Annotated in this window: 52 protein-coding genes and 2 pseudogenes (2 of these 54 running past the window's edge); 24 read left to right on the plus strand and 30 right to left on the minus strand. The window is 68.5% G+C overall.

What is annotated here, in order from left to right; translation table 11 throughout:
* Positions 1-170: the beginning of a sensor histidine kinase gene (locus BLW44_RS01040; protein WP_139305213.1), read on the minus strand. Its footprint begins 1348 nt before the window's first position; only the first 170 of its 1518 coding nucleotides appear in the window; its start codon is at positions 168-170; the stop codon falls past the left edge of the window.
* Between the two features lie 146 nt (positions 171-316).
* On the opposite strand from BLW44_RS01040, the gene BLW44_RS01045 reads away from it, so the two are divergent.
* From BLW44_RS01045 to BLW44_RS01055, 3 genes are all read left to right on the plus strand, one after another.
* The gene (locus tag BLW44_RS01045) at positions 317-1084 is read left to right on the plus strand and encodes a universal stress protein (RefSeq protein WP_074731511.1); all 768 of its coding nucleotides are present in this window, start codon (positions 317-319) and stop codon (positions 1082-1084) included.
* 142 nt (positions 1085-1226) lie between these two features.
* Positions 1227-1841, plus strand: coding sequence for a hypothetical protein (locus tag BLW44_RS17680; protein WP_060928710.1), 615 nt, complete (start codon positions 1227-1229; stop codon positions 1839-1841).
* 37 nt (positions 1842-1878) lie between these two features.
* Positions 1879-3186, plus strand: a complete 1308-nt coding sequence (locus BLW44_RS01055; RefSeq protein ID WP_060928711.1) for a signal peptidase I — start codon at positions 1879-1881, stop codon at positions 3184-3186.
* A gap of 246 nt (positions 3187-3432) precedes the next feature.
* On the opposite strand, the gene BLW44_RS01060 is transcribed toward BLW44_RS01055, so the two are convergent.
* Positions 3433-3762: a TraR/DksA family transcriptional regulator gene (locus BLW44_RS01060; protein WP_060928712.1), complete on the minus strand. Its 330-nt coding sequence runs from the start codon at positions 3760-3762 to the stop codon at positions 3433-3435.
* Between the two features lie 1185 nt (positions 3763-4947).
* On the opposite strand from BLW44_RS01060, the gene BLW44_RS01070 reads away from it, so the two are divergent.
* The gene (locus BLW44_RS01070) at positions 4948-5496 is read left to right on the plus strand and encodes a DUF488 domain-containing protein (RefSeq protein WP_060928770.1); all 549 of its coding nucleotides are present in this window, start codon (positions 4948-4950) and stop codon (positions 5494-5496) included.
* A 433-nt stretch (positions 5497-5929) separates the two neighbouring features.
* On the opposite strand, the gene BLW44_RS01075 is transcribed toward BLW44_RS01070, so the two are convergent.
* The 5 genes and pseudogenes from BLW44_RS01075 to BLW44_RS01095 form a co-directional block, all read right to left on the minus strand.
* Complete coding sequence (locus BLW44_RS01075; RefSeq protein WP_060928768.1) at positions 5930-6706, minus strand: DeoR/GlpR family DNA-binding transcription regulator; 777 nt, start codon at positions 6704-6706, stop codon at positions 5930-5932.
* The gene (locus BLW44_RS01080; RefSeq protein ID WP_060928769.1) at positions 6703-7557 is read right to left on the minus strand and encodes a class II fructose-bisphosphate aldolase; all 855 of its coding nucleotides are present in this window, start codon (positions 7555-7557) and stop codon (positions 6703-6705) included. Before BLW44_RS01080 ends, BLW44_RS01075 begins: the two co-directional genes overlap by 4 nt.
* Entirely contained in the window at positions 7554-8495 is a 942-nt protein-coding gene (locus BLW44_RS01085; RefSeq protein ID WP_074731513.1) for a 1-phosphofructokinase family hexose kinase, read from the minus strand. The genes BLW44_RS01080 and BLW44_RS01085 overlap by 4 nt, the downstream gene beginning before the upstream one ends.
* Positions 8492-9483, minus strand: a pseudogene (locus BLW44_RS18515) (ROK family protein). The gene BLW44_RS01085 and the pseudogene BLW44_RS18515 overlap by 4 nt, the downstream one beginning before the upstream one ends.
* A gap of 24 nt (positions 9484-9507) precedes the next feature.
* On the minus strand, positions 9508-10407 hold the full coding sequence (locus BLW44_RS01095) for an SIS domain-containing protein (protein ID WP_060928750.1): 900 nt from the start codon (positions 10405-10407) through the stop codon (positions 9508-9510).
* Between the two features lie 288 nt (positions 10408-10695).
* On the opposite strand from BLW44_RS01095, the gene BLW44_RS01100 reads away from it, so the two are divergent.
* Genes BLW44_RS01100 through BLW44_RS01110 form a run of 3 tightly spaced genes read left to right on the plus strand, consistent with a single transcriptional unit; the run spans position 10696 to position 13869 of the window.
* A complete protein-coding gene (locus tag BLW44_RS01100) occupies positions 10696-11943 on the plus strand; it encodes an extracellular solute-binding protein (RefSeq protein WP_060928749.1) in 1248 nt (415 codons plus the stop codon).
* Positions 11944-11974: 31 nt separating this feature from the next.
* Positions 11975-12946: a carbohydrate ABC transporter permease gene (locus BLW44_RS01105; RefSeq protein WP_060928748.1), complete on the plus strand. Its 972-nt coding sequence runs from the start codon at positions 11975-11977 to the stop codon at positions 12944-12946.
* Between the two features lie 2 nt (positions 12947-12948).
* Entirely contained in the window at positions 12949-13869 is a 921-nt protein-coding gene (locus BLW44_RS01110; protein WP_174521391.1) for a carbohydrate ABC transporter permease, read from the plus strand.
* A 107-nt stretch (positions 13870-13976) separates the two neighbouring features.
* On the opposite strand, the gene BLW44_RS01115 is transcribed toward BLW44_RS01110, so the two are convergent.
* The 3 genes from BLW44_RS01115 to BLW44_RS01125 all read right to left on the minus strand — a co-directional run bounded on the left by BLW44_RS01115 (position 13977) and on the right by BLW44_RS01125 (position 16763).
* Positions 13977-14789, minus strand: a complete 813-nt coding sequence (locus tag BLW44_RS01115; RefSeq protein WP_074731515.1) for a M57 family metalloprotease — start codon at positions 14787-14789, stop codon at positions 13977-13979.
* Positions 14790-15158: 369 nt separating this feature from the next.
* Positions 15159-16325, minus strand: a complete 1167-nt coding sequence (locus tag BLW44_RS01120; protein ID WP_060928432.1) for an ROK family protein — start codon at positions 16323-16325, stop codon at positions 15159-15161.
* 138 nt (positions 16326-16463) lie between these two features.
* Entirely contained in the window at positions 16464-16763 is a 300-nt protein-coding gene (locus BLW44_RS01125; protein WP_060928433.1) for a chorismate mutase, read from the minus strand.
* Positions 16764-16854: 91 nt separating this feature from the next.
* On the opposite strand from BLW44_RS01125, the gene BLW44_RS01130 reads away from it, so the two are divergent.
* Complete coding sequence (locus BLW44_RS01130) at positions 16855-18102, plus strand: AI-2E family transporter (protein ID WP_060928434.1); 1248 nt, start codon at positions 16855-16857, stop codon at positions 18100-18102.
* A gap of 69 nt (positions 18103-18171) precedes the next feature.
* On the opposite strand, the gene BLW44_RS01135 is transcribed toward BLW44_RS01130, so the two are convergent.
* The 9 genes from BLW44_RS01135 to BLW44_RS01175 form a co-directional block, all read right to left on the minus strand.
* Positions 18172-19098: an ABC transporter substrate-binding protein gene (locus BLW44_RS01135; protein WP_060928435.1), complete on the minus strand. Its 927-nt coding sequence runs from the start codon at positions 19096-19098 to the stop codon at positions 18172-18174.
* Between the two features lie 53 nt (positions 19099-19151).
* Entirely contained in the window at positions 19152-19889 is a 738-nt protein-coding gene (locus BLW44_RS01140) for an ABC transporter permease (protein WP_060928436.1), read from the minus strand.
* Complete coding sequence (locus tag BLW44_RS01145; RefSeq protein ID WP_060928437.1) at positions 19886-20566, minus strand: ABC transporter permease; 681 nt, start codon at positions 20564-20566, stop codon at positions 19886-19888. Before BLW44_RS01145 ends, BLW44_RS01140 begins: the two co-directional genes overlap by 4 nt.
* Positions 20563-21450 carry an ABC transporter ATP-binding protein gene (locus BLW44_RS01150; RefSeq protein ID WP_082724644.1) on the minus strand — a complete coding sequence of 296 codons (888 nt, stop codon included), beginning with the start codon at positions 21448-21450 and terminating at the stop codon, positions 20563-20565. Before BLW44_RS01150 ends, BLW44_RS01145 begins: the two co-directional genes overlap by 4 nt.
* 65 nt (positions 21451-21515) lie before the next feature.
* Positions 21516-21818 (minus strand): DUF427 domain-containing protein, encoded by a 303-nt coding sequence (locus BLW44_RS01155; RefSeq protein ID WP_060928438.1) that lies wholly within the window; start codon positions 21816-21818, stop codon positions 21516-21518.
* Between the two features lie 183 nt (positions 21819-22001).
* Positions 22002-23435 (minus strand): dihydrolipoyl dehydrogenase family protein, encoded by a 1434-nt coding sequence (locus BLW44_RS01160; RefSeq protein WP_060928439.1) that lies wholly within the window; start codon positions 23433-23435, stop codon positions 22002-22004.
* A gap of 291 nt (positions 23436-23726) precedes the next feature.
* Entirely contained in the window at positions 23727-25097 is a 1371-nt protein-coding gene (locus tag BLW44_RS01165) for an MFS transporter (protein ID WP_060928440.1), read from the minus strand.
* A 57-nt stretch (positions 25098-25154) separates the two neighbouring features.
* Positions 25155-26264, minus strand: a complete 1110-nt coding sequence (locus BLW44_RS01170; protein ID WP_060928441.1) for a lactonase family protein — start codon at positions 26262-26264, stop codon at positions 25155-25157.
* A gap of 8 nt (positions 26265-26272) precedes the next feature.
* Positions 26273-27559, minus strand: coding sequence for an adenylosuccinate synthase (locus BLW44_RS01175; RefSeq protein ID WP_060928442.1), 1287 nt, complete (start codon positions 27557-27559; stop codon positions 26273-26275).
* Positions 27560-27715: 156 nt separating this feature from the next.
* Here BLW44_RS01175 and BLW44_RS01180 point away from each other — a divergent pair, with 156 nt between their 5' ends.
* Entirely contained in the window at positions 27716-28720 is a 1005-nt protein-coding gene (locus tag BLW44_RS01180) for a DMT family transporter (protein ID WP_245647478.1), read from the plus strand.
* A 589-nt stretch (positions 28721-29309) separates the two neighbouring features.
* Here the strand turns inward: BLW44_RS01180 and BLW44_RS01185 are convergent.
* Positions 29310-30755: a mechanosensitive ion channel domain-containing protein gene (locus BLW44_RS01185; protein ID WP_060928443.1), complete on the minus strand. Its 1446-nt coding sequence runs from the start codon at positions 30753-30755 to the stop codon at positions 29310-29312.
* 1 nt (position 30756) lies between these two features.
* A complete protein-coding gene (locus BLW44_RS01190) occupies positions 30757-32907 on the minus strand; it encodes an adenylate/guanylate cyclase domain-containing protein (protein ID WP_074731517.1) in 2151 nt (716 codons plus the stop codon).
* 113 nt (positions 32908-33020) lie between these two features.
* On the opposite strand from BLW44_RS01190, the gene BLW44_RS01195 reads away from it, so the two are divergent.
* The 9 genes from BLW44_RS01195 (at position 33021) to BLW44_RS01235 (ending at position 40983) form a co-directional block, all read left to right on the plus strand.
* On the plus strand, positions 33021-33725 hold the full coding sequence (locus BLW44_RS01195) for a Pr6Pr family membrane protein (RefSeq protein ID WP_060928444.1): 705 nt from the start codon (positions 33021-33023) through the stop codon (positions 33723-33725).
* A gap of 435 nt (positions 33726-34160) precedes the next feature.
* Positions 34161-35372 (plus strand): AAA family ATPase, encoded by a 1212-nt coding sequence (locus tag BLW44_RS01200; protein WP_254775103.1) that lies wholly within the window; start codon positions 34161-34163, stop codon positions 35370-35372.
* 8 nt (positions 35373-35380) lie between these two features.
* On the plus strand, positions 35381-36268 hold the full coding sequence (locus tag BLW44_RS01205) for a DUF58 domain-containing protein (RefSeq protein WP_060928633.1): 888 nt from the start codon (positions 35381-35383) through the stop codon (positions 36266-36268).
* Positions 36255-36746 carry a hypothetical protein gene (locus BLW44_RS01210; RefSeq protein ID WP_060928632.1) on the plus strand — a complete coding sequence of 164 codons (492 nt, stop codon included), beginning with the start codon at positions 36255-36257 and terminating at the stop codon, positions 36744-36746. The genes BLW44_RS01205 and BLW44_RS01210 overlap by 14 nt, the downstream gene beginning before the upstream one ends.
* Complete coding sequence (locus tag BLW44_RS01215; protein WP_245647485.1) at positions 36737-37723, plus strand: VWA domain-containing protein; 987 nt, start codon at positions 36737-36739, stop codon at positions 37721-37723. Before BLW44_RS01210 ends, BLW44_RS01215 begins: the two co-directional genes overlap by 10 nt.
* Positions 37705-38745, plus strand: a complete 1041-nt coding sequence (locus BLW44_RS01220; protein ID WP_245647484.1) for a vWA domain-containing protein — start codon at positions 37705-37707, stop codon at positions 38743-38745. The genes BLW44_RS01215 and BLW44_RS01220 overlap by 19 nt, the downstream gene beginning before the upstream one ends.
* The gene (locus BLW44_RS01225) at positions 38742-39539 is read left to right on the plus strand and encodes a hypothetical protein (protein ID WP_060928630.1); all 798 of its coding nucleotides are present in this window, start codon (positions 38742-38744) and stop codon (positions 39537-39539) included. Before BLW44_RS01220 ends, BLW44_RS01225 begins: the two co-directional genes overlap by 4 nt.
* Positions 39533-40657, plus strand: a complete 1125-nt coding sequence (locus tag BLW44_RS01230) for a DUF2189 domain-containing protein (RefSeq protein WP_060928629.1) — start codon at positions 39533-39535, stop codon at positions 40655-40657. Before BLW44_RS01225 ends, BLW44_RS01230 begins: the two co-directional genes overlap by 7 nt.
* Before the next feature lie 128 nt (positions 40658-40785).
* Entirely contained in the window at positions 40786-40983 is a 198-nt protein-coding gene (locus tag BLW44_RS01235) for a hypothetical protein (RefSeq protein ID WP_060928628.1), read from the plus strand.
* Between the two features lie 43 nt (positions 40984-41026).
* Here the strand turns inward: BLW44_RS01235 and BLW44_RS01240 are convergent, their stop codons facing one another.
* The gene (locus BLW44_RS01240) at positions 41027-41734 is read right to left on the minus strand and encodes a ZIP family metal transporter (RefSeq protein ID WP_060928627.1); all 708 of its coding nucleotides are present in this window, start codon (positions 41732-41734) and stop codon (positions 41027-41029) included.
* A 150-nt stretch (positions 41735-41884) separates the two neighbouring features.
* Between BLW44_RS01240 and argG the strand changes: the two genes are divergently transcribed.
* The 5 genes from argG to BLW44_RS01265 all read left to right on the plus strand — a co-directional run bounded on the left by argG (position 41885) and on the right by BLW44_RS01265 (position 49883).
* A complete protein-coding gene (argG, locus tag BLW44_RS01245) occupies positions 41885-43318 on the plus strand; it encodes an argininosuccinate synthase (RefSeq protein WP_060928626.1) in 1434 nt (477 codons plus the stop codon).
* Between the two features lie 326 nt (positions 43319-43644).
* Entirely contained in the window at positions 43645-44268 is a 624-nt protein-coding gene (locus BLW44_RS01250; RefSeq protein ID WP_060928625.1) for a TetR/AcrR family transcriptional regulator, read from the plus strand.
* A complete protein-coding gene (locus tag BLW44_RS17900) occupies positions 44265-45239 on the plus strand; it encodes a hypothetical protein (protein ID WP_074731519.1) in 975 nt (324 codons plus the stop codon). The genes BLW44_RS01250 and BLW44_RS17900 overlap by 4 nt, the downstream gene beginning before the upstream one ends.
* On the plus strand, positions 45236-47071 hold the full coding sequence (locus BLW44_RS01260; RefSeq protein WP_060927887.1) for a YhgE/Pip domain-containing protein: 1836 nt from the start codon (positions 45236-45238) through the stop codon (positions 47069-47071). Before BLW44_RS17900 ends, BLW44_RS01260 begins: the two co-directional genes overlap by 4 nt.
* A 166-nt stretch (positions 47072-47237) precedes the next feature.
* Positions 47238-49883: a penicillin acylase family protein gene (locus BLW44_RS01265; protein ID WP_060927888.1), complete on the plus strand. Its 2646-nt coding sequence runs from the start codon at positions 47238-47240 to the stop codon at positions 49881-49883.
* 4 nt (positions 49884-49887) lie between these two features.
* Here the strand turns inward: BLW44_RS01265 and BLW44_RS01270 are convergent, their stop codons facing one another.
* Positions 49888-51273, minus strand: coding sequence for an MFS transporter (locus BLW44_RS01270; protein ID WP_245647454.1), 1386 nt, complete (start codon positions 51271-51273; stop codon positions 49888-49890).
* A gap of 109 nt (positions 51274-51382) precedes the next feature.
* Here BLW44_RS01270 and BLW44_RS01275 point away from each other — a divergent pair, with 109 nt between their 5' ends.
* Complete coding sequence (locus BLW44_RS01275) at positions 51383-52144, plus strand: alpha/beta fold hydrolase (RefSeq protein WP_060927889.1); 762 nt, start codon at positions 51383-51385, stop codon at positions 52142-52144.
* 79 nt (positions 52145-52223) lie between these two features.
* Here the strand turns inward: BLW44_RS01275 and BLW44_RS01280 are convergent, their stop codons facing one another.
* From BLW44_RS01280 to BLW44_RS01310, 7 genes and pseudogenes are all read right to left on the minus strand, one after another.
* Positions 52224-53126: a hypothetical protein gene (locus tag BLW44_RS01280; RefSeq protein ID WP_060927890.1), complete on the minus strand. Its 903-nt coding sequence runs from the start codon at positions 53124-53126 to the stop codon at positions 52224-52226.
* Positions 53127-53401: 275 nt separating this feature from the next.
* On the minus strand, positions 53402-53791 hold the full coding sequence (gene mnhG / locus BLW44_RS01285; protein WP_060927891.1) for a monovalent cation/H(+) antiporter subunit G: 390 nt from the start codon (positions 53789-53791) through the stop codon (positions 53402-53404).
* Positions 53788-54057, minus strand: a complete 270-nt coding sequence (locus BLW44_RS01290; RefSeq protein WP_060927892.1) for an MrpF/PhaF family protein — start codon at positions 54055-54057, stop codon at positions 53788-53790. Before BLW44_RS01290 ends, mnhG begins: the two co-directional genes overlap by 4 nt.
* Positions 54054-54659, minus strand: a complete 606-nt coding sequence (locus BLW44_RS01295) for a Na+/H+ antiporter subunit E (RefSeq protein WP_060927893.1) — start codon at positions 54657-54659, stop codon at positions 54054-54056. The genes BLW44_RS01290 and BLW44_RS01295 overlap by 4 nt, the downstream gene beginning before the upstream one ends.
* Positions 54656-56209 carry a Na+/H+ antiporter subunit D gene (locus BLW44_RS01300; RefSeq protein ID WP_060927894.1) on the minus strand — a complete coding sequence of 518 codons (1554 nt, stop codon included), beginning with the start codon at positions 56207-56209 and terminating at the stop codon, positions 54656-54658. The genes BLW44_RS01295 and BLW44_RS01300 overlap by 4 nt, the downstream gene beginning before the upstream one ends.
* A 275-nt stretch (positions 56210-56484) precedes the next feature.
* Positions 56485-56985 (minus strand): annotated as a pseudogene (locus BLW44_RS01305) (Na(+)/H(+) antiporter subunit C); the annotation flags it as partial.
* A protein-coding gene (locus BLW44_RS01310; protein WP_060927895.1) for a Na+/H+ antiporter subunit A crosses the window boundary here: on the minus strand, positions 56985-57219 show its 3' end. Its footprint extends 2708 nt past the window's final position; 235 of the gene's 2943 nt are visible here — the last part of the coding sequence; its start codon lies off the right edge, out of view; its stop codon occupies positions 56985-56987. The pseudogene BLW44_RS01305 and the gene BLW44_RS01310, both read right to left, overlap by 1 nt.

Here is a 57219-nt window from a genome sequence, read left to right on the forward strand (position 1 = left end):
TCCAAGTCAGCCAGCGGGCCGCGTGAGGCGGAGCCTGCGACGTGTGTGACGCGGTCCGCGAGCCCCCGTCGACGATCGAACAGGACGATTGCACCGTCGAGAGCGTCGAGAAGGGACACCGCGGCGTCGACCGTTCGTCGCAGAACAACATCGACGTCCAAGGACTCCATGACGGCGCGATGTGCCTCGAGCAGTCTTCGCAGACGATTCTCCGACACTCTTCCTCACCCCCTCGTGTAGCGAGGACCATACCGGAGGGACGGTGGGACCTTCGACCCTGTTGACAACGGCGCCTGCACGCGAGAGTGAAGAGATCATGAGCAGAGCGAAATCCCGGTCCCGCCGAATCGTGGGGATCGATGGGACCGCCACGGCCGAGACCGCGCTGCGGTGGGCTGCACGCCGCAGCACGGACGACGGCGCGCCACTCCTTCTCGCACACGTCGGTCCCTTCCTGGGCCAGTCGGACGCATCCGTCCTGGAAGACGCGCGGGCGATCATCGGTGCCGAGCATGCCGGCCTCGCGGTCGAGTCGCGGGATCTTCGCAGCCCCGTCTGGAAGGCGCTCAGCGAGATCGCGGATCCCGATGACGTGATCGTGATCGGCGCTGACACGGCGGGGCTCGGGCGGAGCCGGGTGAGCGGTGCGTTGAGTGTTCAGCTGGCCATCAGGTCACAGTGCGCCGTCGCGGTGATTCCCGACATGGATCTGAGCTTCCGTCGGGGCGTCGTCGCCGGAATCGGGACCGCCAACACCGCTCGCCGGGTGGCCGAGGCCGCATATGTCGAAGCGCGTGACCGCGACGCGCCCCTCACGCTGATCCATGGAGGCTGCATCGACCACTGCACCGACGGACTCGATGCCGCCGAGCGAGCGCTCCTGGCGATCGACCCGACCATCAGTATCCGACGGCGCGTGCTGTCGACGTCGGCCGCAGACGCTCTGCTCGATGCCTCGCTCGACAAGGAGCTCCTCGTTCTCGGCCGGGGGTCGCGGAGCGCATCCGGGACTCCGATCGGCGCCGTCACGCACACCGTGCTCATGAACGCCACATCTCCCGTGCTGTTTCTGCCACCGGGCTGAACCCATGGGACTTTGGTCCCTACTGCTCCGCCGACAGCCGTTCTACCGTGAAACATCGAGCATTGCGGTTCGCCGCGCTCCGGCGGCACGTTCGCGTCGCTTCTCCTTCTCCCCAGCCCCACTTCCTTCGAAGGGTTCCTCCATGCCGTCTTACTCCCGCCGCAACCGTGCCATCGCCGCTCTCGTCATCCCCGTCTCCGTCCTCCTCGCCGGCGGACTCGTCTGGCAGAGCTCGTACGCTGCCTTCTCCGCTCGCACCGAGAACTCGGGCAACTCCTGGAGCACCGGTCGCGTGACCCTGACCGATGACGACCGGGGCGCAGCAGCCCTCACCGTCGAGAACATGGTCCCGGGCGACCGCGGCGAGAAGTGCGTCGTCGTCACGTCGAGCTCGAACGTCCCCGGCGAGGTACGCACCTATGTCGAGGATCTGCTCAAGGACCGCGGCCTCGAGAACCACATCCTCATCTCGATGGAGAAGGGCACGGGCGGGTCCTTCAACGACTGCACCGGCTTCACCCCCGACCCGGGTGCAGCTCCCCTCACCGGCACGCTCGCGCAGCTCGCCGCTGCCGACACTGACTGGGCGACGGGCGCCAACGGCTGGACGACCACCGGCACCGCCGGTGAGTCCATGACCTACCGCGCCCAGTGGTCTTTCGACACCACCGGCATGACGCAGGCCGAGATCGATGCCCTGCAGGGCGCGCGCGTGGGACTCGACGTCGTCTGGGAGCTCCAGACCACCGATAACTGATCCGCCACTTCACAGGAGCTGCGCCGCGAGGCGAACCATGACCACCACCCTCCCCCCGAAGGACGCCGACGCGTCTGTTCAGGAGCACCCCACTCCTGAACCGTCGTCCGGTGCCTTCGGGCGGGACGGCTGGATCAGGTTCGCACTGCTGCTCGTCTCCCGCGGATACCTCGCCGTCATGGCGACACTCGCCATCATCGCCCTGCTGCCGATCCTGCTCGGCTGGCGCCCCATGATCATCCTCAGCGGATCCATGGAGCCGACCATCTCCGTGGGCGACGTCGTCCTCATCTCTGACGTCCCGACCGGACAGACCTACGGCGACGGGATGGTGGTCGCGTTCGAGACCGTCACCGTCGATGACGAGCCCATCATCAAGATGCACCGCATCGTCGAGACCCGCGAAGACGGGTTCGTCACACAGGGCGACGCGAACGCAGATCGCGACTCGGGCACTCTCACCGAAAGCGAGATCCAGGGCGCCGGCCGACTGCTCGTCCCCTTCATCGGACTGCCGCTCTATTGGATGGGACGGGACCCGCTGGCTCTGGCGGCGTGGATGCTCGGCGCCCTCGTGGCCGTCGGACTCGCACTGCCGACGCCCTCGCGCGCACGGCGCTCCGAGCAGGTCGTGATCGCCGCCCTCGCTGCTGCCGCGATCGTCGCGGGAGCGGCTTCCCCGTCCGCGCACGCCTATGCCGCGTTCAGTGCGCGCACCACCACCTCGGCGACCTGGGGCGCGGCCGCGCTCCCGCCCATCGCCATCGGACGCGCGGAGCCATTCTCACTCCTGGCCGCCACGTCGCTCTCCGACGGCCTATTCACCTTCACCGACATCAGCGGCAGCATCGGCACAGCCCCCGGCACCACGATCTCGAACTTCAGCGTCCTCGACCGGTACGGATCACTGGAGCGCAATACAAGCGTCGCACGCGTGGCCATGGCCGACGCGCGCACGCTCGCCACTGCGCTGGAAGCGCGACCCGCGACACCGCGCACCGGAACACTCACCGGCCGCGTGACCCCCGGCACATACTCGTGGAACACGCTCAGCGCCTCCGGCACCATCACGCTCGATGCCGCGGGAGACCCGAGCGCACGATTCGTCTTCATCGCCAACAGCCTGACCATCGCGAACAACACCAACATCGTCCTCGCGAACGGCGCGACGGCCACCAACGTGTACTGGCGTATTCGCGGCGGAGCAACCCTGAACACCAGCACGCTGCGCGGCACACTGCTCGCAGACAGTGCGATCACCGCCAACACCGCGACCGTTTTCGGCCGACTCATCTCCTTCAACGGATCGATCAGCGCCAACCGGTACACGATCAGCCAGCCGTAAAGATCACGCCTGGCGACGCCAGGGAGAGGAGATGCCACTCGCGCATACCGTGGAGGCGCTCACGCTGCGATCGCGTGGACCTCATCCCCAGGAAGGATCAGCGGCCCGCCGGGTGGCTTGTTGTTTGGGAAGCGCGCATCCCCTTGCTCCGAATGGGAGGTCGCGCCGAGGGTTCGTTGATGAACGACGCCTAATCGGATTCCCCTGGGGTCCGGGTGGACCGAGGGGATCTCTATCGGTTTGCAGCTACGCGGCTTCGGCATGATTCTGACAATCGATGCAGGCGGAGGCGTGGGGGACGACTTCGAGGCGTGCGGGCGGGATCTGTGCACCGCATCGTGCGCACCGGCCGTAGGTGCCGGCGTCCAGCCGGTCGAGGGCTGCGCTGATCTGGTGGATCGTGATGCGATGTGCCGCTGCCGTCTGGTAGGCGACGGGGTCGATGGTCGGAAGGGCGCGCGGCTCCAGGGCGTCCAGGAGCGTCTGACGCTCGAGGAGGCGCTGCTCCAAGTGCTTCCTGATGTTCGCAGTGTCGGAGGTGGTGACCGAGACTTGCGGGGTGGTGTGGGTCGTCATGAGTGCTCCTCTGGGTACAAAAAAAGCGCCGCTGTTGCGACGCGCTGGATGACCGAATAGCCCTGAAGGGTCTATGGCGAAGCAGCGCGGAGAGCGGACCGGAAGAGCAGGCCGCCGCCGCTGCTTCGACGGGGCGGAAGAACCTCGTGCCGCGCGCCCGCAAAGCCGACCACGCTCGTCACCACAGAAGCGTCCACAAGACGCTCCGAGTGAGTGCGGTCAAAGACGGTGATCATGGCCCTCACCATAGCCTCACCTACAGAAAAAGCAAGTCGCCATCACGCACAGGACAGCCGGTTGCATTAACCCCGGTCCTGGCTATGGTGAGGGCATGGTAGCCAGCACCTTCTGTCGCGATTCTCTCGCAGAGTCGGCTGCTGCTTTCCTTCTCGCGGTGCCGTTTCCGTTCGTGGACGCGCGGTGGTTTCTACGCGTTCGACGAGCTCCGCCGGAAAACGAGTAACCCTCTTCACTGTGCGCGATATGTGTCTTTTCGTCGCGCTCCAGACCGGATCTAAGGAAAGCCATGACCATTGAACACAACCCAGCCCTGCTCATCGAGCGAGCCACGACAGCACGCATCGCAGCTCTGCGGGACACGCTCCGTGGCCTCCGTCATGAACACGAAGCCGCTGTCACCTCGACGCCGATGCCCACCGAATCTGCAGTGACTCGGCGCGTCCACGCGGACGTGCACCGCCGCCATGCCGACAACGACGGGACGAAGGAACGCCTCATCGAGGAGGTGGGACTCACATGCGGGTGACGGAGAAACGACGTTCGCGCATCATCGACACCATGCGCGAACTCCGCTCATGCTCCATCGCGCAGGCGTCGACCAATGACTTCATCTGAGACGTCGAATCCCGGCACAGCATTGCGATTGTGTTCACTCAGGAGCCGAATTGACTTCCACTGGAAGACGGCTATGGTCAATGGTTCATACGCCAGCCATCTAGGGGAAGCGAGTACCGATGTCCGGTAAGTCACCAAGCACACGTGGAGCGAAGAAGGCTCCTCAACTGTCGATCAAGGAGAAACGAGCGGCGAAACGCGAGAAGCGCGAGCCGGACGCCTTCCTCAAGCCGCGCAAGGGGGCGAGCCGCTGACCGGCTGGCCGGGGGCTCCTTGGGTGTGAGGAGCCCCCGGCCCGTCAGCACAATCTCGCAGCGTTTCAGGAGCATGATGCAACAGCCGACAGTGTTCACCATCGGTCATTCCACGCACCCCATTGACGAGTTCATCACCCTGTTGCGAAACAACGGGGTCCAACAACTCGTCGACGTGCGAACAGTTCCCGGCTCACGGCACAACCCGCAGTTCGGAGCGCAGGCCCTCGAACAAAGCCTGAACGACGCCGACCTGGCGTATGCGCGGATGGAGGAACTCGGCGGACTGCGATACACGCCGGCGAAAGTGGAGAGCATCAACGGCGCCTGGCGCAACACGAGCTTCCGAAGCTACGCCGACTACATGCAAACCGAGCCTTTCGCCCACGGAGTCGACGCACTGATCGCCCTTGCGAAGGAGCAGACCGTGGCGATCATGTGTGCGGAAGCGGTGCCGTGGCGCTGCCACCGATCCTTGATCGCCGATGCGTTGCTCGTTCGTCACCTCGCAGTGAAGGACATCATGAGCGTCACCTCGACAAAACCGCACACTCTCACCTCATTCGCCGCGGTGGACGGTCAGCGACTGTGGTACCCGCCCACCAACCTGTCAGAGCAATCGTGAACATGTGCACGTCCTCGGATAGCTGCGCCCTCGCACATCACGTTCCTCGAAGAAGAGCTGTTGCACGCACGCGAACGATCCACACGCGCAAACGCGCGGTCGCGGAAACGGATCGGGTGGCGGGCAACGGTCCGCGTCGGCGCGCACTTCTGCGACCTTCTCGCGCGCCGCTCTGAACTTTTTCTCCAGACGATGTATCAGAGCGGGAGTGCGCCGCTCCTTATCTCCAGAAGGTGCCACGCGGAGGGCTTCGGAAACGAAGCGCGAGGGAGGCGCAGTCGACTGGGGAACCTCGTGCACTGGGGAGTGTGAGGACGACAGACACCATCTACTCCGGGGATGCCGCGAGAAAGGGTCGCGGCATCCCCACCAGGAGTCCGGCCATGGGGATGACCGGAAGCCCGGGCGGGGTCCGGACGGCGACGCGGGGGCGTCAGGCCGTCAGGACCTCGTAGCCCGCCGCGCGCAGTTCCGCGAGGGCGGCCGCCCCGGCACCGTCATCCGTGAGGAGCACGGGGAACAGTTCCGCACCGCCGACCGACGCGAACGCGACCATGCCGATCTTGCTGCTGTCGGTGACGACGACCGCGCGCCGCGCACGCTCGGCCATCATGCGGTTGACCGCCGCCTCGCGCTCGTCCTGCGTGGTGGCGCCTGCCGTGGCATCCATGCCGTTGACGCCGATGAAGGCGATGTCGAGCCGCACGCCGCGCAGCAACTGCTCGACGAACGGACCGACGAGCTCGTAGCTGCGGGAGTGGATCACCCCGCCGGTCACGACGACCTTGATGTCCGGTCGGGTCGCGAGCTGGGCGGCGATGTTCACGGCGTTCGTGACCACCGTGATCCCTGGTCCGACGGAGAGATCGTCCCGCGCGGCGAGCGCCGCCGCGATGGCCGTGGTCGTCGTGCCGCCGGACAGCCCGACGACCATGCCCGGCGCGACGAGTCCCGCCGCGGCCTGCGCGATGCTCTCCTTCTGCTGGCTGCGCTGGTGGCTCTTGTAGCGGATCGGCAGCTCGTAGGCGACCGAATGCGCCACGGCCCCTCCGTGCGTGCGCGTGAGCAGACGCTGCTCGGCGAGCGAGTCGAGGTCGCGCCGGGTGGTCGCGGCGGAGGCCCCGAAGCGCTCCACGAGCTCGTCGACGTTCACCTCGCCGTCCGCGGCCAGCAGGTCGAGGATCGCGTTCAGGCGGGCGGCGCGTTTCATCTCGGCACCTCGATGTCGTCGAGCGCGAACAGGCGCAGCAGTCGTGCGGCCTCTCCGGCGAGCGCGGTGCGGGCCGGAGACAGGTACTTGCGCGAGTCGACGAGCGTCGCGTCCGCATCGAGCGTCGAGCGGATGGCGCGGGTGAAGAATCCGTTGAGGTGCGTCGACACGTTGATCTTGGTCATGCCCGCCCGCACGGCGTCGGCGATCACCGCGTCGGCCACCCCGGACGAGCCGTGCAGCACCAGCGGCACCGGGAGCGCATGCCGCAGGCGGGCGATGAGGTCGAGATCGAGGGATGCCGTGCGATCGGTCATCGCGTGCGACGAGCCGACGGCCACGGCCAGCGCATCGACTCCGGTCGCCGCGACGAATGCCCTGGCCTCGTCGGGATCGGTGCGCACACCGGGCGCGTGCGCCCCGTCCTTGCCTCCGACCTCGCCCAGCTCGCCCTCGAGGTAGACGCCCGCCGCGTGCGCACGCTCGGCGACGGCCGCCGTGACGGCGACGTTCTCGTCGTAGGGCAAGGCGCCGCCGTCGAACATGACGGAGCCGAAGCCCATCGCGATCGCCTCGTCGACGAGCTCTGGGCGCTCGGCATGATCGAGGTGCACCGCCACGGGCGTCTCGGCCCGTCGGGCCACTGCCAGGGTCGCCAGTGCGATCGGCTCGAGACCACCGTGGTAGTCGGCGCAGTTCTGTGAGATCTGCAGGATCACCGGCAGCCCCGATTCGGCGGACGCACGCACCAGCCCCTCGGCGGTCTCGAGATGGATCACGTTGAACGCGCCGATGCCGGTGCCGCGGGTCGCGGCATCCGTCACCAGCTCACGGGCGGAGACCAGGGTCACAGGGGGTCCTCTCGAACGGTGCGGGGGAAGGGGGCGACGACCAGACGCTCCTCGAGCGCCACCCAGTCGTCGGAGATCTCACCGGCGAGCGGCATCAGCACCGCCGCGGCCGACCAGGCCGTCGCTCGGCGCAGGAGGGTCTCGGGATCGCGGACACCGTCGGCGTACAGCACGGCGCAGGCGGCGACGCCGGCATCCCCCGCACCGGTCGGATTGCCGGACAGCGGCGCATCCAGGCGCGCGTGCAGCGTCTCCGATCCGGTGACGGCGAGCATGCCGTCGGCTCCGAGCGAGAGCAGCACGAGTTCCGCGCCGCGGGCGATCAGCGAGCGGGCGCCGTCGATCGGGTCCGCGATGCCGGTCGCCTCGACCAGCTCGGCGGCGTTGGGCTTGAGGACGGATGCTCCCGCATCCGCCGCCTGGAGCATCGCGGGTCCTGACGTGTCGACGATCACCGGCACACCGGCATCCCGTGCGGTGCCGATCAGCAGCGGCAGGAGCGTCTGCGGCGCACCCGGCGGAAGACTGCCGGACACGACCAGCACCTTCGCACCCGGGAGTGCGTCGACGACCTCGCCGAGCAAGGCCGCCCATTCGGGGTCGGACGGGTTCACGCCTCGTTCGTTCACGATCGTCGTGTCGCCGAGCGACTCGTCGACGAGGGCGATGCTCTGCCGGGTGGCGCCGACGACCTCCACGAGCCGGTGCGGCACACCGCTGGTCGCGAGTTCGGCGGCGAGCTCGATGCCGCTGCGACCGCCCGCGGTCGACACCGCCAGCACGGAGGCGCCCTGCGCATGTGCGACCCTGGCGACGTTGAGGCCCTTGCCGCCGGCGCGGACCGCGCCGGCATCCGCTCGGTGCGTCGCGCCGGGCACGAGCCGGTCGATGCGCCAGGTGAGATCGAGCGCGGGGTTCGGGGTGACGGTGAGGATCATGCGAGCTCCCTGGCGCGCAGCGCCGCCCCCAGGATGCCGGCGTTGCCGGACAGCTCCGCGGGGACGAGCTCGGGGATGCGGTGGAAGCTGAGCCGTTCGGCCAGTCGCGCGCGCAGCTCGTCGAAGAGAGCGCCCCCGGCTCGGGAGAGTCCTCCGCCGATCACGATCGCCTCCGGCGCGACCACCGCCGTGAGCTGAGCGAGGGACAGGGTGAGGGCGTCGAGGGCCGAGTTCCAGATCTCGGCGGCGATCCGGTCGCCCGCGGCGGCCCGGGCGATCACGTCCTTCGCACCGTCCGGGTTCACACCGGTCGCCTCGCGGTACCGTCGCGCGATGGCACCGGCGGACGCGACCATCTCGAGGCAGCCTCGAGCCCCGCACGCGCACACGGGCCCGTCGGCGATCGGCGAATGGCCGATCTCGCCGGCGTACCCGCCCGCCGTGTACGGCTCTCCCCCACGAGCAGTGCCCCGGCGATCCCGGTGCCGATCACCAGCACCACCGAGTTCGAGTACGCCCTCGCCCCGCCGAGACGGTGCTCGGCCCAGCTGGCCGCCCGCACGTCGTGGTCGAAGGCGACGGGCAGCCCGAGCTTCGCGGAGGCCAGATCACGGAGAGGGGAGTCGTGCCAACCGAGGTTGCTGGCGAACACGCCGAGCCCCGCCTCCGCGTCGACGATGCCCGGCACGACGAGTCCGGCGGCGCGCGGGATGACGTCCGGGTGGTCGGCCGTCAGCTCGGCGGCCAGCACCCCGAGGCGCTCGATGAGCACCTCGGTGCGATCGCCGTCGGCCACCGGAGTCGGCGTGCGCCGGAGCCCGAGGGCCACTCCGTCGGCGTCGAACAGCGCCGACTTGATGTCGGTTCCACCCACGTCGAAGGCGAGCACCGGGGCACCGGCACCCATCGTGCGTGCGGCCGCGAGCCTCTCGCCCGATGCGTCGCGCACGACGTCGTCGATGCCCGCGGCGTCCTCAGGCATGGTCATCGGCTGCTCCGCACGTGGCTCGGGTCATGCATCCAGGATGACGGATCGCGTGAGGTTGCGCGGCTGGTCGGGGTCGAGGCCCCGGGCGACCGCCCTGTCGAGCGCCACGCGGTGCAGGCGCACGAGGTCGGCGAGCGGGTCGATCGGATGCTGCACGAAGCGCGCTCCAGTGGACTCGACCTGTGCGGCGAGCCCCTCGGGAGCCTGTCCGAACTGCCAGGTGACGCGGCCGGGAGCGGCGATCGCGATCGGGCCGTGGCGGTACTCCATCGACGGATAGGACTCGGTCCACGACTGCGACGACTCGCGCATCTTGAGAGCCGCCTCGTGGGCGAGGCCCACCGTCCAGCCGCGACCGAGGAACGAGTACTGCTCCGCATCGCGGAGCTCATCATCGTCGTCAGAGGTGGCGAGCACGGCAGCAGCGTCGTCGATCGCCCCGGTGAGGTCCTCACCGAGCGAGGCGCGGAAGAGCGCCAGCGCAGTGGTGGCGAAGCGCGTCTGCACGACCGACTTCTCGTCGGCGAAGGGCAGCAGGACCGCGTCGTCGACGAGCGAGACGAGCGGGGAGGTCTCATCGCCGATCACGCCGATGGTGCGGACACGGCCGCGGATGCGGTCGACGAGCTCGAGCACCTCGGTGGTGGTTCCCGATCGGGTGAGGGCGACGACGGCGTCGTAGCCGCGGTCGACGAACGACTCGGAGGCGGCGAAGGCATCGGTCTCGCCCTGCCCCGAGCTCTCCCGGAGGAATGCGTACGACTGCGCCATGAACCAGGAGGTGCCGCAGCCGACGACCGCGACCCGTGCTCCGGATGCCGGCAGCAGCGCCTGCTCGGTGCGCAGGTCGGCCGCGCGCGCCCAGGTCTCGGGCTGTGAGGTGAGCTCTTCGCGCATGTGTGCGCCGGGCAGAAGTTCAGTCATGTCGGACCCTCCGGACCAGATGTTGCAGGTTTGTGATTGTTTAGAGGCTTATTCGATCATAGTATTTCGAAACAAGGAACTGTTGCAAGGTTCCTCTTGATTTGTTTATTCTCCTGACAAATAATCGAACAAGTTCCACGCCCCCTCCGGCGATCCGGTCCAAGGAGGGTTCCCCGAGCCGACCCGGCTTGACCCGATCGTCCCTCCACCGGGGGAGGCGGTCACACGCACCGTCGCGTGTTGTGCTTGCGACTGTGCACCACCTACACAGTGAGGAATGCAATACACATGAAGAAGTCACTGCGATTCGGCGCCGCCGCTCTTGCGGCCACCGCCACGCTCACGCTCGCTTCGTGCGGGTTCGGCGGCACGACCGGAGGCGGCGGCGGTGACGCCGACGGCGAGACCACGCTCAACCTCCTCGTGCCGAGCTACTCCGACGCCACCAAGGGGCTGTGGGAGGACGTGATCGACGGTTTCGAGAAGGAGAACCCCGAGATCAAGGTCGACCTCGAGGTGCAGTCCTGGGACAACCTCGAGAAGGTCGTCTCCACCAAGATCCAGGCGGGCGAGGCACCCGACATCTACAACGGAGGTCCGTTCGCCGGATTCGTCTCCGACGAGCTGCTCTACCCGGTCTCCGACGTCGTGTCCGAGGACACGCTCGCCGACTTCCAGGAGTCGTTCCTCGCGAACGCCGAGGTCGACGGCACCGCGTACGCGCTGCCCCTGATCGCATCCGCTCGCGCGCTGTTCGTGAACAACGCCCTGCTCGAGCAGGCCGGCGTCGAGGCGCCGACCGACTGGGACGAGCTGCTGGATGCCGCGACCAAGGTCTCCGCTCTCGGTGGCGGTGTCGCCGGATACGGCATGCCGCTCGGCTCTGAAGAGGCGCAGGCCGAGGCTGCCGTGTGGCTGTGGGGCGGCGGCGGATCGTTCGGTGACGCATCCGAGATCACGATCGACACCCCCGAGAACCTCGCCGGCGCCGAGCAGATCAAGAAGATGATCGACGCGGGTGCCACCCAGGCCGACCCCGGTTCCACCCAGCGGTCCCCGCTGATGGACATCTTCATCCAGGGCAAGATCGGCATGCAGGTCGGTCTGCCGCCGACGGTGGGTCAGATCGAGGAGGGCAACCCCGAGCTCGACTACTCCATCGTCCCGATCCCGACCGAGGACGGCTCGCCGTTCACGCTCGGCGTCATGGACCAGCTGATGGCGTTCCAGAACGACGGCGACAAGCAGGAGGCGATCACCAAGTTCTTCGACTACTACTACTCGGCCGACGTGTACGTGCCGTGGGTGCAGGCGGAGGGCTTCCTGCCCGTCACCAAGTCCGGTGCCGAGCAGCTCGCCGGCGAGGAGGCGCTCGCGCCGTTCCTCGAGGTCCTGCCCGACGCCCAGTTCTACCCGTCGACGAACCCCAAGTGGTCCGCCACCGACGGCGCGTTCAAGTCGCTGTTCGGTCAGCTCCAGACGAAGTCGGCACAGGACGTGCTGACCGAGATCCAGGCACAGGTCGACGCGGGCTGAGCCCCGCCGACGGAGAGGTTCGGATATTCCCATGAGCCAGACGAAAGAATCCCCGAACCTCGCGGGGGCGGCCACCGGCCGCCCCCGCACCCCGGGCGCTGCGAAGGCGACGCGGGGCAGGCCGGGGGGCAAGGACCTCCTGCAGGCGCTGCCCTGGATCGCCCCGGCGCTCCTGCTCATCATCGGCGTGGTGCTGTTCCCCGCCGGAGTGATGTTCTTCAACTCCACGCGTGACATCTCGCTGTCCGGTCTCGACAAGGGATCGGTCGGCTTCGACAACTTCGTCACCGTCTTCACGTTCGCCGAGTTCTGGCCGATCATCTTCCGCACGGTCGTCTGGGTCGTCGTGGTCGTCGGATTCACCGTGATGATCTCGCTCGGACTCGCGCAGATCCTCAACAAGGCGTTCCCCGGCCGCCAGATCGTGCGCATGGCCGTGATCGTGCCGTGGGCGGCATCCGTCGTGATGACGACGATGGTCTTCTACTACAGCCTCGAGCCGTACTTCGGGGTCCTCAACAAGTTCCTCTACGACATCGGACTGTCCGACGACGCGGTCGGCTACGGCTGGACCAAGAACCCCGCCACCGCGTTCGCCTGGTCGATCGTGATCGCCATCTTCGTCTCGCTGCCCTTCACGACCTACACGATCCTGGCCGGACTCCAGACGGTCCCCGCCGACACCCTCGAGGCCGCCAAGATGGACGGCGCCGGCGCCACCCGCACCTACTGGACGATCGTGCTCCCGCAGTTGCGCAGCGCCCTCGCGGTGGCGGTGCTCATCAACATCATCAACGTGTTCAACTCGCTGCCGATCCTCAAGGTCATGACCGGGTCGATCCCCGGCTACGGCGCCGACACGATCATGACGATGATCTTCAAGTACATCGAGCTGCAGAAGAAGGTCGACGTCGCCAGCGCCCTGTCGGTCGTCGCCTTCCTCATCGTGATCGTGATCGTCGCGATCTACGTCAAGGCCGTCAAGCCCATGAAGGAGGTCTGATCATGACCCTGACCGAGACCGCCCTCGTCACGACAGCCGGTGACGACGCCGCGCCCCGCATCCCCGGCCGCAAGCGCCGCTACACCGAGGACCAGGTGACGCTGCCCCGGGTCATCCTGCGCATGGCCGCCGGCATCCTCGTGCTCGCGATCTTCGTGCTGCCGTACCTGATCATGTTCTTCGGCTCCGTGAAGACGAAGCCGCAGATCCGTTCGGTCGACCCGACCTACTTCCCGATCGAGTGGCACTGGGAGAACTACATCTCGATGTGGTCGACCCCCGAGACGCCGCTGCCGTACAACCTGATCTCGACGATCATCATCGCCGTCTTCGCGACGCTGCTCGTGCTGCTCGTCTCACTGCCGGCCGCGTACTACACCGCCCGGTTCAAGTTCCCCGGTCGCATGGTGTTCCTGTTCCTCGTGATCGTCACGCAGATGCTGCAGCCGGCCGTGCTGACCTCCGGCCTGTTCCGGCAGTTCACGGTTCTCGGCCTCGGGGACACGTGGGCCGCGATGATCTTCATCAACGCGGCATTCAACCTGTCGTTCGCGGTGTGGATCATGCACTCCTTCTTCGCCGGCATCCCGAAGGAGATCGACGAAGCCGCGCAGATCGACGGAGCAGGACGCTTCACGGTGCTGTTCAAGATCAACCTGCCGCTCGTGTGGCCCGGCATCGTCACCGCGATCGTCTTCACGTTCGTGGCCTGCTGGAACGAGTTCGCCGCATCGCTCGTGATCCTGTCCACCGACAAGAACCAGCCGCTCTCGGTGGCGCTGACCAAGTTCGTCGGTCAGTACGAGACGAGCTGGCAGTACGTGTTCGGCGTCTCGATCGTCGCGATCCTGCCAGTCGTCATCCTGTTCATGCTCATCGAGAAGCGCCTCGTCGGCGGTCTCACGGCCGGCAGCGTGAAGTAGGGCGCGAGGCACTGACAGCGAAGAGGGGTCCGGTCGACATCGACCGGACCCCTCTGTGCGTCTGTGGTGTGCGTCTGTGCTGTGTGTCTGTGCTCAGACGCGCGGTGTCAGTTCCCGTAGAGGGCGACGACGCCGGCGACGTCGACGCTGGTCATCGACAGGTCGTCAGAGGTGCCGTTGCACTGCGGGTAGTGCATGACCGACGACGAGTCGTACGGCGTCAGGGGACGCCAGTTGTTGTCCTCGAAGCAGGTTCCGGCCTCGGGGCGGGTGTGCTCGTGACGGAAGCCCAGCACGTGGCCGAGCTCGTGGCCGATGATGTTCGTCGGGGTCCAGGAGCCGGACGACCAGATCGAGTCATCGATCAGGACGTTCTGCTGGCGGTCCGGCGTGCTCGGGAAGAAGGCCCGTGCGATGTACTGCGAGGTCTGGACGGGCTCGACCGAGAACAGCACCGCGTTGTTGCGCGTGGTGCAGTTGCCGTCGGCGCTCGGGACGTAGACGAAGTTGATCTTCGACGACGCGGATTCCCAGAGCGCGGCGCCGCTGGCCATCGCGTTCACGACATCCGTGTGACGGGCGCCGAACTTGGTGCTCACGCAGTACGTGAGGTTCGCCGCTCGACTGGCCGACCACTTGTCATCCACGCTGTTGACCGTGTTGACGATGAGGCCGTCATTCATGGTCTCGGGGCCGAGGAGCTGCTCGTAGAACTCGCGCAGCTCGCGCTTGGTGGAGATCACCTCGTCTCCGTTGACGACATAGGCACCGTCGACGTCGCGATAGGTCGACGCCGCGAACTCCTGGTAGGAGGGAACGTCGCCGTTGTCGTCCGGAACGGGGGTCGCGCCGGCAGCGGGGATGACGGTGCCGAGGCAGAGCGCTGCGGCCGCGGTGGCGGCGAGCGCAAGGTTTCTCATGATTCGCACTTCGGTGTCCTTTTCAGAGCGATTCCGCGCGCCTGATCGGCGAGCAGGCTCCGACCGATCGGCGAGCATCCTTGCGTCGTCGACAGTGCCGAAGCTCGCTCAACGTAACGGCGCTCGCGAGGACGAGTCAACGCGATCCGCCGAACGGTGACCTATTTTTGGACGAAGGTCAACAATTCGTGTTGAAGTGTTGGTCGAAGGTGCCGCGGAGCTCGGCGGGAAGTCGGGCCTGCGTCCCCCTCGCCCTGTGCGGTGGTCAAAAGTGCATCCGAAATGAGCGTTTCGGGTGCGTTTTTGACCACGCACGGACGGCGCGAGCCGGCGGCCGGCGCTAGCGGCGGGGCGCCGCGAGCGGGCGACTCAGTCGCGGAGAGCGGATGCAGCGCGCAGCTGCGCCGGGCTCCACCGGACTCCCAGTGCGCTGGACAGCGCGACCTGGGCGACGCCGGTCGAGATCGATGCTCCCGCGTCGGCAAACCGGACGGGGACCCGTGTGGTGCCGGTGGCCGTGTAGTCGATCTCGGCCTGCACGAGCTCGAGGAACGGTGCGCCGAGAGCGCGGGCCGGCCCGCCGATCACCACTTCGGCGGCATCCAGGACCGCGGCGATGAGCTTGATCGTGCGCGCGAGCGCGCGGGCGCCGTCGGTCAGCCCAGCCTGATCGGCAGCGGCGGCCAGGTCGGCGATGGCCGCGTCATCCAGCGCATCATCGAAGTCGTCCCCGAGCATCGCCGTCATGGATGCCACGGATTCGAGGCATCCGACCCGTCCGCATCGACAGGTGCGCGCGTCATCGCCGAACACGACCTGCACATGCCCGATCTCCCCGGCACGGTCGCGGGGCCCCGGCGCGAGCTCGCCGTCGAGGGTGACCGCAGCGCCGATCCCGGTGCCGATGTGGATGAACAGCCGATACCCCGCGGACTCGTCTTCTCTCGCCGCCTCCGCGATGGCCTCGGCATCGACATCGTTGACCAACAGCACCGGCACGGCGAGCAGTCGCTCGAAGCGATCGGCGAGCGGCACATCGGTCCAGTCCAACTGCACGCTCTCGAAGACACGACGTCCGTCCGTCGTCCCCGGCAGCTGCACTCCCGCGACGAGCAGCCGGCCGGCATGCTCGCGCGCGATATCCGCGACGGCCTCGTCGAGCATCCCGTCTCTGGTCTTCTCGGTGTACGTAACCCTGTGCGTCTCGACCTCGGTGCCATCCAGGGCGACGAGCGCGATCCGCGCATCCGTGGGTCGGATCACGATCACGACGATGAGGTGATGCGCGGCGTCGATGCTCAGCGTCGTCGCCCGTTTCCCTCCGGTGCTCGCGGCCTGCTCCCCGTCGACGATGAGCCGGAGCTCGATGAGCTCCGCCACGAGCGACGACGCGGTTGCGGCCGTGAGTCCCGTACCCCGGGCGATCCCCGCCCGGGTCTGTGCGCCCGGCGCGCGGAACACGAGCTGCAGCGCCCGGCGCAGGTTGGCGCGGCGGACCGAGGCCTGGGTGTCGAGTGCGTCGTCGCCGTTCAGCATGGATCGGGTCCCGGTGTCGGATTCGGTTGACAGACGAGGATGTCGTGCGTACCCTCGGTCATAGTTTATTCAATAAACTTAGTTCGGCCCCCGGGCGAGTGAGTGCTGCACACACTGTCACTCGCCCGGAAGGCCGGATCATCGTCCTTCCGCAGCCTCCGTGTGGTGACGGATCACCTCGGCCACGACGAAGTTGAACCACTTCTCGGCGAACTCCGGGTCGAGATGGGCCTCCTCGGCGAGTGCCCTCAGCCGCGAGACCTGCTGCTCCTCGCGGCCGGGATCGGATGCCGGCATCTCATGCTCGGCCTTGAGCTGGCCGACCTGCTGCGTGGCCCGGAACCGCTCGGCCAGCATGAAGATGAGTGCGGCATCGATGTTGTCGATGCTGGCGCGGAGCCTGAGGAGTTCAGCCCGGGGGTCTTCGGCAGCGGTCATGCCCCTACTCTACGGAAACACGCGGCTCGAGCACCGTTCCTGGCGACCCAGGCGACGCGGTGGGCGCGCAGGTGGACGCTATCGTGAGCAGATGAGCCGAGAAGAGCAGGAACCGTCGCCGAGCGCGTCCGCTGCCGCATCCGACGCCGTCACCGCAGGGGACGAAACGGTTGATGAGACGGTCGCCTCTTCCGGCGGCTCCGCCGCGCCTGTCAGCCCTCCGGCCGTCGTGGCGGCGCCGGCGCTCCCCCGCACGGTGCTCGTCGAGCCGATGACGCCCAGCCGGTCGTTCTGGACGCGCATCGACCGCCCCTTCGCGTTCGGCTTCCTCGTGACGCTCGGCGGTCTCGCGGCCATCGTGCTGGGGCTGGCCGTCGCGAACCTGTCGACGGTGCTGATCTACATCGCACTCGCTCTGTTCGCCGCCCTCGGGCTCGACCCCACCGTGCGCTTCCTCGAACGCCGCGGCCTCTCTCGGGCGATCTCCGTGGTCGTCGCGATCCTCGCCCTCATCGTCGTGGCGGGACTCGTGCTCTGGATGGTGTTGCCCGTCGTGATCGAGCAGATCTCCGGCTTCGTGCGATCCGTGCCGGGGATGATCCAGGAGTTCACCCGCAGCGACCTCTACGCGACCCTCGAGGACCAGTTCGGCGACCAGTTCGAGTCGCTCGTCGCCGACGTGCAGACCTTCCTCACCGACCCGGGCAACATCGCCGCGATCGGCGGCGGTGCTCTGCAGGTCGGAGCCTCGATCGCCAACGCCATCTCGGGGATCATCGTCGTCCTGGTGCTCACGCTCTACTTCGTCGCGACGCTGCCGTCGATCAAGTCGGGCCTGCTGCGTCTCGCCCCGGCACGCGACCGCGCCCGCGCCGCCGACATCACCGAGCAGATCACCGACTCGGTCGGCTCGTACGTCATGGGCATGGTCGTGCTCGCATTCTGCAACGCGGTGCTCGCGTTCCTGCTGTACCTGTTCCTCGACCTGCCGTTCCCACCGCTGATGGCGACCGTGGCATTCTGCATCACTCTGATCCCGCTCGTCGGATCCGTGCTGTTCTGGATCATCGGCACCGGCCTCGCGCTCTTCACCGACCCGATCGCCGCGCTCGTGTTCGCGCTCATCTACCTCGTCTACATGCAGATCGAGGCGTACGTGATCACCCCGCGCGTGATGAACCGCGCCATCGCGATCCCCGGCTCGCTCGTCGTGATCGGCGCCCTGGCCGGTGGCACGCTGCTGGGCCTGCTCGGCGCACTCGTCGCCGTGCCGGTGGCGGCATCCATCCTCATCATCATCAAGCAGGTGCTCGTGCCCCGACAGGATGCCAGGGTCTAGACGCCCCGTCACGCATAAGTGCCCGACCCCCTGAGGGGCCGGGCACTTCTGGTTGAAGCTGACTCCGGATCAGACGAGGTCGTTGTCTTCCAGCCACTTCTTGGCGATGTCGGCGGACGACTGCTCCTCGACCGTGCTCAGCACGTTGAGGGAGACGAGCTCCTCGGCGGTCAGCTTGGCGCTGATGGCGTTGAGGACGTCGGACACGTCATCGGCGATGTCGCTCGAGACGATCGGCACGACGTTCGACGAGATGATCAGGTTCTCGGGGTCCTCCAGGGCCACGATGTCCTCGGTCTCGAACGCGGGGTCGGCGGTGTAGATGTCTGCGACCTGGATCTGGCCGGCGAGCAGCGACTCGAGCGTCGTCGGACCGGTGGCCGAGAACGTCAGGTCGACGCCGTAGACCTCCTTGGCGGCGGCCGGGCTGTACGGACGCTGCTCGAACTCGGGAGCCGCACCGATCGTCACCGGCGAGCTGACGTCGGCGAGGTCGCCGATCGTCTTCAGGTCGTTCTCCTCGGCGAAGCTCTTCAGCACCGTGTACGAGTCCTGGTCGGACGCCTCGGCGTAGTCGAGTGCCGTGAGGCTCTCGGGCAGCGCGTCCTGCAGCGCGGCATACACGTCGTCAGGGCTGGTGACATCGATCTCGTCATCCGAGATGTACTCGAGCAGGCTGCCCGTGTACTCGGGGAAGACGTCGATGTCGCCGGACTCGACGTCGGGCATGTACGCGTCGCGCTGGCCGATGCTGAGCTGCTTCTCGACGTCGAAGCCGGCGGCCTCGAGCGCCTGGGCGTAGATCTCGGCGATGATCTCGTTCGAGTAGTACGCCTGCGAGCCGACGACGATGGTCTCGCCGTTGCCCGAACCCTCATCCGAGCCGGACGACGGCTCGTCGAGCGGGTTGCTCGACGAGCAGGCGGACAGGGCGAGTGCGGCCGCGGCGACAAGACCGACGGCGAAGACAGAACGCTTGCCTCGTGCTGTGAACATGGACTTTCCTCTTTTCTGGGACTGCTGTGGGTACGGGGAGATCTGCGGGCGGCTCACGCGGCGGCCGGCGTTGCGGCCGGCGCGGCGGGGTTCAGGTCGCGTGAGCGGCGACCGGACGGGCGACCGGTTCGGAGTCCTTCCGGGACTGCGGCGTGCTGCACGGCGGCGAGGATCAGGTCGACGAGCAGCGCCAGCGCGGCGACGAGGATCGCACCGGCGAGCACCTGGTCGAACTTCTGCAGCGGGATGCCCTGGATGATCGGCCATCCGAGCCCGCCAAGGTTCACGTACGCGGCGATCGTGACGGTCGCGATCACCTGCAGCAGGGCGGACCGGATGCCACCGACGAGCAGCGGCAGCCCGAGCGGCACCTCGACCTTCCAGAAGATCTGCCAGCCGGTCATGCCCATCGCCTTTGCCGAGTCGATCACCCGACGATCGATCGCCTCCAGGCCCGTGTAGGCGCCGGCGAGCAGCGAGGGGATCGCGAGCAGCACGAACGTGATGATCGCGGCCTGGGGCACTCGGAGCACCCCGAGCAGCAGCACGAGCAGGATCATGAGGCCGAACGCGGGGATCGCGCGCGCAGCCCCGGAGATCGCGACGGCGACCTCGCGCCCCTTGCCGGTGTGTCCGATGAGCCAGCCGATCGGCACCGCGATGACCGCGGCGATCAGCACCGAGATCGCGGTCAGCGCGAGGTGCTCGCCCAGCAGCTTGGGAAGCGCGTAGTTCCCCGTCCACTGAGCGGGAGCGAGCATCCACGCGAAGGCCTCGGCGAAGAGGTTCATGCGGGAGCCCCCACGATCACCGGGCGAGCCGTCGCCTTCTTCGACGCCGCTCGCGTCCAGGGCATGAGCGCCCGGCCGAGGAGCAGCAGGATGAGGTCGATCAGCAGCGCGATGACGACCACCGCGATGACACCGGCGAACACCTCGGCGATGATGCGGCGGTCGAGTCCGTTGGTGAAGAGGTACCCGAGGTTCGTCACACCGATCAGGATGCCGACCGTGGCGAGCGAGATGGTGCTCACCGCCGTCACGCGCAGGCCCGCGAGGATCACGGGGCCCGCGAGCGGGAACTCCACCGCCCAGAAGCGGCGGAACGACGCGAACCCGGTGGCGGTGGCGGACTGTCTCACGTCGTCGTCGACGGAGTCGAGCCCGTCGGAGACGGCACGCACCAGGATCGCGATGGCGTAGATCGTGAGGGCGATCACGAGGTTGGCCTCGCTGCGCGCCGAGTAGCCGGCGACCGAGGGGAGCAGGATCAGCAGCGCGAGCGACGGGATCGTGTACAGCAGTCCGGTGAGCACGATGATGGGACCGCGCACGAGGCGGAACCGCCAGGCGACCCATCCCAGCGGGAGCGACAGCACGAATCCCAGGATGATCGGGATGATGCTCTGGCGCAGATGCACCAGAGTCAACTCGAGGATCAGCCCGAGGTTGTCGACGACCCAGTTCACGTGAGCCCGCCCTGCACCGCGCCGAGGGCGGCGGCATCCGGTCCGGCGAGAGGTCCGTCCGACTTCTCGGGCGCCGTCACGATCGCACCCTGGGTGCGCCCCTCGGAATCGACCACGACGGTTCCGTGCGGGGTCTCCTTGAGGTGCAGCGCGCGGCGACCTCGGTCAGCGCCGATGAAGGACGCCACGAAATCGTCCGCCGGATTCTCGATGATCTCGCTCGGGCTGCCCACCTGCACGATGCGCGCACCCTTGTCGAGGATCACGACCTGATCGCCGAGCAGGAATGCCTCATCGATGTCGTGGGTCACGAACACGACGGTCTTGTCGAGCTCGTGCTGCAACCGCAGCGTCTCCTGCTGCAGATCCGCGCGGACGATCGGGTCGACTGCGCCGAACGGCTCGTCCATCAGCAGGATGTTCGGGTCTGCCGCGAGCCCCCGGGCGACGCCCACACGCTGCTGCTGTCCGCCGGAGAGCTGGCTCGGATACCGCTCGGCCAGCGACTGGTCGAGGCCGACGGTCTTCAGCAGCTCCCGCGCCCGCTCGTGCGCCGGCCCCTTCTTCACGCCGGTCAGCCGCAGCACGGTGGCGACGTTGTCGATCACCGTGAAGTGCGGCATCAGGCCGGAGTTCTGCATCACGTAGCCGATGCGCCGACGCAGGGCCACGGGGTCTCCGCCCAGCACGCTCTCGCCGTCGATCTCGACCTCGCCCGACGTCGGCTCCACCATCCGGTTGATCATGCGGAGCAGAGTGGTCTTGCCGCATCCCGAGGATCCGACGAAGACGGTCGTCTTGCGCGATGGCAGCACCAGACTGAAGTCCTTCACGGCGGTCGTCCCGTCGGGGAACTGCTTGGTGACGTTGCGGAACTCGATCACGATTTACTCTCCGGTCGATCGATCGACGAGGCGGGCATCAGCGCCTCGACTGCGGCATACAGAGGTCATGCAGAGACCTCGACCCGCGGGTCGAAGGCGACGAAGCCCGAGAAGTCCTTGCCGACGCGGTCGAAGGCGCTCGGGTACGGGTTCGGATACGACCAGGCGTAGTCCGTGTGCAGCTCTCCACCGGCCTGCACGGAGAAGTACTGGGCAGCGCCCTTCCACGGGCAGGTGTACGGAGTGGGGCTCTCGACGAGCACGCCCTCCGTGATGGATGCCGGTGGGAAGTACCAGTTGCCCTCGATGCGCGCGAGATCGCTCTCGTCTGCTTCAGCGATGACGGTTCCTGCGAGTACAGCCTTCATGGTCCTGCCTCCTCGGTGGGTTCGAGCGTATTAGAGGTGTGCGACATTCGGCTCAGCGAGCGCCGATTGCCGTCAATGTGGGAAACAATCCTGCTCCGGGCGCGCGCGACGCGCCAGGTCTCACAGCCTGTTCGGAGCGGATGCCGGAACGGATGGCTGCTCGCGGCATCCGCTCTTCGCGGCTCATGCCGAGTCCCGCCCGTAGCTCTCGAGCAGGCGCAGCCACACCTCGCTGATGGTCGGATACGCCGGAACCGCGTGCCAGAGCCGTGCGATCGGCACCTCGCCGACGATCGCCACGGTCGCCGTCTGCACGAGCTCGGCGACCTCCGGACCGACGAAGGTCGCGCCGAGGATGACATCGCGCTCGGAGTCGATCACGATCCTCGCCTGACCTTCGAAGCCGTCCTCGTAGAGGCTCGCGCCGGCGACGCCGCCGAGGTCGTAGTCGATCACGGCGACCTCGTGTCCCGCTGCGCGCGCATCCGCCTCGGTGAGACCGACGGAGGCGACCTCCGGGAACGAGAACGTCACCTGCGGGGCGGCTGCGTGGTCGGCCGTCGCGGCGTGACGACCCCAGGCGGCGTCGTCCACCTCGGCATCCTGGGCGCGCGCCACGATCACATCTCCCGCCGCCCTGGCCTGGTACTTGCCCTGGTGAGTCAGCAGCACACGTCCGTTCACGTCGCCGACGGCGTACAGCCAGTCGGATCCGGGCACGCGCATGGTGTCGTCGACCGTGATCCACCGCCCGGCCTCGAGGCCGACGACGTCGAGGCCGATGTCGCCGCTGCGCGGAGAACGGCCGGTCGCCACGAGCACCTCGGCCGCCGTGACCGTCGATCCGTCATCGAGCACGATCGACACTCCGTCCGCGTCACGCGAGACGCTCGTCGTGCCGGTGTCGGTGCGCACGTCGACGCCGAGCTCCTTCAATCCTGCCGCGACGCGCTCACCCGCGAACGGCTCCATGGCACCGAGCAGACCGCTACGGGCGATGAGAGTCACCGTCGAGCCGAGCGCCGCGTACGCGGTCGCCATCTCGACCGCGACGACGCCGCCGCCGATCACCGCCAGCGAGTCAGGCAGCTCCTCGGCACTGGTGGCCTCGCGGCTGGTCCAGGGAGAGGACTCGCGAAGACCCGGGATGGGCGGGATCACGGCATCCGATCCGGTGCTGATCGCGACGGCGTGGCGGGCGCGCAGCACGCGGGTGCCGCCGTCGGCATCCGTCACCGTCACCTCGCGCTCACCCGACAGGCGTCCGTGCCCGCGGGCCAGGTCGATGCCGGCCGAGTCGAGCCACTTCACCTGTCCGTCGTCGGACCAGTTGCTCGTGAACGAGTCGCGGCGGTCGAACACCGCGCGCACGTCGAGCTTGCCGGTCGCGGCCTCGGCTGACCCCTTGACGTTCTGCGCCGCGCGCAGCGCCTGGGCCGGACGCAGCAGTGCCTTCGACGGCATACACGCCCAGTACGAGCACTCACCGCCGACCAGCTCGCTCTCCACGATGATCGCGGTCAGACCGCCCTGCACGGCGCGGTCGGCGACGTTCTCACCCACCGGTCCACCGCCCAGGACGATCAGGTCGTATTCGTCGGTCTTGTCAGCAGTCATGGGATGCGCCTCTCCGTCGCCCAGTCTTGCTCAAGTGCAACGTCGAGTCACGGGGTGGTTGTTCCGTCGGCGCGTCGCCGGGCGCGTCCCCCCAGGCGTCGTCGTGCTCCATAACTCCGGAGATTCAGCTCGACAGCCCGCCGAAACCGGCCCGAGCCGGGGGCACGATGCCGATTCTCCGGAGTTGTGGCGCGGCATCGGTTCACAACTCAGCATGAATGTGTCGAATCCGCCCGAAACAGCCCTCTTTCACCTCACCGTCCGAATTCAGACTGAGTTGTGCACGCCGGGTCAGGCAGCCGGAGGTACGACCCGCGGCGCGAGCACGGCTGCGGCGAGCGCGATGGCCCCGGCGAGGGCGAACACGGCGACGAACGGGTCCCCCGCCTCCGCCACCGTCGCGAACAGCACACCCGTGATCGCGAGCGCGAGCGCGCTGCCGAACGACTCGGCGACCGTCATCGCCGCGCTGTTGAACCCCTGCGTCTCGGGGGCGGACATCTCCAGCGTCAGCGCGCTGCTGCGCGGACTCAGTAGTCCCATGCCGACGCCGGCCACCACCCACGACACGACGATGACCGCGACGGGCGCGGTGAACACGGCGGCCGCGAGCGCGAGAGCCACTCCGGCGAAGACCAGCGCCGCACCGATCCGCACCGCGAGTGCGCTGGACAGGCGCGCGCCGAGGCGGCCCTGCACGGTCGCGGCCACCGACCAGGCGAGCGCCCCGCCCGTCAGCGAGAGTCCCGCGATCGTCGGCGACAGGGCGTAGCGCTCCGTCAGCAGGTAGGGGATGTAGACCTGCGCGCCGAAGAATCCTCCCGCCGCGAGACCACGCACGAGCAGCACGGAGGGGAGCCCGCGTCGCGCCCGTAGGGTGCCGGCCGGCAGGAGCGCCCGCACGGCGACGAGCGCGACGACCGCTGCCCCGGCGGCCAGGACCGGTCCCGCACCGGGGACGTCTCCGACGAGGTCGAGGCCGAGCACCGCGACGGCCGCGAGCACGGCCCAGCCCAGTCGACCGAGCGCCCACGGCGCCGAGGCGTCTCCCTCGCGGGAGAGTCCGCGCAGTGCCGGGACGACCATGAGCAGAGCGGGCACGACGAGGAAGACCACGCCGAGGAACACCCAGTGCCAGCTCCACAGCTCGGTCACCGCCCCGGCGATCGTCGGTCCGACGAGCGAGGGCACGACCCAGGCGGCGGCGAACCCGGCGAAGATCGCGGGATGCAGACTGCGCGGGTAGACACGGGCGACGACGACGTAGAGAGCGACCATCAGTCCGCCGTTCCCGAGCCCCTGCGCGAAGCGCCCGGCGACGAGCACCTCCATGGTGGGCGCGAGCCCGGCCACGAGCAGCCCGACGACGAAGAGGGCGACCGCGGTGTACAGCGGCGCGACGGGTCCGCGGCGATCCGCCCAGTTGCCGGCGACGACCATGCCGATCACACCCGTGGCGAGAGGGCCGGCGAAGGCGAGCGCGTACAGCCGCTCTCCGTCGAGGTCGGCGCTCACGGCGGGCATCACGGTCGTGACGGCGAGGGATTCGAACGCCCCGAGGAACACCAGCGCGCACGCGCCGATCGTGATCCAGACGTAGGCGCTGCTCAGGATGCCGGGGGTGGCCTGGGCGGTCTGCGCCCCGCCGGTGTCAGTGGTCATAAGGTCGACCGTAAAACCTCAACAAAGGTTGAGGTCAAGTCGAGCTCGCCGCGCGTCTCAGCGAGCGGGGAGGAAGTGCGTGGGCGTCGGCACCTGAGCCGTGTGCCGGATGCCGAGCGGCGCCCCGGTCCGCTCGTCGAGGTCGAGCAGTGCGACGGTGTCGGACCGCTGCCCTGCGACGAGCAGCTTGCCCTCGTGCACGAGGTGGTGGCGGGGCCAGTCGACGCCGGAGTCGACCAGTGCGATCGACTCGAGAGTCTCGCCCTGACCGCGCACCCGCAGCGCCGCGATCGTATTGCTGCCGCGCAGCGCCGTGTAGAGGAACTGACCGTCTCGACTGCGGACGAGCTCTGCCGGGAAGTCGACCCCGATCTCGGCGATCGGACTCGCGAGCACCGAGGACACCACAGCCCAGGTGCCGTCGGGTCCCGCTGCGAGGGTGAACACCTCGCACGAGTACTCGGTGACGATGTGAAGGTGACCGCTGGGGTGCACGACCATGTGGCGAGGACCGGTGCCTGCGGGCAGCACGACCTCGTGGTCGAGCACCAGAGCGCCGCCGGTCGGACGCCAGATGCGCACGAGGTCGAATCCGAGATCGGTGGTCGCGATGCGGCCGTCCGCGAGGAAGGCGGCGGAGTGCGCGTGCGATACCCGCTCCTCGCCCGCGGCGGTGCGCTCCCCCGGATGCGGATCGGATGCCGCCGCGGCGACCCCCGCAGGGGCCGAGGCCTCGATCGGCTCGCCCAGCAGCGCGGCACGCAGCTCGGCGGCGGTGTTCGCGGCATCCGGCACCAGGCGCCCCTGCCCGTCGATGCCGATGCGCACGACCCGACCGTCGCCGTAGCAGCTCGCGATGAGGAACGATCCGCTGGAGGAGACGGCCACGTGGCACACTCCGTCACCCGCCTCGACGGGGTCGCCGAGAGGGCGAAGGTCCGACTCGCCGCTGCGCGCGAACGCCTGCACCGCGGCATCCCCTTCGAGCGCCGCATAGACGACGTCGAGCGTCGGATGCTGCGCCAGCCAAGAGGGCGAGGGCGTCTGCGTCACCGCGCCTCGGTACTCCAGGGCCGTCGGAGCACTCTCGTCGCCCGCCAGCAGGCCGATGCCGTCGGCAGAGCCGTCCATCGCGGGTCCGTACCCGCCGAGCCAGAAGCGAGTCATGATTCCCTTCAGTCCAGGAGGTCGTGGCGCACGACGACCTGGTCGCGCTCGGGTCCGACGCCGATGACCGAGATGCGCGTGTTGCTCATGGCCTCGAGGGCGAGCACGTAGTCCTGCGCGTTCTGCGGCAGATCGTCGAAGCTGCGCGCGGTCGAGATGTCCTCGCTCCAGCCCGGGAAGTACTCCAGGACCGGCGTCGCGTGGTGGAAGTCGGTCTGGTTGACCGGCACCTCATCGAACCGCTGGCCGTCGACGTCGTACGCCACGCACACCGGGATCTGCTCGAGACCGGTGAGGATGTCGAGCTTGGTGAGCACGAGGTCGGTGATGCCGTTCACGCGGGTGGCATAGCGGGTGATCGGCGCGTCGTACCAGCCGACCCGGCGCGGGCGGCCGGTGGTGGTGCCGAACTCGAAACCGCGCGAGCGCAGCCATTCGCCCTGCTCGTCGAACAGCTCGGTCGGGAACGGGCCCGATCCGACACGGGTCGTGTAGGCCTTGACGATGCCGACGATGCGGTCGAGCGCTCCGGGGCCGACGCCCGAGCCGGTGGAGGCGCCACCGGCGGTCGCCGAGGACGAGGTGACGAACGGGTAGGTACCGTGGTCGACATCCAGCATGGTGGCCTGGCCACCCTCGAAGACGACGACCTCGTCGCGGCGCAGCGCCTCGTCGAGCAGGTAGCCGGTGTCGGCGACCATCGGACGCAGCCGCTCGGCGTACGAGAGCAGGTCCTCGACGACCTCGTCGGCGGTGATCGCGCGGCGGTTGAAGATCTTCACCAGCAGGTGGTTCTTCTGGTCGAGGGCGCCCTCGACCTTCTGGCGCAGGATGTTCTCGTCGAACAGGTCCTGCACGCGGATGCCGACGCGGTTGATCTTGTCGGCGTAGGCCGGTCCGATGCCGCGGCCGGTGGTGCCGATCATCCGCTTGCCGAGGAAGCGCTCTGTCACCTTGTCGAGGGTGCGGTGGTACTGGGTGATGATGTGCGCGTTGGCGCTCACCTTCAGGCGGGAGACGTCGATGCCGCGGCCGCCGAGGGCTTCGAGCTCGCTGAACAGCACTTCGAGGTCGATCACGACGCCGTTGCCGATGACCGGCGTGACCCCGGGCGAGAGGATGCCGGAGGGGAGCAGATGGAGGGCGTACTTCTCGTTGCCGACCACGACGGTGTGCCCGGCGTTGTTGCCGCCGTTGAACTTCACGACCCAGTCGGTGCGCTCGCCGAGCAGGTCGGTGGCCTTGCCCTTGCCCTCATCGCCCCACTGGACGCCGACGATAACGATTCCTGGCATGGGTATCCCCCTTGCTTCCGCCGGGTTTGCACCGGCTGATGAGCTGGCCCTCTGCGGGCGGCTCCATCCTATCGAAGGGTTGTTCCGGGCCGTCCGGGCTGTGGAGGCTGCGGTCCTGACGCCCGTCTGCGGTCCGCCTGACGGCGAAGCGGGTCGATGGCGGGAATCGAGCGGATGCTGTCGCTCCGGCGCATCGCCGATGTCGGTGGCCGGTGGCACGATCAGAGGATGCCGAAGACCGGTCGCGTGAATCGCGACGACATCCTTCACACCGAGCAGCCCAGCCGCCAGGGGCCGCTCGTGCTCGTCGCCGCCATCGTGACGGTCGTGCTGTGGGCGTCGGCATTCATCGGCATCCGCGGTGCAGGACCGCACTTCGACCCCGGAGCCCTGGCGCTGCTGCGCATGGCCGTCGGCAGCGCCGCGCTCGCGATCATCGCGGTGCGGCACGGCATCCGTCTTCCCGAGCGTCGGCACTGGTGGCTGGTCGTCGTGTGGGGTGTCGGATGGTTCTGCGTCTACAACCTGGCGCTGAACGCGGCCGAGCGCACCCTCGATGCGGGGACGGCCGCGATGGTGGTGAACCTCGCACCGCTCATGGTCGTGGTCTTCAGCGGGCTGTTCCTGCGCGAGGGCTTCCCGAAGCCCCTCATCATCGGAGCCCCGATCGCCTTCCTGGGCGTCGTGCTGATCGGCATGAACTCGTCGACCAGCGAAGGGCCCGATATCTCCGGGTTGCTCCTCGCCCTGCTCGCGGCGGTGATGTATGCCGGATGCACCTTGCTGCAGAAGCATCTGCTGAGCGCCGGATCCGACGCGACGACGCTGACCTGGTTCGGCGCGCTGGCCGGCACCGTCGCGCTGCTCCCGTGGACGGGCAGCCTGATCGGCGCCCTCCAGACCGCTCCGATCGACGCGACGCTCTGGGTCGTCTACCTCGGCATCTTCCCGACCGCGATCGCGTTCACGACCTGGGCCTATGTGCTGCAGCGCAGCACCGCCGGGCAGACCTCCGCGACGACCTATGTGGTCCCGGCGATCGCCATCCTGATGTCGTGGGCGATCCTCGGCGAGGTTCCCACTCCGCTCATGTTCGTGGGCGGCACGCTGTGCCTTCTCGGGGTGCTCGTCACCCGGATGCGCTGGGGCCGCCGCGCCTGATCCGTCCCGGCGCTCGCGCCGACCCTTGCGCTGACTCGGCTCTGGCTGCGCGCCGTCGCGTCGTGCCTTCGCGTCGGACCGCACGCTGTCTGCCCGCGCGCTGTGTGGCCGCGATGCGCCCCGCCCCGCCGCATCCTGTCCCGTCGCAACGCGCCCCGCCCCGCCGCGCCCCGCGAGCAGATCCGTGGGGCGCACTGTCGAGCCCGCCCGGCGTGTGACTCTTACCCGCGCCCATCCGGACCGTGCGCGGTCAAAAACGGACCCCAAGGCCGCGTTCCGGATGCACAACTGACCACGCACCGACCAGCACCGAGACCCTCACTGACGCCCGCGTCCATCTCATCCCTGCGTGGTCAAAAACGCACCGCAGAACCCCGCCACGCATGCACAATTGACCACTCACCGCGCATCCGGTGCACAACTGACCCCGCACCACACTCCCGTACCGGCCGCACTCGCGCCCCGCGCTATCGCAACCGTGAGTGGTCAAAAACGCACCGCAGAACCCCGCCACGCATGCACAATTGACCACGCACCGCGTCTCGCATGCAGAGTCGACCCCACACACCACACCCCAACCACCCGGGGCTCAGCGCGGCGACACCGACCGGCCCTGACGAAGCGACCCGCGCGTGCCCTCGATGCTGCTGATCATGTCACCCGCGAGCTTGCGCTTGAGCTCGAGCGATTCGCCGATCTCCGCCGCAAGGCGCGGACGGGTGCGGATCAGCTCGTCGACCGTCGCGAGAGGCAGCACCACGACGGTCAAAATCTCGCCGGCTACCGTGACGGCCTGCGTCCGCTCCCGGGTCAGCGCGGTCTGGCCGATGATGTCGCCCCTCTCGGCAGTCGCGAACTCGACCCGTCCGCCGTCGACCTCGACCGCGAGCAGCGCGCGCCCCGACACGACCACACGCACCTCGTCGGGCACGACGCCACTGGGCAGCACGACCTCGCCGACGCCGTAGCGCTCGAGGTGCGAGGACTGCAGCATCGCCTCGAGGTCGTCGTCGTGCAGGTGCAGGGTGCCGCCGATGGCCGTCAAGGCCTCCGCGAGGCGCCCCGGCTCGGAGATCGGATCCGTCGAGTCGCCATCGAGCGCGAATCCGTGGCGGCGGGCCGCGTACCAGAGCCACGACAGGTAGGTGGAGAGTGCGCGTCCCGCATCCGCCGGTCCGGCGACGGGGATCGAGACGCTGTAGGCGCCACCGCCCGCATAGCTCACGGACGCGCGCTCGCGGTCGGCGAGCATGGGCAGCGCGTCCGCGACCTCGACCAGCAGCGCCATGACCTCGTGCGGGGGATCATCCGTCGCGAACTTCACGTCGGTGGATGCCGAGTACGGCCCCTCCGGCTCCGAGAGGTTCGTGAACGACGCCCCCGACAGGCTGGAGTTCGGCACGATCTGGATGCCGGATCCGGTGTCGATGTGCACGGCCCGCCAGTTGACCTCGATCACCCGCCCTCGCACTCCGGCAGCATCGAGGAAGTCGCCGATCTTGAACGGCTGCTCGAACAGGAGGAGCAGTCCGGAGATCACCCCTCCGACCGCGTTCTGCAGTGCAAGGCCGATGACGATCGATCCGACGCCGAGGGCCGTGAAGAGGCCGCCGACGTCGGCATCCCACACCCAGGAGAACAGCAGCGCGAGCCCGAGCGCGACGAGCACCAGCCGGGCGATCTCGACGAAGATCGTCGGGATGCGCTTGCGCCACGAGTCCTCGGCGGCGTTCGCGAACAGGGCGACGTTGAATGCAGACAGCAGCAGCAGGATCACCAGGAACCCGAAGATCGTCGCAGCGACGCGCGTCCACACCTGGTCGGCCGGCGACTGGATCGCGAACGCCAGCAGCGCGAACAGCGCCCCGACCGGGATCACGCCGTTGCGAAGCAGGCGCAGGGGACCTGCGAGCGGGTTGTTGCGGCGCCGGAGACCGTTGATCAGCTCGGTGAGGACGACGAGCAGCACCGGCACACCGACGGCGAGGGCGATGACCCACCAGCCCCAGCCGTCGCGGAACGCGTCGTCGAGCATGTCAGCCCACCTTCCAGACGGTCTCGCTCTTGCCGTGCGTCTCGACGGCGCCGGCCTCGGTGAACGTGAAGATCTCGCGCGTGCGGTCGTAGACCGTCTGGCTCACGTAGACGCCGGGTTCACCGGTGACCGAGCGCACCCGGTACGCGAGGTTCACCGCATCGCCCCACAGGTCGTATGCGAGGCTCGTCCGCGCGACCAGGCCGCTGGTGACCGTGCCGGTGTCGACGCCGGCCCGCAGACCGATCGAGGCGCCGTTCTGCGCGTTGAACCGCTCGACGACGCCGAGCAGGCTGCGCGCGAACTCGACACTGCGACGCACGTTGTCGACCCGGGGGATGACGAGACCGGATGACGCGAGGTAGCCGCCGCGCAGGGTGCGGACCTTCTCCACTCCGGCTTTCTCCGCCGCCTCGTCGAAGCCCCTCATGAGCGTGTTGAGGTGCCCGATCTCCTGCTCGGGGCTCAGACCGCGCGCGTACTCGTCGAAGTCCACCAGCTCGGCGAACACGACGGACACGTTCTCATGCGCTTCGGAGATCGCCTCGTCGCCCTGCTTGTACTTCGCCGCGACGCTCTCGGGCATCAGGGTCAGCAGCAGCTTCTCGTTCTCCGCCTGCTGCTCGTCGATCAGTTCCTGCTTGATGCGCAGACTCGACGCCATGTCGTTGAAGGCACTGCCGAGATCCCCGAACTCGTCGCGTGATCCCTGCGGCACCTGCACGTCGAGATCGCCTTCCGCGACCCGGTGCACGGCACCGACGAGGCGGCGCACTGGACGCGTGAACACCTGCGCCAGCAGCAGCGACAGGAGTGAGACTCCGAGCAGGATGCCGAGCAGCGACAGCAGCACGGTGCGGGTGAAGTCGGTGACGGGCGCGAACGCTTCCTCCTGATCGATGTGGGCGACGATCACCCAGTTGAGTCCGTCGATGTCGAGCGGCGCGTAGGCGACGAGACTCTCCCCGTCGGAGTACTCCGCGGCGAGCGCGGTTCCGGTGCGGCCCTTGAGCGCTTCGGTGACAGCGAGATCGTCGACCGGCTGGAGCTGCACGGTGCCCTTCACCGCGACGATTCGTTCTGCGACCGCCGGCGCAGTGCCGTTCTCGACCACGGCCTCGGTATACCGCTCAGGGTCCTCGAGAAGAAGGCGTGACGTGCTGCGCATGAGCAGGTCCGGGCCCGCGATGTAGACCTCGCCGGTGTCCCCGAGCCCCTGCTGCTTCCACCGCCCGTCGCCCGTCATCACCGTGTTGATCTGCTCGACCGGCACTTGGACGGCGATCACGCCGACGATGTTGGTCGAGCTCCCGATCGGTGACAGCACCCAGGCCGTGGGTATGTTGAGCGAGGGAAGATACCGCTCGAAATCAGTCGTGATCACCTCATCGATCGATCCGTTGCGCAGAACCTCTTCGAAGGCCTTGGTGAGGGTCGAGTTCGCGTACGGCTCCTCTTGGACATTGACTCCGAGGTCGACGCTCTTGTACGCACTGAAGACGACGTTCGCATCGGTGTCGAGGATCAGGACGTCCTCGTAGTCCAAGGTCTCGACCAACCCGGTGAAGTACGGACCGTATTCGATGTTCGCGCGCGTCCACGCGCTGCCGTCGCCTGCATCGGCAAGGGCCAGCCCCGTGTCGTAGTCGTCGTAGTCGCGGCCAGCGGTGTACAGCGATTGCACGTACTTGCCCGCGGTGGATGCCGGAATGAACGCCGCGGGTTCGTAGTCCAGCCCGCTGCGCTGTTCGAGCGCCGGCACGAAGGAGTCGGTGTAGTACTGCTCCAACTCGGCATCCACGCTCGGATCGAGCTCGGTCGTCTGCAACTCGGCGAACGCATCGACGAAAGCGGTCGCTCCCTCGACAGCGCTCGCGTTTCGCGAATCCAGCAGCACACCGCGCTGGATGCCCGCGAACTCGTTCTCGATGGCCGTCGCGCGCAGCTCTCGAATCGTCGTCAGCTGCTCGATCGCCGAGTCACGGAGGGAGTCCCGCCCGTTGAAGAAGCCGATGACGCCGACGATCGCGGACGATGAGAGGCTGACCGCGAGCAGCATGATGAGCAGCTTCGACTGGATGCTGAGCCCGACCCTCCCGCGCCATCTCGGTCGTCGATTCTCGGTGGTCGTCCCCGTCGTGCCCTCGCTCATGTGCCCCTCCGGCCGCCGCGCGCTGTGCTCTTGCGCCGACGCTATCGACATACCGGTATTTCGGTCTAGCATCCGCGGGCATCCTGGCCGATAAAGTGTGCCCGGAGGCGAATATGACGACCTGGTGGCCCTACGCACGACTGGCAGCGGCAGCGCTCGGACTCGCGGCGATCATCGCGCAGCTCGCCCGCAGCATCGAGAATGCCCTCGCCGCCACGACCGAGTGGGGTCAGCACCTGCCGACGGTCGCGGCGAACTTCCTCAGCTTCTTCACGATCCTCTCGAACCTGCTCGCGGCCATCGTGCTGATCATCGCCGCGGTCTGGGCCCTGCGACACCGCCGCGACGACGAGCCGGAGCCGACATGGCTGGCCGTGCTCCTCGCCTGCGTCAGCACCTACATGATCGCCACCGGCGTCGTCTACAACACCCTCCTCCGGGGAGTCGAGCTGCCGCAGGGCACGACCGTGCCCTGGTCGAACGAGGTGCTGCACGTCATCTTCCCGCTCTTCCTCCTGATCGACGTGCTGGTCGCCCCGCGCCGACGGGCTCTCGGCTGGCGGACGGTCGCCGTCACCGCGATCTTCCCGCTCGTCTGGGCCGTCTACACGATGATCCGCGCGAACCTCATCACGGCACCATCGACGGGGAACGCCTGGTGGTATCCGTATCCGTTCCTCGATCCGCGCCTCGTCCCCGGTGGCTACCTCGGCGTCGCGGGCTACATCGTCGGCATCGCTATCGCCATCGTCGCCGCCGGGTGGTTCGTCGTCTGGGTCGGTCGCAAGCGCGGCGCGCGGGTGCCGGTCGCCGCCTGACCGTCGCCCCCGGCACCTTGACCCGGCCCCGGTCACCTGCATGCCCGGATGACGGATGCATGCCGAAATCGGCCGATCTGAGCATGCATCCGTGATCTGAGCATGCATTCGGCCGGTGGGCTGAGGGAATCCAGTCAGGTGGGCCGCGCCAAAACCCTCCCGGTGACCCGGGCTCGAACACTTGCATGCCCGGATGACGGATGCATGCCGAAACGGCCGATCTGAGCATGCATCCGTGATCTGAGCATGCATCCGGCAAGGGCTGGGCTGAGGGAGCGGTCGGCCGGACCGGCACGGGGCTGAGGAAGAGGCCCGCCGGGGCACGGGCATGGGGAGAAGTCCCCACGTGCGCGCCGGAACCCGGCGAACGGATGCGGTTACGCTGGGTCGAGGGGGGAACATCGACGGTCCCCGTGGGAACGAGGAGACACACCGATGAACGAGCCCTACGCGTCCGGCACCTCCGCAGGCTCGACGCCGCCGCCCCCGCCGGCCCCCTCCAGCCAGGCGACCCAGGCGACCGAGGCGAACCAGGCGACGCAGGCCGCGCCGCCCGCACCGCCGGCTCCTCCCGCCCCGGCGACACGGGCGGAAGCTGCAGCCGCCGCGACGCCGCCGCCCGCGGCCCCCGAGGCCTCCCCCTCGGCCACCACGAGGTCCGAAGCCCCCACCGACGCCGAGCTCCGCCGGGCGACCGCGGTGCTGAAGACCGTCTCCGACGCGTACTCCGCGAAGATGGTCGGCCAGGAGCGGCTGCGGATGAGCCTGCTGATCTCGCTGATCGCCGGCGGTCACATCCTGCTCGAGAGCGTCCCGGGCCTTGCGAAGACCACCGCGGCGAGCACCCTCGCCGACACCGTGAAGGCGCAGTTCAAGCGCATCCAGTGCACGCCGGACCTCCTCCCCAGCGACATCACCGGCAACCAGATCTATGACGCGGCGACCGGGTCGTTCCGCACGGTCCTCGGCCCGGTGCACGCGAACTTCGTGCTGCTCGACGAGATCAACCGGTCGAGCGCCAAGACCCAGAGCGCCATGCTCGAGGCCATGCAGGAGCACCAGACCACGATCGGCGGGGAGGTCCACCATCTGCCGAAGCCGTTCCTCGTGATCGCGACGCAGAACCCCATCGAGCAGGAGGGCACGTACGAGCTCCCCGAGGCGCAGATGGACCGCTTCCTGCTCAAGGAGATCGTCGAGTACCCCAGCCCCGCCGAGGAGTTCGAGATCCTCGGACGCATCGACTCCGGCGTGCTCGACCCCGACCGCCACGTGTCGAGTGCGATCAGCCTCGACGACGTGCACATGCTGCAGGACGTGGCGGGCCGCATCTACGTCGACCCCGCGATCCGCAACTACATCGTCTCGATCGCCTACGTGACCCGCAACCCCGCCCCCTACATCGGCGAGGAGCGTGCGCGCTTCATCAAGTACGGCGCGAGCCCGCGTGCGAGCATCGCGTTCCTGCAGGCCGCCCGCGCCCTGGCGCTGCTGAACGGCCGCGGCCACGTGATCCCCGAGGACATCCGCTCACTCCGCCACCTCGTGCTGCGCCACCGCGTGCTCCTCACCTTCGAGGCCGACGCCGAGGGCATCCGCAGCGAGGAGATCATCGACCAGATCTTCGCGTCCGTTCCCACGCCCTGACGTTCGCCATGGCCAGCCTGATCACCCAGGTGAAGAGCAAGCTCTTCATCCACTCGTCGCGCAAGTCGCTGCATGCGCTCGACGGCGCCTACGCGTCGCTGCTGCACGGCCGCAGTCTCGACTTCGAGGACCTGCGCAAGTACGAGTACGGCGATCAGGTGCGCGACATCGACTGGCGCGCCACGGCCAGGCTCGGGACGCCGCTGGTGAAAAGGCACCGCGCGATGCGGATGCACACCATCCTGTTCGTCGTCGACACCGGCCGCTCGATGGGGGCGCTCGCGCACGACGAGCGATCGAAGAAGGACCTCGCGATCCTCGCCACGGGCGTGCTCGGAGTGCTCGCGCTGCGGCACGGCGACGACTTCTCGCTGGTCTACGGCGACTCCGACCGCGTACGGCGCCGCGCACCCGGTCGCAGCGAGGGCGCGCTCGAACATGCGCTGCGCACCATCGACCAGGCGATCGACACCAGCACCGCCCGCAGCGACCGCGATGCCCTGCTCTCGTATGTCACCCGCACGATCTCCCGACGCATGATCGTCGTCGTCATCACCGACGAGGCGCCGGTGACGGAGGAGACCGAGCGGATGCTGCGCCGACTCCGCGTGCAGCACGACGTGCTGTGGCTCACGGTGAGCGATGCCGACCCGGTGCTCGACCATTCGACCGCGACGATCCGCAGCGACGTCGACAGCCTGTGGGAGGTGCCCGACTTCGTGCAGGGCGACCTCGAGATCATCCGCGAGCTCACCGCGCAGACCGAGGCGGATGCCGCGCGACTGGCCGAGGTGCTCAAGCGGATGGAGATCAGTCACAGCGTGCTGGCGGGTCAGGACGACGCCGTCACGCAACTCCTCCAGCTGCTGAATCGGAGGTCGAATGCCCGGCTCTGACGAGCTCTACCCCCCGTTCCAGTACGGGTGGGGCTGGATGCTGCTCGCGATCGGCATCCTGATCCTCCTCATCGCCGCCGCGTGGCTCGTGGTGGGGCTGACGCGACCGCGCCGGGACCTCACGCTCGCGAGTGCGGCGCAGGGTCCGACGCTCCTCACCGTCGACGTGCTGTCGCAGCTGCGCGTGGAGTATCTGGAGCGCATCCAGCGCATCGAGGACGATTACCGCGCGCGCTCCCTGTCCGCCCGCAATGCGAACCTCGAGCTCAGCCGGGTGGTGCGCACGTTCGTCAACGAGTACAGCGGCCTCGAGGCTCCGGTACTCGCGCTCGACGACCTCGTCGCGCGGGGCGTGCACCCCGCGCTCATCGACGCGATGGGCCGCCACTACTACCCCAGCATCTTCCGGCAGGGGCCGGCGATCGATCCGGTCGCCGGTGCCGAGGCCGCTCGGACGGTGGTGCGCTCATGGCACTAGCGAACGGCTGGCTGATCCTCGTCGCCGTCGGCGTCGTGGTCGTGGCGATCGTGGTCGGCGTGATCGTCGGTCTGCGCAGCGGCGTGAAGACCGAGGCGCACGAGCGAGCTCGAGTCGCGCGCGCAGAGCGCCTGCGCGCACTGCCGACCTTCCGTCAGGCACTCAACCGCCGGGTGCTCGCCCTGTCGAGCATCCTGCTGCTCGGCATCGTCGCGACGCTCGCGGCCGGTGTCGTCTCCGCCCGCCCGATGTCGTCGCAGACGATCCAGCCGGTCGACACCAGTCGCGACATCATGCTGTGCCTGGACGTCTCCGGATCCATGAGCGAGGTGGATGTCGAGGTGCTCACGGTCTTCGAGGAGCTGCTCGAGGACTTCGAGGGCGAGCGCATCGGCCTGACGATCTTCAACAGCTCGCCGGTGCAGATCTTCCCCCTCACCGACGACTACGAGTTCATCCGCGGTCACCTGCAGAGCATCCGCGAGAGCTTCGACTACCTCGACGAGGTGCCGGAGCACTGGGTCGGCACCCTGAACGGCAACGGCGCCTCGCTGATCGGCGACGGCCTCGCGGCCTGCGCCATGGCCTTCGACCACCCGGACGACGAGCGGTCGCGCTCGATCATCTTCGCCACCGACAACGAGGTCAACGGCGCCTCGATCGTCACTCTCGACGAGGCGGCGGCCTACGCGAAGTCGGTGGGCGTGCGGGTGTTCGCTCTGAACCCGGTGCAGGGCAAGGATGCCGCCGTCAGCGCCGAACTCGCGAAGGCGGCAGAGACCACGGGGGGCGCGGCATACGGCCTGCGCGACACGACGACCGTCGGAGACATCGTCGATCAGGTGCAGGAGCAGGAGGCGACCGCCCTGCAGGGTCAGGCGCAGGTCGTATGGACCGACACCCCGAACCTGTGGATCGTCGTGCTGATGATCTCGATGCTCACCTTCATCGTCGTGCTGTGGAGGGTGAGACTGTGATCTTCCAGCCGGTCCTCAACATCTTCCTCCTCGTGCTGCTGTGCGCGCCGGTGGCTGCGCTCGCGGTGCTGGCTCTCGTCAAGGCGAAGGGGCGGGGCAGAGCGCTGTGGGCGATGCGCCTGGTGCTGCTGCTCGCCTGCTTCGTGCTGTTCCTGCGCCCGGGGATCCCCGGCGGCGCGACCCAGACGCTCGCGACGGACACTGACATCGTGCTCGTCGTCGACACCACCGCGAGCATCGTCGCCGAGGACTGGGACGGTGACCAGCCGCGTCTCGACGGCGTGCGCGCCGACGTGCAGGCGATCGTCGACGAGTACCCGGGTGCGCGCTTCGCCCTGATCACGTTCGACGCCTCGGCCGACCTCCGCCTGCCGCTGACGACCGACACGACAGCCCTGGTCTCGTCGCTCGAGGTGCTGCGTCCCGAGGTGACCAGCCAGTCGCGCGGCAGCTCGATCGGCATCGCGAACGAGCTGCTCGCCGACACCCTCTCGAACGCCGCGGAGTCGTCTCCCGATCGCTCGCGCATGGTGTTCTACTTCGGCGACGGCGAGCAGACGGTGACCTCCGCTCCTGAGCCCTTCGACGGCAGCGAGAAGCTGACGGATGCCGGCGCGGTGTTCGGATACGGCACCGCAGAGGGCGGCCCCATGAAGCTCACCACCGGCAGTGTCGGCGACTCGTCGAGCGAGTACATCGAGTACGAGGGCGCGAACGCCCTGTCGGTGATCGATGAGAAGAACCTCGAGGCGATCGCAGCGGAACTCGGCGTTCCGTACGAGCACCGGACGGCGGATGCCGAGCCGGAGTTGCCCGAGGCGCCGTCGACCACGACCAGCTACGCCGAGTCCGGTTCGGTGGGCTCGGTCACCGAGCTCTACTGGATCGCCGCGCTCGTGATCGTCGCCCTGCTCGGCGTCGAGCTGACGAGGGCGAGCATGCTCGTCGCGCGACTGCGACTGCTGCGGGCCCCGTCCGCGCCGCACCGCGAGCGACGCCCGACCGATGGAGGTGCCGCATGACCGACCTCTCCACGCGTCCACGCCCCGCTGACCCCGGCGATCCGAGCGATCTGACGGCGCAGGCCGCTGCGGCGCTGCTCGCGTCGAACCGCCGGCGCCGCCGCATCCGCCGCTGGATCGCCGTCGGCACCCTGCCGCTCACTCTCGCCGCGCTGCTGTTCGTCGGCAAGATCCTCAGCATGTACGCGTTCGCGCATCAGTCGATCACGGCCTACGTGGCCGACGATTACGCGGGGTCCGAGGCCGCAGCGCGCGGCCAGGACTTCCTGAACTGGTTCGAGCCGTTCAAGGCGCCCTTCAACATCGGCACCGCTCTCGCCGGAGCCGAGAAGCTGCCCGAGGCCCGCGCCGAACTCGAGGAGTCGCTCGAGCTCGCATCCGGTCTCGAGGTCTGCACCGTGCGGATCAACCTCGCCCTGGTGCTGGAGCGGATGGGGGATGCGGCCCGCGCCGACGGCGATGGGGCGGCTGCGGCTGAACTGTTCGGCGAAGCCCTCACGGTGACGACGGAGATGCCGGAGGAGTGCGACAGCGAGGAGGCGCAGGAGCAGTCCTCCGACCCCGATCGGGACATGCAGCAGAGCACGGACGATCTTGAGGACCGGCTGAAGCAGAAGCAGCAGAGCGAGCAGCAGACGCCTCCCGAGGAAGAGCAGCCCGAGGAGGAGCCGCAGCCTCAGCCGTCGGAGGACAAGCTGGACGAGCTCGAGGACAAGCTCGAGCAGGGCACCCAGGAGCGCGATCAGCAGCAGGGCGACGACGGTGGCGGCTCGGGGACGGACAAGCCATGGTGATGGATCACGAGAAGCAGCGGGCGCGGTACGTCGCCGGCACCGAAGGCGCACCCCCCGTGCCGCCGCCGGGCGGCTATCGCAACGCCCGTCGCCCGTCAGGACCGGTCGTGCAGCAGCCTGCCGTCCCGGTCGCGGGCGGGACGGCGACCGTCTCCGACGCCGCTGCGGCCACGAAGCAGCCGGCGAATGCTCTGGGGTGGATCGCTCTGGTCGCCGGCATCCTCTTCGTGCTGATCCTGCTCATCACCCTCGCGGTCGGCGCGACGGATGTGCTGTACGGCGTCACGATGCTCGCGCTCCAGCTCGTGGTCGTCGCTGTGATCATCGGCGCGCTGTTCACAGCACGCGGTCGCACCCTCGCCGCGATCGCCCTCGCGATCACCCTCGTCTTCAACGTGGCCACCGTCGGAGGGCTCAGCGCGCTGCAGACCTCTGCATCCGGCAGCTACGACGGCATGAAGACCGAGGAGCAGAAGCACGAGGAGGCCTACCCGGGCATCAAGGGCACGGATCCGCAGGATGCGCTGAACCAGCAGTCGCTCGAAGAGGTGAAAGCCGAAGCCGACAGCCTGTTCGCCGACATCCGCGAGCGCGTCACCGCCGAGTTCGGTTACGAGTGGGTGCAGGTGGGCGGCGAGGACCTGCGCCCTGAGCGCAACGGCTACGGCGGGGAGTCCATGCTGATCGAGTACACCTCGACCGGGTGGGCGACCACCGAGCCCATCCAGGACTACAGCGTCAAACTCCAGGTGATGGACGTGATCGATTCGGTCGCCGCCGAGCACGGGCTGCCCTCGCTGTACTCGTTCAACGGCGAGTACTCGGGGATCGATCCCTCGATGATCGCGAAGCTCTACGGCAGCGATGACCCCCGCGAGCAGCACACCTGGGAGTACTACACCGAGAACTACCCCGATCCGATGCGGTTCTACGCCAACATCTACGACCTCTCGAACGATCCGTCCGGGAACTTCCTCAAGACCAGGGAGGCGCAGCAGGCGCGCACCGGCGAACCGCTCGAGGGGCTGCAGATGGTCGTGATCGCGAGCGCCGTGCTGAGCGAGGCGGACCGCGCCGAGTTCGAGAAGAAGCTGCAGGAGTACCCGGGCTTCCAGTGAGGCCGGGCGAGGTCAGCAACGACCTCCGTACACTCTCGGGTGCTGTACGCCCGAAGATGCAGCATCATGCCGGGATGCAGCGCCGCCCAGGGCGGCTGATCCGGCGCGGGGTCGTCTAACCTTGGCCCATGAAGGCATCGACGGGGTACCTCCTTGGCGCGTTCGGGTTCTTGCTCGCAGCGGCGTACCTGCTGTTGTCCCCCGCCTCGGAATGGCACTGGGTCGTGGCGGTGGGGATGACACTCGCCGCCGGCGTCATGTACACGGTTCAGTGGGTGCGTGAACGACGGAGAGAACGGGCAGACGAGGCGCCCGAGTCCGGGTAGCCCCGGTTCGACGCCGGTCGGCAGACACCGGACGCTCCGGGGTTCAGGAAGCGAGCGACAGGCCGGCGGCGAGCGCGAAGCCCAGCACGGTCGCGAGGCCGGTCACCTGCTTCGCCTTCTCCTGCGCATCGGGGACCATCGAGTCCACGAGCATCACCAGCAGCGCACCGGCGGCGAACCCGCTCGCACCGGCGCGGAAGGCGTCGCCGGTGGCACTGGCCAGCGCGAAGCCGGCGACGGTCGCGAGCGCGCAGATCGCGGCGATGCCCGCCCACAACAGGAGCACTCTGGGTTTCGACATCCCGCCCTTCAGCAGGTCGGCGGCCGAGCCGATCGACTCGGGCAGGTTCGACACGACGATGGCCACGACCAGCGCGATGCTGACCGGTTCCCCCGAGGCGAGTCCGATCCCGAGCACGAGCTGCTCGGGGATGCCGTCGAGCAGCGCGCCGAGCGCGAGCGGAGCGCCGGCGCCCTGATCCTTCGACTTCGCCGCTCGCGCATCCAGGATCCGGTCCGCGGTGAAGTACGCCAGCGCGCCGGCCGCGACGCCGATGACCAGCGGGATCGGGCCCGCGAGGTCGAGGCCCTCCTCCCACAGCTCGAAGGCGATCGAGGCCATCAGGGACCCGGCGCCGAAGCCCAGCACGATCCCGAGCCAGCGCGGCGGCCAGGTGCGCAGCAGAGCCAGTGCCGCACCGACCAGCAACGGCGATGCCGCGACGACTCCCCACAGGATCGCTGCACCCATGCCGTCCTCCTTCCGAAACCCGAGGCCAGACGCTGCCGGCCACGGACGCCACTCTGCCACCGACTCCACGGAGAACGCAGAGGCGCCCCGCGCCGGCCAGCGCGCGGCACCGTCCGAAACAGCCGACACGCCGCCGATAGACTGGGAAGCATGTCCAAGGTCCTCCAGTCCCTGCCCGTCGGCGAGCGCGTCGGCATCGCCTTCTCCGGAGGACTCGACACCTCCGTCGCCGTCGCCTGGATGCGCGACAAGGGAGCCGTCCCCTACACGTACACCGGCGACCTCGGGCAGTACGACGAAGACGACATCGAGTCGATCCCCGGCCGCGCCCTCGAGTACGGCGCCGAGGCCTCGCGTCTGGTCGACTGCAAGACGGCACTCGTCGAAGAGGGTCTCGTCGCCCTCGCGTGCGGCGCGTTCCACATCCGCTCCGGCGGACGCACCTACTTCAACACCACCCCCCTCGGCCGCGCCGTCACCGGCACGCTGCTGGTGCGGGCCATGAAGGAGGACGGCGTCGACATCTGGGGCGACGGCTCGACCTACAAGGGCAACGACATCGAGCGGTTCTACCGGTACGGCCTGCTCGCCAACCCGCGGCTGCGCGTGTACAAGCCCTGGCTCGACGCCGACTTCGTCACCGAGCTCGGCGGCCGCAAGGAGATGAGCGAATGGCTCGTCGCCCATGACTTCCCGTACCGCGACTCGGTCGAGAAGGCGTACTCGACCGACGCCAACATCTGGGGCGCCACGCATGAGGCGAAGACGCTCGAGCACCTCGACGTCTCGCTCGAGACCGTCGACCCCATCATGGGCGTGAAGTTCTGGGATCCCTCCGTCGCGATCGACACCGAAGACGTCTCCGTCACGTTCGAAGCCGGACGCCCGGTCGCCCTCAACGGCGTCGAGTACACCGACCCGGTGGCCCTGGTGCAGGAGGCCAACACGATCGGCGGACGCCACGGCCTCGGCATGAGCGACCAGATCGAGAACCGCATCATCGAGGCCAAGTCGCGCGGCATCTACGAGGCCCCGGCCATGGCGCTGCTGTTCATCGCCTACGAGCGCCTCGTCAACGGCATCCTGAACGAGGACACGCTCGCGACCTACCACGAGCAGGGTCGCCGCCTCGGTCGACTGATGTACGAGGGCCGCTGGCTCGAGCCGCAGTCGCTCATGCTGCGCGAGTCGATCCAGCGCTGGGTCGGCCTCACTATCTCGGGCACCGTCACCATCCGCCTGCGTCGCGGCGACGACTGGACGATCCTCGACACCACGTCGCCGAACCTCTCGTACGGCCCCGAGAAGCTCTCGATGGAGCGCGTGGGCGACGCCGCCTTCGGCCCGGTCGACCGCATCGGCCAGCTGACCATGCGCAACCTCGACATCGCCGACTCCCGTGCCCGCCTCGAGCAGTACGCCGGCCTCGGCCTCGTGGGCGGCGCGACCGGCGAGCTGGTCGGACGCGTCACCGCAGGCGAGTCCGGTGAGATCACGGGCTCCGTCGAAGAGGTCGACGAGCGCTTCGCCGACGCGGTGGACACCGCATCCGAGGGCGCTGCCTTCGACTCCGGCACCGACTGACGATTTCGGCGTTCTGAAGGGGGCGGGTGCTGCGGCATCCGCCCCCTTCGGCGTCAGTGCCCGGCTGCTTCGATCCATAACTCCGGAGATCGGTGCGCGGAAGGCCGGAAACTGCCGGTTCTGGCGCGATTCGGCCTCCGATCTCCGGAGTTGTGGAGGCCGGCGCGTACACAACTCAGCATGAATCGCGAGAATCGGCCCCGAAACGCGTGGTTCGGGGCTCGGATCGGCGATCCATGCTGAGTCGTGCACTCCTATCGATCCAGACCCTGTGAGTCCCCCGCGTTATCTTGCACACACATGTGCACATTAAGTACCATGGAGGCATGACCACCCGTGCACCCCGCCGCGATTCCGTCGAAAACCGCGCCGGAATCCTCGATGCGGCCCGCACCACGCTCGCCACCGACCCGCGTGCGTCAATCGATGTGATCGCCCGCAGTGCCGGCCTGTCCCGCCGCACCCTGTACGGCCACTTCGACGACCGCGAGGCCCTGATCCGCGAGCTCATCTCTGTCGGAGCGCAGCGCTTCAACGCCATCGCGGAGTCCGTGACCGACGCCGACCCGCGCATCGCGCTGGCCCGGCTCGCCGCACAGCTCTGGCAGGAGGCCGCACACGTGCAGGTCGCCGCCGCTCTGGCTCTCGACGAGGCACACGTCCAGCACACCGCCGACGCCCTCGCGCCGCTGCGCCGCACCGTCGCAGCCCTCGCCCGGCGCGGCCAGGAGGACGGCAGCTTCCGCACCGACCTCGCCGCCCCCACCCTCGCGCGCCTCATCGAGGAGGTCGCCCGTACCGTCGTATCCCGCACGGATGCGGCGAGCACCGGAGCCGCCAACCTCGCTGTCCGCACCCTGCTGAGCATCGCGGGACTGTCGTGGCGCGATGCCGACGAGCTGCTCCGCGCCCACCCCGAGATCGTCGATTCGCAGGAGGTCAGCGCATGAGAGTCACTCTGCACGAGGTCAGCAAAGGCCGCGGCGGCCAGGCGCTCCCACCGACGAGCCTGGAGTTCCACACCGGCGCCGTGCGCTTCGCCCTCGCCGAGACAGAGCAGCGCCCGAGCGTGCTCGGCCTCATCGCCAGCGGACGGATGCGCCCTGACAGCGGCCGCGTGACGATCGACGGCGGCTCGGACAACCGCGCACTGCGCCGCACGGTGGCCCTCGTCGACGCCCCGGACGTCAGCGATCCGCATGCCGACATCGCCCTCGCCGGCGTGGTCGGCGAAGAGCTCATGTTCGCGGGCAAGGGTGCGACCCCGCTGCACGCTCGGCGCTGGCTCACCCAGCTCGGGTTCGGCGAACTGGCCGGTGTGCCGATCGGCAATGTCGACCCGGCGGTGCGCGTGCGCATCCTCTGCGAGCTCGCGATCCTGCGCGACGGCACCGAGGGCATCGTCCTCGTCTCGCCCGACCGCCACGGCGGGAGCCCGGACGGATGGTGGCGCATCGCCTCGGAGTTCGCCGACCGCGGCTACGCCATGCTGGTCATCGTCGGGGGATCCGCCGCCGTCGCCCTGGAGCGGATGCACGAGCTCGAGGCGATCAACGCCTCCGGCCCCGTGGAGCCCCTGGTCCTCGACACGTGGCCCGTGGCCGACGCGGATGATGCGGAGGACGCGGAGACCCGGGACGACGCGGAACGGGCGAAAACCCCGGCCGGCGCGGACACCGCGGACCAGACGGAAACCCCGGACGAAGTGCTCGATGAGCCGCGTGTCGACGAACGACACGCCGACGACACGACGGACGGTCCGGGTTCTCCCTCGCCCGATTCGCCTGCGGACGACGGACCGGACTCGGGCCCGGACCCGGCCCCGGCCCCGGACACCCCCGCCCCGGACACCCCCGCCACAGACGCCCCCGCCCCAGACGCCCCCACCTCAGACACCACCCCGAACGGAGCCGACCGATGAAGGTTCCCGCGATGATCGCCGCCGAACTGCGGCGCCTCACGGCGAGCAAGATGGGCATCATCGCCCTGATCGCGCTCGTCTGCGTGCCGATCCTCTACGGCGGTCTGTACCTCTGGGCGAACCAGGATCCGTATGCGAAGTTCCCCGAGGTGCCGGTGGCACTGGTCGTCGACGACGCCGGCGCACCGGCCCCGACCACCGGAAGCGAACCAGCGACGGACGAGAACGTGAACTACGGCGAGGACGTCGCGGAGAACCTCATCGACGGCAACGCCTTCGATTGGCAGCGGATGTCAGCGGACGAGGCGGCGGATGCACTGCGAGAAGGAGCGGTCGACTTCACCGTCACCATCCCCGAGGACTTCTCGCTCGCGCTCACCTCGGCCGCGGGCGACGACCCGCACCAGGCGCGCATCGAGCTCGAGACCAACGACGCGAACAACTACCTCGCGTCGTCGATGGGCACTCAGGCGGTCGAGAAGATCCGCAGCTCGGTGGCCGAGATGGTGGGCAGCGAGGCGGCCGAGCGTCTGCTCACGGGGCTCAGCGAGGTGCGCGACAACCTCGTCACGGCGGTCGAAGGTGCGAACCAGCTGACCGACGGTGCGAACTCGGCCTCCACGGGTAGCGTCTCGCTCGCAGATGGCACGAGCAAGCTCGCCGCCGGCACGTCGCAGCTCGCGAGCGGGGCCAGCACCCTGGCCTCCGGCGCACAGCAGGTCAGCGACGGCAACCGCCAGCTGGCCGACATCGCCGATCGGGCGGGCTCCGTCGTGCAGGAGGCGACGGATGCTCTGCCGCAGGTGCGCGACGACATCACCACGGTCCTCACGGATCAGGGCATGACGCCTGAGCAGATCGATGAGGTCCTGGCGACCCTCGACCCGCTCGGCACCCGACTCGAAGAGGGCAACACGACCGTGCAGAACGCGGTCGACAAGGTCGATCAGCTCGCTGCCGGCTCAGCCTCGGTGGCATCCGGCGCCTCGCAGCTCGCGTCGGGGGCGAAGACCGTGGCAACCGGCGCCTCTGCCGCGAACGACGGGGCCGCGAAGCTGCGTGACGGGCTGAGCACGCTCGCCTCGGGCACGGCTGAGCTCCGGGACGGCCTCGCAGACGGCGTCGACGCGATTCCGGCATCCACCCCCGACCTGCGCACCCAGCAGGCCGACACGATCGCCGACCCCGTGAAGGTCTCGAGCGACAAGGTCGCCTCCGCCGAGGACTATGGCGCGGGACTGGCGCCGTTCTTCGCTGCACTGTCGGCCTGGATCGGGATCTACGCGCTGTTCCTCATCGTCAAGCCGATCTCCCGCCGCGCCGTGACGGCGCTGCACTCCCCGATCCGGGTCACCCTGGCGGGGTGGCTGACGCCGGCGATGCTCGGGGCCGTGCAGATGCTGGGCCTCATGGGCATCCTCGCGATCACCCTGGGCTTCACCTTCAACAACCCCGTCGGCACGCTCGGGGTGATGATCGTCGCCTCGGCGACCTTCGCGGCGATCATCCTCGCCCTGAACGTCTGGCTCGGGTCCGTGGGCCAGTTCCTGGGCCTCGTGCTGATGGTGCTGCAACTCGTCACGGCCGGCGGCACGTTCCCATGGCAGACCCTTCCTGCACCGCTGGCCGCGCTGCATCACGTGCTCCCCCTCGGCTATGTGGTGGATGCGATGCGACAGCTCATGTACGGCGGCAACCTGGGCAGAGCGGGCTGGGATCTGGCGGTCCTCGGCATGTGGCTGGTGGGTGCGCTCGTCCTCGCCGCGATCGGGGTCACCAGGATGACGCATCGACGCACCCTGCGCGATCTGCAGCCCAGTCTGATCGGGTGACCGGCTGATCGGGTGACCGGCTGGTCTGCTGACCGGCAGCAGCGCGAGAACATCCCCTGCGCGAGCGCCGCGGTGTGAGTAGTATTCCCAGAGTGCGTCCTCTGAGACGCGCTCTGGGGCTCTCTGGGACTGAGTCCCACCGTGCCACCCGAAAGAGTTCTCGACGATGACAACCGATTCGCCCGAATCCGCCGCGCTCTCGCGCGCCCCCCTGGCCGCACGTATCGGCCGCATCGCCTTCCTCGTCGTCGCCGGCATCCTCGTGATCGCCGTCGCCCTCGCGTTCTTCGTGACGTGGACCATCCAGCGCTCCTTCCCGCAGACCGAGGGCACCCTCCCGCTCGACGGACTCCAGTCCGAGGTCACCGTGCAGCGCGACGACCGCGGCATCCCGACCATCACGGCGGACTTCACTCACGACCTGTTCTACGCCGAGGGCTTCGTCCATGCCCAGGACCGGTTCTTCGAGATGGACTTCCGCCGGCACGTGACGGCGGGACGTGTGGCCGAGATGTTCGGCGAATCGCAGGCGGGAACGGATGCCTTCCTCCGCACGCTCGGGTGGCGCACCGTCGCCGAGGCGGAGGTGGAGGCGATGGATGACGTCACCCGCGGCTACTACGAGGCCTACGCCGACGGCGTGAACGCGTACCTCTCCTCGCGCTCCGGTTCCGAGCTCTCGCTGGAGTATGCCGTTCTCGGCATACAGAACCCGGAGTACGCCCCCGAGCCGTGGGAACCGGCGGATTCGGTGGCCTGGCTGAAGGCCATGGCCTGGGACCTGCGCGGCAACATCGAGGACGAGGCGGAGCGCGCCCTGCTCGCCTCCGATCTCGCCGCAGAAGCCGATGCTGCGGAGACGCCCGGACTGCTCGACAAGCTCTACCCCGCCTACCCGTTCGACGAGCATCCGGTCATCGTCCCGAAGATCTCGACCGTTCCCGATCTCGGAACGGATGCGGAACCGGCAGCCTTCACCGCCGATGCGCACGACGGCGAGATGCAGCAGGCGGCCACCACCATCGAATGGCAGGAGGCCACCGACGTGATCGAGGCGGCCAGCCTGCTGGTCGGCGACGTGGGCGAGGGGATCGGATCCAACTCCTGGGTGGTATCGGGTGACCTCACCGAGACGGGGATGCCTCTGCTCGCCAACGATCCGCACCTCGGCGCCTCGCTCCCCTCTGTCTGGTACCAGGTCCAACTCAAGTGCAGCGAGGTCACCGACGACTGCCCGTTCGACGTGGGCGGGTTCTCGTTCTCCGGTCTGCCGGGCGTCGTGATCGGGCACAACCAGAACATCGCCTGGGGGTTCACGAACCTGACGACCGATGTCACAGACCTGTATATCGAGCGGATCGAGGGCGATCAGTATTGGCGAGACGGCGCCCTCGTCCCACTCGAGGAGTCCACCGAGACGATCGAGGTCGCCGGCGGAGACGACATCGAACTCACGATCCGCTCGACAGTGCACGGGCCGATCATCTCGGGCCTCACGGACGACTTCACCGCGATCGCCGATGATCCGCTGCCGGGGCTCGTCGCCGACGGGGCGCCGACATCCGCCGCGACCGACGACGGCACCGAATACGCCGTGAGCCTGCGCTGGACCGCTCTCGATCCGGGTACGGCTTCGACCGCGATCTTCGCCCTGTCCACCGCGCGGGACTTCGACGAGTTCCGCCACGCGGCGTCGCTGTTCGACGTCCCCGCCCAGAATCTCATCTACGCCGACGTCGACGGCAACATCGGCTACCAGACGCCCGGGCGCCTCCCGATCCGTGGCGAGGGCGACGGGTGGATGCCGCAGCCCGGCTGGGACAGCAGCTACGACTGGACCGGATTCATCCCGTTCGACGACCTGCCGGTGTCGTACAACCCCGCATCCGGATACATCGTGACCGCCAACAACGCGATCGTCACCGACGACTACCCGTACTTCCTCTCGCGCGACTGGGACTACGGCTACCGCGCCGCTCGCATCACCCAGCTGATCGAGGCGAAAGCCGCTGTCGCGCCGCTGACCGCGCACGACATGCGCGCCATCCAGATGGACAGCGAGATGTGGATCGGCAAGCGCCTTGCGACCGCACTCGCCGACATCGACGTGGAGGGAGCGGATGCCGCCGAGGCGGTCGATCTGCTGCAGACGTGGGATGCGCAGAACGAGGCGTCCTCCGCCGCTGCCGCCTACGCGAACGTGCTGTGGTCGAACCTCGTGCAGAATCTGTTCGCCGAACGGGAGCAGCCGCTGCCCTCCGACGGCCAGGGACGCCTCTTCACGGTGGTCGCCGACCTGCTCGACGACCCCACCGACCCGCTCTGGACCAATGAGGCCATCGACGTCGACGGCCAGGACGAGATGCTGGCGCTGTCGGCCGACGAGGCGTACGACGAGCTGTCCGCCCTGCAGGGCGAAGACGTCACTGGCTGGTCCTGGGGCGATCTGCACGCCATCACGCTCACCAGCGACACCCTCGGCTCCTCCGGGATCGCGCCGATCGAGGCGCTCTTCAATCGTGGGCCGTATGCGGTCGGCGGGGGCGCCTCAGTGGTGAATGCGACCGGCTGGGAGCTCGGGACCTCGTACGCCACCACGACCGTCCCCTCGATGCGGATGGTGGTCGACCTCTCGGACTTCGACGCGTCGACCTGGATCCACCTCACCGGAGCATCCGGGCATGCGTTCGATGAGCACTACGTCGACCAGACGGCGGATTGGGCGGCCGGTACACAGAAGCCCTGGGCGTTCTCCGAAGACGCGGTCGACAAGGCGACCCGCCACACTCTGGTGCTGACTCCGGCCGGCTAGCGCGTCACGCGGGCGCCGGAGCGGATGGCGGGGCGGATGCGGCCGCGCGGCGGGCGATCAGCCAGATGCCGACGGCAGCCGCGAGGAAGATCCCCGCGAGCATCGCCCAGCCCCCGAACCCGAACGTGAGCGCCGTCGCGTTCACCACGATCGGCGACGCGAGCGCTCCGAGTGAGAACCCCATCCCGAACACGCCCTGGTAGGCGCCCGCGCGCACCGGGTCGGCCAGCTCGAAGCTCAACCCCCAGGCTCCGGCCTGCGACAGGATCTCGGCGAACGTGTGGGTGACCATGCCCGCGACGAGGATCGCGATCGCCGCCCAGGTCGGCAGACCGGCCGCCAGAGCGTAGATCAGGCAGGCGGCCACCATGAGCCACCCGGCCACCATCGTCACGCGACCGGCGACACGGACGTCGTGCGTGCCGCGGGAGGCGCGCACCTGGAACAGCACGACCAGGGTGGTGTTGACGATCAGCAGCACGGCGAACGTGGCCTCCGGCGCGGTGGTGTGCTCGGTGATCCACAGCGGCACGCCCAGCTCGGCGACGCCGAACTGCATCCCGAACACCGCCGACAGCACGCTGAGGAGCAGGTACCGCGGATCCCGCCATGGCGACCGCCGATTCCAGTCCCTGCGCTCGGCGGATGCCTCTTCCGCCGCCACGAGATCGATCGATCCGGTCTTGGTGCGCAGCGAGCTCACCCGTCTGCGCGCCGGGGCGTCGACGGCCGAGGTGAGCCGTAGCAGGGGCAGCGACCCGAGTGCGCAGAGGAGTCCTGCGCCGGCGATGACGAAGCGATAGGCCTCTGCCGTGCCGAGCACCAGGGCGATCGCCGCGACCCCGGACCCTGCGGCGATCGCGAGATTCGTGACCGTGCGCAGCACCGCTCGCGCGTGCACTCGCTTGTCCGGTGCGAACCCGCGCGCGATGATCGCCGAGCGCGAAGAGTGACCGAGCGAGTCGAAGAAGCCCGACAGGCTCGCGAGGATCAGCGCGGAGACGAAGTCGCCGACGAAGGCATACGCCGCGAGCAGGAGTCCGCCGGTCAGCTCGAACCCGAAGGCGAGGCGGCGGGCGCTCCAGCGATCGGCGAGCCATCCGCCCAGGAACGAGGCCACCACGCCGCATCCGCTCGACACGGCGAGCACGACGGCCGCCTGCGCGGGCGAGAGGCCGATGACCTGGGTGAAGAAGAGGACGGTGACGGCGAGGAAGACGCCTCGGCCCACTCGCGACACGACGGTGGCGGTGACGAGCGCGCGCAGCACCGGGTCGCTCATCCCCGCGGACAGCCGGGCGAAGAAGTGCGTGCGGGCGGGCCTGTCCTCGGTCTCGGGAGCGTCGACTCCCGACCGATCGGAGCCGGGATCGGGGTGGGACGAAGACACCCTTCATCTTTTCACGGGCGACGAGCGCTCTCCGTCGACCGCCGATATACCGGTGCTGCGCGTGCGAGCACGATTCGCCGGGATCCGTCGCCTCGGTTAGCGTGGGCAGGTGGCCTCCAGTTACCTCGCCCCGAAAGGCACACCCGTCACGCTGCTCGAGTTCGAGCACGCAGGGTCGACGCTGATCGCGGAGACCTTCGGTGAAGGCCCGCACACCTTCCTGCTGCTGCACGGCATCGGCATGGGACGCAGCGTCTACCTCGACGTGGTGCAGCGTCTGCGAGGACGCGTGATCGCCCTCGACCTCCCCGGCTTCGGCGAGGCGCCGGAGCCGACCCGCACGCTCACGATGGAGCGTCACGCCGACCTCGTCGCCGCCTACCTCCGCCATGTCGGCGAGGGACCGGTCGTGGTGATCGGGCACTCGATGGGCAGTCAGATCGCGGCGGAGCTCGCGGCCCGGCATCCGTCCCTCGTCGAGGGCGTCGTGTTGGCCGGACCCACCGTGAACAAGGCGGCTCGGAACGTCGCCGCCCAGGCGAGCTACCTCCTCACCGACCTCGTCGGCGAGCGCCCGCTGGTGATCTGGCGCGGAGCGCGCGAGTACCTCCGTGGCGGTCCGCACCTCATCCGCAAGATCAAGGCGACGATCGTCCACGAACCCGAGAAGGCCTTCGCGCGCATCGAGCAGCCGGTGTTGGTGCTCCGGGGCGAGAGCGATCCCCTCGCACCGATGACGTGGTGCCAGGAGATCATCGACGCGATCCCCGGTGCCGACCTGCAGGTCATCCCCGACCACGGCCACGGCACGCTGATCAGCGACTCTCAGCCCGCCGCGCGCCTGATCCAGGACTTCGCCGACAAGCTCTGACCCGCCTGTCTCTTCGCCGTGCCGTTCACAACTCAGCACGAGCGCTCGACATCGCGTCGATTCCGCCCTTCTGCGGCGGTCAGCGAGCAACCGTGCTGAGTCGTGAACGGCGCACGTCACTGAACCTGGGCCCCAGCACAGCGATGATCTGCTCGAGAGCCCGCCGCACAGATGCCTGGTCGTTGAGAATGTCCTTTGCGAGAGGCCGAACGGTCACATAGCCGAGGCGGGCCGCGGCGAGGTCGCGCCCGCGATCCTGGACCTGCTTCTCCCACCCCTCGTGGAACTCCTTGCTGTCGCACTCGATGATCAGCCAGCCGTCCACCACGAAGTCGACGTATCCGACTCCGTCGAGGTACACCTGCGTCTCGTATGCGACGCCCATCGTCCGCAGCATGAGTCGCATGAACGTCTCGGGACCCGAATCGGCAGACGGATCGACGAGCACGAGCAGAGGGCGGAATCGGAGAGGAAGCGCCGCGAACATCGTGGCCAGCTCATCGAGAGTCAGTAGTCCGTGATGAACGACACTGTCCAACGTGGCAAGCGCCTCGCGCGGAGCCTGACAGAGCACCGAGTGCGCGACGGCGTCGATCAGCGGAGCCGCATGCAGGCTGTCACGCACGCTCGTCAGCACCTTCCAATGGAGCACGGCCTTCACGTCCTTCGTGACACGGAGACGAGACGAGCCCGGAGTCACGAGCACATGGAGCTCACGGCAGCGGAACACGAAGACGCCCAGCAGCACGAGAAGCGACAAGCAGGACACGCGACCGCCGATGCGGACCGCCCTGACGATGTCCCGGTGCGTCGAGGCCAGTGCGTACCGATCGCGACGCACGTGCACGAGGTCGCCCCGCTCGACCGACTCGGCGATCAGACGCCCCGTCATCCCCGTCCGCACCAGATCGGAGCGCGTGAAGACAGTGCGCGAATAGGTGTCGTCTGTGCGCTGCGCGACGGTGTCAACGTTCTTCCCCATCGCAGAAGTGTGCGGATGGCGGCGTGCCTCCACCGGCCCATTCCACGCAATCAGGGATGACTCGCCCGAAGCAGAGTTAGGTGCAGGAGGAGTGGCACCAGCCCTCGCTGTTCACGTCTCAGCATGGATTTCACGCCGAATGGTCATATGGCCCGTTCAGAGGGATCAGCACCCGCTCATGCTGAGTTGCGAACCATGGCGGCTCCGCACGAGCGCCCGGGGCGGGGCCGTGCAGACGCGGGCAGAGCACACCCGGGCGGAGCTGCGTCGCCCCCTCAGCCGGCGGCCGGGGGCGTCTGCTTCGATTCCGCGAGCTCGTCCACGACGAGGCTGCGCTCATCGGTCGTCCCGTTGCGATAGGCCTGACGACCGACGATGTGCGCGGACAGCGGCGCGGTGGCGAACTGCATCAGCACGATGGGGGCGACCAGCGCGAGTCCGACGAGGATGCTGCCCACCGTCCGCTGCGACAGCGCGATCGCGAGGCAGATGAGGATGAGACCGAGCACCTGGGGCTTCGTCGCGGCATGCAGCCTCGACGGCACGTCCCGGAACCGCAGCAGCCCGACGGCGGCCGAGAGGCAGAGCACGGCTCCGAGCAGGATGAGCACAAGGATGGCGACGTCGATGACGGCGTCGGGGATGGCCAGACCGAACACGTTCATGGGGTCGTGTTGTCCCTTCTGGCGACGAAGCGGGCGACCGAGATCGATCCGAAGACGCCGACGGCCGCGATGATGAGCAGCACCGGGATGCTGCGCGTGTGACCGTTGATCGCCATCTCGGCACCGAGCACGCACATCACCTCGGTGAGCAGCACGTCGGATGCCACGGCGCGGTCGAGGATCGACGGCCCCCGCACGATGCGGATGATCGTCAGGATGGCGGCCACCCCGAAGACGACCATGATCGCCATCATCAGCACATTCATCGGGCACCGCCCTTCGTTGCGCCCGCGGAACCCGATCGCTGCGCACGCTCGTCCGCCTTGAGGGCACGGTACTGCGCGGGCGCGCCGAGCGCACGCACGACCCTGCGCTCCCACCGCAGTACCCCTTCGCGCTGCTTCTCGACGTCGGCGATGCTCCGCACTCCGATCACATGCAGGTAGAGCACCTGGCGGTCCCGGTCGGCCTCGACGACGAGCGAACCGGGCACGAGAGACGAGACGACAGAGACGTGGGTCATCATCAGGTCGTCGGCGTACTTCAGCGGAACCGCGATGATCGCGGCACCCGGCTGATGCCGGAAGTCGAACACCTGCACGGTGACCGCGAGTGCACCCCGCAGCACCGCGAACAGGAACTGCACGACCAGCAGCGCCGCGTACCAGATGTTGATCCGCCCGGAGAGCTCGACGGTCGGCAGCCGGAACACGCGGGTGACGAACACCGCGACCACGAGCCCCGAGACGAAGGCGAGCACCGTGAACTGGCTCCAGAGCAGCATCCAGAGCACGACGAGCCAGGCCAGGAACGGCAGCTGCACCCGGATGTCGCGCCAGAAGTGACGCCCGGTCTCGGTGGGGGTCATCCGTCCACCTCGTCTTCCAGCTGCACGAGGCTCACGGGCTCCAACAGCGTCGCGCCGATACGGTCGCAGAGTGCGTAGAGCGGCCCGGCGAAGACCGTCAGCGCCACGGTGACGCCGACCATCCCGGCGGTCGCGACCGTCATGATGCGCGGGATGCGGCGACGCTCCTGCTGCTCGTCGGCGGCCGGGGCGTTGCCGAGGTAGGAGATGCGGCCCTCCGTCTCCGCCGAGTCCTCCTCCTCGCGCCAGAACGCCAGGTTCCAGGCGCGCATCAGCGCGTACAGCGTGAGGAGCGAGGTGACGATGCCGCCCACGATCAGCACGATCATGAGAGGCGTTCCGACGGATGCCGCGGCCTCGAACAGCGCGAACTTGCCGATGAATCCGGAGAACGGGGGCAGTCCACCGAGGTTGATCGCCGGGATGAAGTAGAGCACGGCGATCACCGGCGCGACCTTGAGCAGTCCTTTCACCCTCAGGATCGAGGTGCTCCCCGCCCGGCGCTCGATGAGTCCGACGGCCAGGAAGAGCGTCGTCTGCACGATGATGTGGTGGACGATGTAGTAGACCGTCGCCCCGATGGCCGCGGGGGTCGCGATCGCCAGACCGAAGATCATGTAACCGACGTGGCTCACGAGCGTGAACGACAGGATCCTCTTCAGCTCGGCCTGCGCGACGGCGCCGAGCACTCCGACGATCATGGTCGCGAGCGCGATGATCAGCAGCACGGTGTCGATGCTGTTCTCGGCGAACAGTTGGGTCTCGGTGCGGATCAGCGCGTAGACGCCGACCTTGGTGAGCAGGCCGGCGAACACCGCGGTGACCGGTGCCGGCGCCGTCGGATAGGAGTCAGGCAGCCAGAACGACACGGGGAAGATCGCGGCCTTGATGCCGAAGGCGATCACGAGCATGAGATGCAGCACGAGCTGCGTCTCCTGCGGCAGCTCCGTCATCCGCTCGGCGATCTGGGCCATGTTCACGGTTCCCAGCGCCCCGTAGATCATCGCGATCGAGGCGAGGAACAGGATCGACGAGACCAGCGAGACGACGATGTAGACGGCGCCGGTGCGGATGCGGGACTCCGTGCTGCCGAGCGTGATCAGCACGTACGACGCGACGAGCAGGATCTCGAATCCGACGTAGAGGTTGAAGAGGTCGCCCGCGATGAAGGCGTTGAAGATGCCGGCGGCGAGGATGAGGTACGACGGGTTGAAGATCGAGATCGGCGTCTCGTCCGTCCCGTCGGCGGCACCCTGGCCGATGGAGAAGAGGAGGACCGCCACCAGCACGATGCTCGAGATGAGCACCAGGAGCGCGGCGAGCCTGTCGACGTAGAGCACGATGCCGAACGGCACCGGCCACCCGCCCACCGAGACCGCGAGCGGCGCGCCCGCGTCGACGGCGACGAGCAGCACCGCCGCGATGACCGAGACGATCGCGAGCGTGGCCACCGTGACGAACGCCTGGAGGCGCGGATTGCGCCCGAAGATCAGGGTCACGGCGGCGCCGAGCAGCGGCAGGGCGACCAGCAGCGGGACGAGGGCGCTCATCGGCGATCCTCCCCGTCGTCGGTGTGCTCGGGCGCACTGTCATCGGATGCCGTGTCTGCCGCCATGTCCGATGCAGCATCGGCCGCGTCGGTCTCGTGGGCCTGCGACGCATGGGTGTCGGCGTCGGTGCGGAAGGCCGTGGATTCGGAGCCGTCGTCGTCCGGCGGGGCCGATTCGCCGTCGAGCACGGAGCCTGCTGCAGCCGCGTCCTCAGCCGCCTCCCGCTCTGCGTTCGCGGAATCCACGGCGGCGGCTGCGGAGCCGGGACGGGATGCCGTCGGCCGATCCATCGGTGCGTCGTCCTGGAGCGCGGGGTGATCGCGCATGTGGAGCACGGTGATCGGCGCGGTCTGCACTCCGACGAAGTCGGTGGTGGCCTCGTCGTCCGCCGCGTCGGCCTCGTCGTCCATGAGGTCCTCGTCGGCGTCGGTGCGATCGCGCAGCGCGATGTCGGCCTCGTCGTCCTCGACGGTGTCGGCCTGGCCGAGCTGCCAGGAGCGGTAGATGAGGGCGAGCAGGAACGCCGAGACGGCGAAGGTGATGACGATGGCGGTCAGGGTGAGCGCCTGCGGCAGCGGATCGCTGAGCTCACCCTCGGTGCCGAAGAACGGCGCATTGCCCGGGACGCCCATGACGATGAGCAGCAGCAGATTGGTGGCATTGCCGAGCAGCAGGAACCCGATCAGCACCCGGGTGAGGCTGCGCTCGAGCATCGCGTAGACACCGCACGCGAACAGCACGGCCATGATCACGATCAGGGTGAGGGAGACATCCATCAGATGGTCACCCCCCGCTCGCGGAACTCCTGCGCCTGGCGGTCGACCTCGGCGCCGAGACTGCGCAGCACGTCGAGCACCAGGCCGATGACGACGAGGTACACGCCCACGTCGAAGATCGTCGAGGTGACGAACTCCATGTGCCCGATGCCGGGGACCTCCCACTCCCAGAAGTTGCTGGTGAGCGGAGCGAGGCCGAAGAACAGTGGCACCACAGCGGTGCCGACCGCCAGG

Origin of the sequence: Microbacterium hydrocarbonoxydans (assembly GCF_900105205.1) — a bacterium.
GTDB lineage: Bacteria > Actinomycetota > Actinomycetes > Actinomycetales > Microbacteriaceae > Microbacterium > Microbacterium hydrocarbonoxydans.

Coding starts and splice junctions, on each gene's coding strand:
- BLW44_RS01045 (WP_074731511.1), top strand. CDS start 317: ATGAGCAGAGCGAAATCCCGGTCCCGCCGAATCGTGGGGATCGATGGG.
- BLW44_RS17680 (WP_060928710.1), top strand. CDS start 1,227: ATGCCGTCTTACTCCCGCCGCAACCGTGCCATCGCCGCTCTCGTCATC.
- BLW44_RS01055 (WP_060928711.1), top strand. CDS start 1,879: ATGACCACCACCCTCCCCCCGAAGGACGCCGACGCGTCTGTTCAGGAG.
- BLW44_RS01060 (WP_060928712.1), bottom strand. CDS start 3,762: ATGACGACCCACACCACCCCGCAAGTCTCGGTCACCACCTCCGACACT.
- BLW44_RS01070 (WP_060928770.1), top strand. CDS start 4,948: ATGCAACAGCCGACAGTGTTCACCATCGGTCATTCCACGCACCCCATT.
- BLW44_RS01075 (WP_060928768.1), bottom strand. CDS start 6,706: ATGAAACGCGCCGCCCGCCTGAACGCGATCCTCGACCTGCTGGCCGCG.
- BLW44_RS01085 (WP_074731513.1), bottom strand. CDS start 8,495: ATGATCCTCACCGTCACCCCGAACCCCGCGCTCGATCTCACCTGGCGC.
- BLW44_RS01095 (WP_060928750.1), bottom strand. CDS start 10,407: ATGACTGAACTTCTGCCCGGCGCACACATGCGCGAAGAGCTCACCTCA.
- BLW44_RS01100 (WP_060928749.1), top strand. CDS start 10,696: ATGAAGAAGTCACTGCGATTCGGCGCCGCCGCTCTTGCGGCCACCGCC.
- BLW44_RS01105 (WP_060928748.1), top strand. CDS start 11,975: ATGAGCCAGACGAAAGAATCCCCGAACCTCGCGGGGGCGGCCACCGGC.
- BLW44_RS01110 (WP_174521391.1), top strand. CDS start 12,949: ATGACCCTGACCGAGACCGCCCTCGTCACGACAGCCGGTGACGACGCC.
- BLW44_RS01115 (WP_074731515.1), bottom strand. CDS start 14,789: ATGAGAAACCTTGCGCTCGCCGCCACCGCGGCCGCAGCGCTCTGCCTC.
- BLW44_RS01120 (WP_060928432.1), bottom strand. CDS start 16,325: ATGCTGAACGGCGACGACGCACTCGACACCCAGGCCTCGGTCCGCCGC.
- BLW44_RS01125 (WP_060928433.1), bottom strand. CDS start 16,763: ATGACCGCTGCCGAAGACCCCCGGGCTGAACTCCTCAGGCTCCGCGCC.
- BLW44_RS01130 (WP_060928434.1), top strand. CDS start 16,855: ATGAGCCGAGAAGAGCAGGAACCGTCGCCGAGCGCGTCCGCTGCCGCA.
- BLW44_RS01135 (WP_060928435.1), bottom strand. CDS start 19,098: ATGTTCACAGCACGAGGCAAGCGTTCTGTCTTCGCCGTCGGTCTTGTC.
- BLW44_RS01140 (WP_060928436.1), bottom strand. CDS start 19,889: ATGAACCTCTTCGCCGAGGCCTTCGCGTGGATGCTCGCTCCCGCTCAG.
- BLW44_RS01155 (WP_060928438.1), bottom strand. CDS start 21,818: ATGAAGGCTGTACTCGCAGGAACCGTCATCGCTGAAGCAGACGAGAGC.
- BLW44_RS01160 (WP_060928439.1), bottom strand. CDS start 23,435: ATGACTGCTGACAAGACCGACGAATACGACCTGATCGTCCTGGGCGGT.
- BLW44_RS01165 (WP_060928440.1), bottom strand. CDS start 25,097: ATGACCACTGACACCGGCGGGGCGCAGACCGCCCAGGCCACCCCCGGC.
- BLW44_RS01170 (WP_060928441.1), bottom strand. CDS start 26,264: ATGACTCGCTTCTGGCTCGGCGGGTACGGACCCGCGATGGACGGCTCT.
- BLW44_RS01175 (WP_060928442.1), bottom strand. CDS start 27,559: ATGCCAGGAATCGTTATCGTCGGCGTCCAGTGGGGCGATGAGGGCAAG.
- BLW44_RS01180 (WP_245647478.1), top strand. CDS start 27,716: ATGGCGGGAATCGAGCGGATGCTGTCGCTCCGGCGCATCGCCGATGTC.
- BLW44_RS01185 (WP_060928443.1), bottom strand. CDS start 30,755: ATGCTCGACGACGCGTTCCGCGACGGCTGGGGCTGGTGGGTCATCGCC.
- BLW44_RS01190 (WP_074731517.1), bottom strand. CDS start 32,907: ATGAGCGAGGGCACGACGGGGACGACCACCGAGAATCGACGACCGAGA.
- BLW44_RS01195 (WP_060928444.1), top strand. CDS start 33,021: ATGACGACCTGGTGGCCCTACGCACGACTGGCAGCGGCAGCGCTCGGA.
- BLW44_RS01200 (WP_254775103.1), top strand. CDS start 34,161: ATGAACGAGCCCTACGCGTCCGGCACCTCCGCAGGCTCGACGCCGCCG.
- BLW44_RS01205 (WP_060928633.1), top strand. CDS start 35,381: ATGGCCAGCCTGATCACCCAGGTGAAGAGCAAGCTCTTCATCCACTCG.
- BLW44_RS01210 (WP_060928632.1), top strand. CDS start 36,255: ATGCCCGGCTCTGACGAGCTCTACCCCCCGTTCCAGTACGGGTGGGGC.
- BLW44_RS01215 (WP_245647485.1), top strand. CDS start 36,737: ATGGCACTAGCGAACGGCTGGCTGATCCTCGTCGCCGTCGGCGTCGTG.
- BLW44_RS01225 (WP_060928630.1), top strand. CDS start 38,742: ATGACCGACCTCTCCACGCGTCCACGCCCCGCTGACCCCGGCGATCCG.
- BLW44_RS01230 (WP_060928629.1), top strand. CDS start 39,533: ATGGTGATGGATCACGAGAAGCAGCGGGCGCGGTACGTCGCCGGCACC.
- BLW44_RS01235 (WP_060928628.1), top strand. CDS start 40,786: ATGAAGGCATCGACGGGGTACCTCCTTGGCGCGTTCGGGTTCTTGCTC.
- BLW44_RS01240 (WP_060928627.1), bottom strand. CDS start 41,734: ATGGGTGCAGCGATCCTGTGGGGAGTCGTCGCGGCATCGCCGTTGCTG.
- argG (WP_060928626.1), top strand. CDS start 41,885: ATGTCCAAGGTCCTCCAGTCCCTGCCCGTCGGCGAGCGCGTCGGCATC.
- BLW44_RS01250 (WP_060928625.1), top strand. CDS start 43,645: ATGACCACCCGTGCACCCCGCCGCGATTCCGTCGAAAACCGCGCCGGA.
- BLW44_RS17900 (WP_074731519.1), top strand. CDS start 44,265: ATGAGAGTCACTCTGCACGAGGTCAGCAAAGGCCGCGGCGGCCAGGCG.
- BLW44_RS01260 (WP_060927887.1), top strand. CDS start 45,236: ATGAAGGTTCCCGCGATGATCGCCGCCGAACTGCGGCGCCTCACGGCG.
- BLW44_RS01265 (WP_060927888.1), top strand. CDS start 47,238: ATGACAACCGATTCGCCCGAATCCGCCGCGCTCTCGCGCGCCCCCCTG.
- BLW44_RS01280 (WP_060927890.1), bottom strand. CDS start 53,126: ATGGGGAAGAACGTTGACACCGTCGCGCAGCGCACAGACGACACCTAT.
- mnhG (WP_060927891.1), bottom strand. CDS start 53,791: ATGAACGTGTTCGGTCTGGCCATCCCCGACGCCGTCATCGACGTCGCC.
- BLW44_RS01290 (WP_060927892.1), bottom strand. CDS start 54,057: ATGAATGTGCTGATGATGGCGATCATGGTCGTCTTCGGGGTGGCCGCC.
- BLW44_RS01295 (WP_060927893.1), bottom strand. CDS start 54,659: ATGACCCCCACCGAGACCGGGCGTCACTTCTGGCGCGACATCCGGGTG.
- BLW44_RS01300 (WP_060927894.1), bottom strand. CDS start 56,209: ATGAGCGCCCTCGTCCCGCTGCTGGTCGCCCTGCCGCTGCTCGGCGCC.